This window comes from Pseudomonas sp. PvP100 (assembly GCF_017833055.1).
In the GTDB taxonomy this organism is placed as follows: Bacteria; Pseudomonadota; Gammaproteobacteria; order Pseudomonadales; family Pseudomonadaceae; genus Aquipseudomonas; species Aquipseudomonas syringae.
This window is the reverse complement of record NZ_JAFIBO010000001.1, coordinates 2,170,519-2,228,189: the sequence shown is the minus strand read 5'-3', so window position 1 is coordinate 2,228,189 and position 57,671 is coordinate 2,170,519. Positions and strand designations below refer to the sequence as shown.

Annotated in this window: 30 protein-coding genes, 1 tRNA gene, 3 pseudogenes and 1 riboswitch (2 of these 35 only partly in view); of the genes and pseudogenes, 22 read left to right on the top strand and 12 right to left on the bottom strand. The window is 58.9% G+C overall.

Annotation, left to right across the window (positions count from 1 at the left end):
• Positions 1-477, bottom strand: the 5' portion of a protein-coding gene (locus tag JOE39_RS09280; protein ID WP_122336339.1) for a LysR family transcriptional regulator. The gene continues 453 nt to the left of window position 1, outside the view; 477 of the gene's 930 nt are visible here — the first part of the coding sequence; it begins with the start codon at positions 475-477; its stop codon lies off the left edge, out of view.
• A 239-nt stretch (positions 478-716) separates the two neighbouring features.
• On the opposite strand from JOE39_RS09280, the gene JOE39_RS09275 reads away from it, so the two are divergent.
• Positions 717-1,715 carry an alpha/beta hydrolase gene (locus tag JOE39_RS09275; protein WP_122336338.1) on the top strand — a complete coding sequence of 333 codons (999 nt, stop codon included), beginning with the start codon at positions 717-719 and terminating at the stop codon, positions 1,713-1,715.
• A 68-nt stretch (positions 1,716-1,783) separates the two neighbouring features.
• Here the strand turns inward: JOE39_RS09275 and nirD are convergent, their stop codons facing one another.
• Positions 1,784-2,170, bottom strand: coding sequence for a nitrite reductase small subunit NirD (gene nirD / locus JOE39_RS09270; RefSeq protein ID WP_003315451.1), 387 nt, complete (start codon positions 2,168-2,170; stop codon positions 1,784-1,786).
• Entirely contained in the window at positions 2,170-4,731 is a 2,562-nt protein-coding gene (nirB, locus tag JOE39_RS09265) for a nitrite reductase large subunit NirB (RefSeq protein ID WP_096113661.1), read from the bottom strand. Before nirB ends, nirD begins: the two co-directional genes overlap by 1 nt.
• 664 nt (positions 4,732-5,395) lie before the next feature.
• On the opposite strand from nirB, the gene JOE39_RS09260 reads away from it, so the two are divergent.
• Positions 5,396-5,890: a GNAT family N-acetyltransferase gene (locus tag JOE39_RS09260; protein WP_003396470.1), complete on the top strand. Its 495-nt coding sequence runs from the start codon at positions 5,396-5,398 to the stop codon at positions 5,888-5,890.
• Between the two features lie 54 nt (positions 5,891-5,944).
• Here JOE39_RS09260 and JOE39_RS09255 read toward each other — a convergent pair whose 3' ends face one another.
• The 4 genes from JOE39_RS09255 to JOE39_RS09240 form a co-directional block, all read right to left on the bottom strand.
• The gene (locus JOE39_RS09255; RefSeq protein WP_032662328.1) at positions 5,945-7,951 is read right to left on the bottom strand and encodes a U32 family peptidase; all 2,007 of its coding nucleotides are present in this window, start codon (positions 7,949-7,951) and stop codon (positions 5,945-5,947) included.
• Between the two features lie 106 nt (positions 7,952-8,057).
• On the bottom strand, positions 8,058-8,849 hold the full coding sequence (locus tag JOE39_RS09250) for an ABC transporter ATP-binding protein (RefSeq protein WP_010406918.1): 792 nt from the start codon (positions 8,847-8,849) through the stop codon (positions 8,058-8,060).
• Positions 8,846-9,868, bottom strand: coding sequence for an iron chelate uptake ABC transporter family permease subunit (locus JOE39_RS09245; RefSeq protein WP_032662324.1), 1,023 nt, complete (start codon positions 9,866-9,868; stop codon positions 8,846-8,848). Before JOE39_RS09245 ends, JOE39_RS09250 begins: the two co-directional genes overlap by 4 nt.
• On the bottom strand, positions 9,865-10,878 hold the full coding sequence (locus JOE39_RS09240; RefSeq protein ID WP_003319259.1) for an ABC transporter substrate-binding protein: 1,014 nt from the start codon (positions 10,876-10,878) through the stop codon (positions 9,865-9,867). Before JOE39_RS09240 ends, JOE39_RS09245 begins: the two co-directional genes overlap by 4 nt.
• Positions 10,879-11,007: 129 nt before the next feature.
• Positions 11,008-11,208: riboswitch (cobalamin riboswitch) on the bottom strand.
• 314 nt (positions 11,209-11,522) lie between these two features.
• Here JOE39_RS09240 and JOE39_RS09235 point away from each other — a divergent pair.
• Genes JOE39_RS09235 through JOE39_RS09225 form a run of 3 tightly spaced genes read left to right on the top strand, consistent with a single transcriptional unit; the run spans position 11,523 to position 13,782 of the window.
• Complete coding sequence (locus JOE39_RS09235; protein ID WP_032662321.1) at positions 11,523-12,218, top strand: histidine phosphatase family protein; 696 nt, start codon at positions 11,523-11,525, stop codon at positions 12,216-12,218.
• On the top strand, positions 12,185-13,087 hold the full coding sequence (locus JOE39_RS09230; protein ID WP_044313403.1) for a phosphatase PAP2 family protein: 903 nt from the start codon (positions 12,185-12,187) through the stop codon (positions 13,085-13,087). The genes JOE39_RS09235 and JOE39_RS09230 overlap by 34 nt, the downstream gene beginning before the upstream one ends.
• A gap of 20 nt (positions 13,088-13,107) precedes the next feature.
• On the top strand, positions 13,108-13,782 hold the full coding sequence (locus JOE39_RS09225) for a response regulator transcription factor (protein WP_003315442.1): 675 nt from the start codon (positions 13,108-13,110) through the stop codon (positions 13,780-13,782).
• A 7-nt stretch (positions 13,783-13,789) separates the two neighbouring features.
• On the opposite strand, the pseudogene JOE39_RS09220 reads toward JOE39_RS09225, so the two are convergent.
• Positions 13,790-14,020, bottom strand: a pseudogene (locus tag JOE39_RS09220) (helix-turn-helix domain-containing protein); the annotation flags it as partial.
• A 52-nt stretch (positions 14,021-14,072) separates the two neighbouring features.
• Complete coding sequence (locus JOE39_RS09215; RefSeq protein ID WP_024661816.1) at positions 14,073-14,987, bottom strand: GGDEF domain-containing protein; 915 nt, start codon at positions 14,985-14,987, stop codon at positions 14,073-14,075.
• 301 nt (positions 14,988-15,288) lie between these two features.
• On the opposite strand from JOE39_RS09215, the pseudogene JOE39_RS09210 reads away from it, so the two are divergent.
• Positions 15,289-15,399 (top strand): annotated as a pseudogene (locus JOE39_RS09210) (energy transducer TonB); the annotation flags it as partial.
• Positions 15,400-15,530: 131 nt separating this feature from the next.
• Positions 15,531-15,606 (top strand) — tRNA-Asn (locus tag JOE39_RS09205).
• 372 nt (positions 15,607-15,978) lie between these two features.
• Here JOE39_RS09205 and mapR read toward each other — a convergent pair.
• On the bottom strand, positions 15,979-17,388 hold the full coding sequence (gene mapR, locus JOE39_RS09200) for a GntR family transcriptional regulator MpaR (RefSeq protein ID WP_096113657.1): 1,410 nt from the start codon (positions 17,386-17,388) through the stop codon (positions 15,979-15,981).
• Positions 17,389-17,815: 427 nt separating this feature from the next.
• Between mapR and JOE39_RS09195 the strand changes: the two genes are divergently transcribed.
• The gene (locus JOE39_RS09195) at positions 17,816-19,303 is read left to right on the top strand and encodes a SulP family inorganic anion transporter (protein ID WP_096113656.1); all 1,488 of its coding nucleotides are present in this window, start codon (positions 17,816-17,818) and stop codon (positions 19,301-19,303) included.
• Between the two features lie 23 nt (positions 19,304-19,326).
• Here the strand turns inward: JOE39_RS09195 and JOE39_RS09190 are convergent, their stop codons facing one another.
• Together JOE39_RS09190 and JOE39_RS09185 are read right to left on the bottom strand one after the other, a co-directional pair.
• A complete protein-coding gene (locus JOE39_RS09190; RefSeq protein WP_096113655.1) occupies positions 19,327-20,502 on the bottom strand; it encodes an ATP-binding protein in 1,176 nt (391 codons plus the stop codon).
• Positions 20,503-20,507: 5 nt separating this feature from the next.
• Positions 20,508-21,197 carry a response regulator gene (locus JOE39_RS09185; protein ID WP_003411441.1) on the bottom strand — a complete coding sequence of 230 codons (690 nt, stop codon included), beginning with the start codon at positions 21,195-21,197 and terminating at the stop codon, positions 20,508-20,510.
• A 98-nt stretch (positions 21,198-21,295) separates the two neighbouring features.
• Here JOE39_RS09185 and JOE39_RS09180 point away from each other — a divergent pair, with 98 nt between their 5' ends.
• From JOE39_RS09180 to JOE39_RS09115, 14 genes and pseudogenes are all read left to right on the top strand, one after another.
• Positions 21,296-22,768: an efflux transporter outer membrane subunit gene (locus JOE39_RS09180; protein ID WP_096113654.1), complete on the top strand. Its 1,473-nt coding sequence runs from the start codon at positions 21,296-21,298 to the stop codon at positions 22,766-22,768.
• A 19-nt stretch (positions 22,769-22,787) separates the two neighbouring features.
• Positions 22,788-23,636: a MipA/OmpV family protein gene (locus tag JOE39_RS09175; protein WP_074908344.1), complete on the top strand. Its 849-nt coding sequence runs from the start codon at positions 22,788-22,790 to the stop codon at positions 23,634-23,636.
• 16 nt (positions 23,637-23,652) lie between these two features.
• The gene (locus JOE39_RS09170; RefSeq protein WP_057445679.1) at positions 23,653-24,786 is read left to right on the top strand and encodes an efflux RND transporter periplasmic adaptor subunit; all 1,134 of its coding nucleotides are present in this window, start codon (positions 23,653-23,655) and stop codon (positions 24,784-24,786) included.
• Positions 24,783-27,836 (top strand): efflux RND transporter permease subunit, encoded by a 3,054-nt coding sequence (locus JOE39_RS09165; RefSeq protein WP_210077445.1) that lies wholly within the window; start codon positions 24,783-24,785, stop codon positions 27,834-27,836. The genes JOE39_RS09170 and JOE39_RS09165 overlap by 4 nt, the downstream gene beginning before the upstream one ends.
• A 73-nt stretch (positions 27,837-27,909) precedes the next feature.
• Entirely contained in the window at positions 27,910-29,151 is a 1,242-nt protein-coding gene (locus JOE39_RS09160; RefSeq protein ID WP_210077446.1) for a M20/M25/M40 family metallo-hydrolase, read from the top strand.
• Between the two features lie 613 nt (positions 29,152-29,764).
• Complete coding sequence (locus JOE39_RS09155; protein WP_003396514.1) at positions 29,765-31,474, top strand: ShlB/FhaC/HecB family hemolysin secretion/activation protein; 1,710 nt, start codon at positions 29,765-29,767, stop codon at positions 31,472-31,474.
• Between the two features lie 39 nt (positions 31,475-31,513).
• Positions 31,514-49,915, top strand: coding sequence for a hemagglutinin repeat-containing protein (locus JOE39_RS09150; protein ID WP_245227479.1), 18,402 nt, complete (start codon positions 31,514-31,516; stop codon positions 49,913-49,915).
• A 5-nt stretch (positions 49,916-49,920) separates the two neighbouring features.
• Positions 49,921-50,349, top strand: coding sequence for a hypothetical protein (locus JOE39_RS09145; RefSeq protein ID WP_210077447.1), 429 nt, complete (start codon positions 49,921-49,923; stop codon positions 50,347-50,349).
• A 206-nt stretch (positions 50,350-50,555) separates the two neighbouring features.
• Positions 50,556-52,136, top strand: coding sequence for a hypothetical protein (locus tag JOE39_RS26320; protein ID WP_245227478.1), 1,581 nt, complete (start codon positions 50,556-50,558; stop codon positions 52,134-52,136).
• Positions 52,137-52,153: 17 nt separating this feature from the next.
• The gene (locus tag JOE39_RS09135; RefSeq protein ID WP_227443074.1) at positions 52,154-52,567 is read left to right on the top strand and encodes a hypothetical protein; all 414 of its coding nucleotides are present in this window, start codon (positions 52,154-52,156) and stop codon (positions 52,565-52,567) included.
• Positions 52,568-53,489: 922 nt separating this feature from the next.
• Positions 53,490-56,294: a DUF637 domain-containing protein gene (locus JOE39_RS09130; protein WP_245227533.1), complete on the top strand. Its 2,805-nt coding sequence runs from the start codon at positions 53,490-53,492 to the stop codon at positions 56,292-56,294.
• Complete coding sequence (locus JOE39_RS26315) at positions 56,243-56,818, top strand: hypothetical protein (RefSeq protein WP_235815244.1); 576 nt, start codon at positions 56,243-56,245, stop codon at positions 56,816-56,818. Before JOE39_RS09130 ends, JOE39_RS26315 begins: the two co-directional genes overlap by 52 nt.
• A 9-nt stretch (positions 56,819-56,827) precedes the next feature.
• Positions 56,828-57,469 carry a hypothetical protein gene (locus JOE39_RS09120; RefSeq protein WP_010409358.1) on the top strand — a complete coding sequence of 214 codons (642 nt, stop codon included), beginning with the start codon at positions 56,828-56,830 and terminating at the stop codon, positions 57,467-57,469.
• A 75-nt stretch (positions 57,470-57,544) separates the two neighbouring features.
• Positions 57,545-57,671 (top strand): annotated as a pseudogene (locus JOE39_RS09115) (transposase) (its annotated part continues 133 nt past the right edge of the window); the annotation flags it as partial.

The following is a 57,671-nucleotide window of genomic DNA, read 5'->3' as shown; positions in this document are numbered from 1 at the left end:
TTCACGGGTCAGGCAGACGCCAACGGTGATATCGCCGGACATCAGCACTTCGGAGATATTCAGGTAGTCGACATGCTTGACCACGATCACCACGCCGGGCGCTTCCAGGCGGATGGCCTTGAGCATCGCCGGCAGCAGGCCGAATTCGACGTCATCGGTCAGGCCGATGCGAAAGGTCATTTTGCTGACTGATGGATCGAAGTCGGTGGTCAGGCTGAGCGCCGTGGACATGGCGTCCAGCGCGGGCGTCAGGTGCTTGAGAATCTCGTGGGCGCGTGCAGTGGGTTCCATGCGGTGGCCGACGCGGATGAACAGCGGGTCGTTGAGCAGACTGCGCAGGCGATTCAAGGCAGCGCTTATCGTGGGCTGGCCGAGAAACAATTTTTCGGCTGCACGGGTGACGTTACGCTCCTGCATCAATGTTTCGAATACCACCATCAGGTTGATGTCGGCCTTGCGCAGTTCATTTCGATTCATTGCTGTTCCTTGGCATCAGACCCGGATGGCCAAAACGGCCGATAACGGGTGGCTAAGTCTAGGCAGTCCGCACAGAAGGCGTCCAGCATTTTGCCTCAACATGATGAAACGTCTGCTTACGCTTCTTCAGGCAGGAAAAGGGCGAATCTGTAGGGGGAAACAGGGTCTACTGGCGGGCCTGCGGTTTAACGTAAAAACCGCCGTGGATTCCCGATCCCTAGCTACAGGAGGTGCCCCTTATGCGGGCTGCAAAGATTGCCGGCATGTTGATGTCGTTGACGCTGTCAGGCGTAGCACTGGCTGAGACGCCCGGTTATGGCCAGCAACTGGAAGGTTTCACGTACCCCCATGCGCTGCACAAATTCAGTTTCCAGTCCCAGGGCCAGACGCTGGAAATGGGTTACATGGACGTCGCGCCCGGCGGCAAGGCGAATGGCCGCACCGCAGTGCTGCTGCATGGCAAGAATTTTTGCGCTGCGACCTGGGAAGACACCATCAAGGGACTGAGTGCCGCAGGCTATCGCGTTGTCGCACCGGATCAGATCGGTTTCTGCACCTCGACCAAGCCGGAGCACTATCAGTACAGCTTCCAGCAGTTTTCGATGAATACCCATGCGCTGCTGGAAAAGCTGGGTATCGACAAGGCCTCTGTGATCGGTCACTCCACGGGCGGCATGCTCGCTACGCGTTACGCGTTGATGTACCCGAAACAGACCGAGAAGCTGGTGATGGTCAACCCTATCGGCCTCGAGGACTGGAAAGCACTCGGCGTGCCGTACCGCAGCGTCGATCAGTGGTATGAACGAGAGCTGAAGACCACCGCCGAAGGCATTCGCGCCTACGAGCAGAAGACCTACTACGATGGTCGCTGGAAGCCTGAGTATGACAAGTGGGTCGACATGCTGGCCGGTCTGAACAAAGGGCCGGGGCACAAGATCGTGGCCTGGAACTCGGCGTTGATCTACGACATGATTTTCACCCAGCCGGTGTTCTACGAGTTTCCCAAATTGCAGGTGCCGACGGTGCTGATGATTGGCGATGCCGATACCACTGCCATCGGCAGCGACATCGCGCCGCCTGAGGTCAAGGCGAAGATCGGCAATTACAAGGTATTAGGCAAGCAGGTGGCGCAGATGATCCCGGGCGCCAGGCTGGTGGAGTTCAAGGGCAAGGGCCATGCCCCGCAGATGGAAGACCCGCAGGGCTTCAACAAGGCGTTGGTCTCCGAGCTTCAATAAGCTGCAAGAAATGCCCCGCAGCAACCTGGTTCGACAGCGACCAGGTTGTCTGCGATCGGCATTGTCGATTAAACGGCAATCTCTACCTGATCACCCTTGAGCCTTACCGGCCAGACGTCGAGCCGCTGTTCCGGGTATTCGATGCAACTGCCGTCGTGCAGACGAAAGTGCTGCTTGTACAGCGGCGAAGCGATGACCAGCTCGCCCGCGATCTGCCCGATCAGACCACGCCCGATCACGTTCGCCCCGGATTTGGGATCGCGGTTGTCGATAGCAAAGAGCTGCTCGCCCTGTGCGGTTTCGGGCAGGTAGAACAGCGCGACCTGCGCGCCGTCCAGCCATGCCACGACGCCTGAATTGGCGACCAGATCCGCGCGCCCACACAGCGTCTGCCAGTGCGGCTGCGCTGCCGTGGGCGCATTGTCGCCGGCAAGTATTGTCTGAGACGCGTTCATCACACTACCTCCTTGAACAACGGAATAAGGGCCAGCTCTTCGGGTTTTGCCGGACGGCGCTGGGCGCGTTCCTTGACGAACTGCACGTCGGGGTCAGCACGCCCGTCGTTGACGAAAGTGCGGAAACGCTTGAGCTTTTCCGGGTCCTTGAGGGCGTTGGCCCATTCGCATTCGTAGCGGTCGACCACCAGTTGCATCTGCGACTCCAGCTCTGCGGCCAGGCCCAGGCTGTCGTCGATGATGACCGCCTTGAGATACTCGAGGCCGCCTTCCAGCGTTTCACGCCAGACCGAGGTACGTTGCAGCTTGTCGGCGGTGCGGATGTAGAGCATCAGAAAGCGGTCGATGTAACGAATCAGGGTTTCGTCATCCAGGTCGGTGGCGAACAACTCGGCGTGACGCGGACGCATGCCGCCGTTACCGCACAGGTACAGGTTCCAGCCGTTCTCGGTGGCAATTACGCCGACGTCCTTGCTCTGCGCTTCGGCGCATTCGCGTGTGCAGCCGGACACGGCGAACTTGAGTTTGTGCGGCGAGCGCAGGCCCTTGTAACGGTCCTCAATGCGCAGCGCCATGGCGACGCTGTCCTGCACGCCGTAGCGACACCAGGTGCTGCCAACACAGGATTTAACCGTACGGGTCGACTTGCCGTAGGCATGGCCGGTCTCGAAGCCTGCCTCGATCAGCTCGCTCCAGATATCCGGCAACTCGTGCAGCTGCGCGCCGAACAGGTCGATGCGCTGGCCGCCGGTGATCTTGGTGTACAAGTCGTATTTTTTCGCCACCGCGCCAATCGCAATCAGGCCGTCCGGGGTAATTTCACCACCCGGAATACGTGGCACCACCGAGTAGGTGCCGTTTTTCTGCATGTTGGCCATGAAGGTGTCGTTGGTGTCCTGCAGTGGCACCAGCGAAGGCTCGGTGATGGGGCGGTTCCAGCACGACGCCAGGATCGAGCCGACTGCGGGCTTGCAGATGTCGCAGCCATGCGCGCCTTTGCCATGGCGAGTCAGCAGTTCGTCAAAGGTCTCGATGCCTTCGACGCGCACCATCGAGTACAACTCCTGGCGGGTATAAGCGAAGTGTTCGCAGAGGCTTTTGTCGACCGCCACACCGCGGGCCATCAGTTCATGCTCGAAAACCTGTTTGAGCAGTGCGGTGCAACCGCCGCAACCGGTGGCCGCCTTGGTGCAGGACTTGATTGCGGCCAGATCGGTGCAGCCATTGTCGATGGCCGAGCACACGGCGCCTTTGCTGACGTTATGGCAGGAGCAGATGGTCGCTGTGGCGGGCAGGGCATCGGCGCCCAGCGTCGGTGCGCCTTCGCCACGCGGCAGAATCAGGCTCGATGGATCGGCGGGCAGCGGGATGCCGTTCTGCGCATATTGCAGCAGCGTGTCGTAGTAGCTGTTATCGCCGACCAGCACCGCGCCGAGTACCTGCTTGCCATCGGCCGACACCACCAGGCGACGGTAGCTGGCGGTGGCTTCGTCAATGAAGCGATAACTGACCGCCCCGGCCAGCGCGCCGTGTGCATCACCGATGGAGCCGACGTCCACGCCCAGCAGTTTGAGCTTGGTGGACATGTCGGCGCCGAAGAACGCGTCAGTATCCTGTTCGCACAACTGCGCTGCCACGCCACGGGCCATTTGATAACCGGGCGCAACCAGGCCGAACACACTGCCGTTCCAGGCTGCGCATTCGCCGATGGCATAGATATCGGCGTCGCTGGTGCGGCAATGCTCGTCGATTGCGATGCCGCCGCGTGGGCCGAGAGCCAGTTCACACTGACGGGCCAGGGCGTCTTGCGGGCGAATACCTGCGGAGAACACGATCAGGTCGGTTTCGAGAAACTCGTCATTGGCAAAGTTCATGCGATAGCGGTACTGCTTGCCGTCGCTGATCGACTGCGTGGCGCGGGACAAATGCACGCCGACGCCCAGCGCTTCGATACGCGCTTTCAACGCAGCGCCACCGAGCTCATCCAGTTGCACCGGCATGAGACGCGGCGCGAACTCGACGACATGGGCTTCCAGCCCCAGCGATTTAAGCGCATTGGCCGCTTCCAGCCCCAGCAGTCCGCCGCCGACCACGACGCCACGGCGGGCTTTCGACGCGGCATAGCGAATGCTGTCCAGGTCCTCCAGTGTGCGATAGACCAGCCGGGAGTTGCCTCGGGCGCCTTCGATAGGCGGTACGAACGGGTAGGAGCCGGTGGCCAGAATCAGCTTGTCGTACCCGAAGCAGCCTTCGGCGGTGATGATTTCGTGACGATCACGATCGATCTCCAGCACCGGTACGCCGAGGTGCAGCGTCAGGCCGGGTTGTTCGTAAACGGACATCTCGCTCATGGCCAGCGATTCGGCGTCGCGGCCAGTGAAGTATTCGGACAGGTGCACGCGGTCGTAGGCGCGCTGTGTTTCTTCGCCAAAGACGTGGATGCGATAGCGTTCGAGTGCGCCGCCTGCGATCAACTGCTCGACGCAATGATGCCCGACCATGCCATTACCGACGACGATCAGGGTTTTTACATCGTTGAGGGGGAAGACTGTGGTGTTCATAGCGAGTCCCGGCCGAGGCCAATCAGGTTTTTCAAAGCAAAAAAAAAGCGCCCGGAACCGTTCGGTTCCAGGCGCCTTTGCCTGTTGTTTTATTGGGTATTCTGGGGTGTCATCGAGCCACGTTGCCGGAAGCACCCGAGTAGCCCTCTGGTCTTTGCGAGACTGGCGATCCACATCGATCAACCGGGGCGGCCCGACCACATTCATGGTGGGGTTGTTGAGGATTATGCAGAGGTTGTGCCAGCTTGCGCCGGCAGCGCTTCAAGCCCGAATGGGCAATGCCCGCACGGCCGCGCAGCGTTTACAGCCGCATCTGGCGCAGGATTTTTCCTGCCTTGCATTGGTGCGCATCAAGGGGGCTGCGCTGTAAAGCTGTGCGCTGTGCGCTGTGCGCTGTACGCTGTACGCGGAGCGTGGGCACGATAACGGCGTGCCTGCGGTCTGTCATTGATTCTGCCCGCCGGTCGCTCCCACGGCCTTCGGCCAGAATCAAAAGCGGACTTGCGTATAACGCTGAGCGTTCCGCGTGGGAATGCCTGTCGTGACGCTCCGCGTCGCAATTCTGCGCCGCGCCGCCTGCTCTATAGTTAAGCCGTGCGTTCAGAAGCCCAAGGCTGGCGTAACATGTGTATCACCCTGCAATTCCCCCAATAAGTCCGTGCTCATGAACATCACTATCACTGAAGTACACCCCTCCGAGATTCCGCACACCGTCGATTTCGTCATGCGCGCGCGTGCCGCGATCTTTCCCTTGCTCGACACCGTCACCGTTCCGCCCGATCTGGCCGGTTTCGAGCAGGTGTATCTGAACGGTGAGAACGGCAAGTTCCTGATCGCCCGCTGTGAAGGGCAGATCATCGCGGCTGTGGGCTACCTGCCTTACGATCATCGTTTCCCGCAGTTCGATTACCGCGGGCGCAGAACTGTCGAGATCGTACGTCTGTTCGTCACGCCGGAGTTTCGCGGCGACGGGCTGGCCAGCCGCTTATGTCAGGCGCTCTGGGCTCATGCCGAGGCAGGCGGCATAGAGGTTTTGTACCTGCATACCCATCCATTTCTGCCAGGCGCGATTCGTTTCTGGGAGAAACAGGGCTTTGCCGTAACCGATGTGGAAAGCGATCCGGTGTGGAACACCACCCACATGGAGCGCGTTCTTTAAGAGGGCTTTATCAGAGACGTAAGGGGTTGGCAGGGTGCCAACCCCTTGTACCGATCAATGCGGAGAACGCTGACGCGCAGTCTTGAGCAGGTCTTCCGGCGTGATGTGGCCGACCACCGATTTGGCCGCCGCGCTGCCAGGTAGCGGCAAGTCGAGAATGTGACCTTTCATCTTGCCGATCACGTGCATTTCGCAAGGCTTGCAATCGAACTTGAGGGTCAGCACTTCATCACCGTGCACCAGTTGCATCGGCGCGACCTTGGTGCGCACGCCTGTCACACCTTTGGCCTGTTTCGGGCACAGGTTGAACGAGAAACGCAGGCAATGCTTGGTGATCATCACCGGCACTTCGCCGGTCTCTTCGTGGGCCTCGTAGGCCGCGTCGATCAACTGCACGCCGTGGCGATGATAGAAGTCGCGAGCCTTCTGGTTGTAGACGTTGGCCAGAAAAGACAAGTGCGACTCCGGGTACACCGGTGGCGGAGTGGTCTCGGCCTTGCGTCCGCCGCGCGGATGAGCCTTGATGCGGGCTTCGGTCAATGCCTCGATGGCGTCGCGGCGCAGGGTCTTGAGCTGCGAGTTGGGCACGAAGAACGCCTGTGGCGCGTCAAGCCTGACATCCTGGGCATGATAGATCGTGGTGCCCAGTTGGGTGAGCAGGTCACGCAGCTGATCCAGCGCCTGCTCGGGCTTGTTGGCCGTTCCGAATGGCCCATCAAGACCGACCGTGACGCTCACGCCTTCTTCGCTGGTGGCTTTCAGGCTCAAATGATCTTCGCGCAGCGTGACCTGCCATTGAACGCCGATACGACGCTCGGCCGAGGTCTTGAGCAGCGCTTGTTGCCAGTTGTGGTCCAGGTTGCGGTTCAGCGGATGATTGGGGCGTAGGCTGGAAAGGGCCGCTGGCATCTCGTTGGGCTCCACGCGATAGCGCCAGCGTTTCTGGCCGTCTTCTTCGAACTCGCCCTTGAGCTCGGCGATGTTGGCACGGAAGCCCACCACTTCACGCTTGATCTGCACATTGAGGCCATCGCCGTTGGACAGCGGCTCATGGGTCACGGCGATCAGATCGCGCTTGCCGAGCTTTTCAACGGTGCCCACCGCCAGACCAGTGAAGGTCGGCGTGTCGAACGCGCCGATGTCGATCTTGCGGTCGCTGACGAAATAATCGGTGCTGCCGCGATGAAAGGTCTTTTCCGGGTCCGGCACGAAAAAGTGCGCGGTACGGCCGCTGGAAGCACGTGCCAGGTCCGTGCGATCTTCGAGAATCTCGTCCAGACGCTGGCGATAATAAGCGGTGATGTTTTTTACGTAGCCCGCATCCTTGTAGCGTCCTTCGATCTTGAACGAGCGCACGCCGGCGTCCACCAGTGCACGCAGGTTGGCACTCTGGTTGTTGTCTTTCATCGACAACAGATGCTTTTCGAAGGCCACAACGCGACCCTGATCATCCTTGAGGGTGTATGGCAGGCGGCAGGCTTGCGAGCAGTCACCACGGTTGGCGCTGCGGCCGTTTTGCGCGTGGGAAATATTGCACTGCCCGGAGAACGCCACGCACAGTGCGCCGTGGATGAAGAATTCGATGGCCGCGTCGGTTTCGTCAGCGATAGCGCGGATTTCCTGCAGATTCAGTTCCCGGGCCAGCACCAGTTGCGAGAAACCGGCCTGATCGAGAAACTTCGCCCGGCTCAGGGTGCGAATATCGGTTTGCGTACTGGCGTGCAGCTCGATGGGCGGAATGTCCATCTCCATCACCCCGAGGTCCTGCACGATCAGTGCGTCCACGCCGGCGTCGTAGAGCTGGTGAATCAGCTTGCGCGCAGGCTCCAGTTCGTCGTCATGGAGGATGGTGTTGATGGTGGTAAAGATCCGCGCGTGATAGCGGTGCGCGAATTTGACCAGCTCGGCAATGTCACTGACCTCGTTACAGGCGTTGTGCCGTGCACCAAAGCTCGGCCCGCCGATATAGACCGCATCGGCACCATGCAGGATGGCTTCACGGGCGATGGCCACATCCCGTGCAGGGCTGAGCAATTCCAGGTGGTGCTTGGGTAACGACATGGCAACGGGATCCGGCTGCGGGCAAAGCGCGCATTGTAGTGCCACAGACCGCGCGGTGCACCTGTTGCAGATTGCAGCAGGTGCCGGACTGACCATCGGCGCGGTTTCAGCGCGAGCGCAGGCGCAGAATCTTCGCCCCGTCACTGGGGTCGGTCAGCCAGTGCGCCACGACGCCGAAGGTGCTCAGCAGGCGTTCCGGGGTCAGCACCTCGAGCGGCGCACCCAGCGCGACCAGCCGACCCTTTTCCATGACCGCCACACGGTCGCAGTCCAGTGCCTGATTCAGATCGTGCAGGGCAATCACGGTGGTCACCGGCAACGCCCTGACCAGACCGAGGATGGTCAGTTGGTGCTGGATGTCCAGATGATTGGTCGGTTCGTCCAGCAGAAGGATCTGCGGCCGTTGCGCCAGCGCCCGGGCGATGTGAACGCGCTGCCGCTCGCCACCGGACAAGGTGTGCCAGGCGCGTTTTTGCAGGTGCAGCATGTCCACATCCTGCAACGCCTGGCGAACGATCGCGTCGTCCTCGGCGCTCCACGGCTCGAGTGCCGACAGCCATGGCGTGCGGCCCAGTTCGACGGCATCCAGTACGGTCACGGCGTCGCTGGTTTCAGCTTGCTGCTCGACCACCGCCAGCAGGCGCGCCACGTCCCTGCGGCTCAACGCCTCAAGTGCTTGCCCGCCCAGGCTGACCGAGCCGCTGACCGGCTTCTGAATGCCGGCCAGTAGCTTGAGCAGGGTGGATTTGCCCGAGCCGTTGGGACCGACCACGGCCAGGGTTTCACCCGCGGCAATGCTCAGGTCGACATCGCGCAGCAGCGCCGCGCCACGAACCGAATAACCCAGACCGGAACAACCGAGCACCGGTGTACTGGGCGGATGAGGTAAGGCGTTCATCGCGTGCTGTTGCCCCGGATAAGAATCAAAGCGAAGACCGGTGCGCCGATCAGTGCGGTAATCACCCCGATCGGCAGCGCCTGCCCCTTGATCAGTGTGCGCGAAAGGATATCGGCAGCGATCAGAAACAGTGCACCGCTCAAGGCACTCAGCGGCACCAGCCGCGCGTGCCGGACACCGACCAGCATGCGCACCGCGTGCGGGATCACCAGCCCGACGAAACCGATGGAGCCGACAATCGAGACCATCACTGCGGTGACCAGCGCGGCGGTAGCGATCAATATGATCTGCACGCGGCGTACCGCGATCCCCAGTGACGCGGCCGAGTCGCTGCCGAAGGTGAACGCGTCCAGCGCTCGCCGGTGCCAGAGGCACACCAGCAGACCGACCAGCACCGTCGGCACGGCCAGCCAGACCGAATGCCAGCGCACGCCGCTGAGGTTACCCAGCAGCCAGAACATGATGCCGCGTGCCTGCTCGGAGCTTGCGGATTTGGTGATCAGAAACGAGGTCAGGGCATTAAACAGTTGCGAACCGGCGATCCCGGCCAGAATGATCTGCCCGGCTGCCGTGGTGCCGCGTGAAGAGTGCGCCAGCAGGGCGACCATCGAAAATGCCGCCACGGCCCCGACAAAGGCACCCGCCGACATCGAGATCGCACCTGCACCGAAGCCCAGAATGGCGACCAGTACTGCACCGGTCGAGGCCCCTGCGGAGATCCCCAGCAGATACGGGTCTGCCAGCGGGTTGCGCAATAGCGACTGCAACACCACACCACAGATCGCCAGCCCGGCCCCGCAGGCCGCTGCGACAATGGCGCGGGTCAGCCGGTAGTTCCAGACAATGCCTTCGTCGATAGGGTCGAGCACATAGCCGGCGGCCCAGAGTTTGTTGGCCAGCACCTGAAAAACCACCTGCAGGCTGATCGAGGTTTCGCCGATCGCGGCCCCGATCATGATCGCCAGCACCAGCACCGCCGAAACCCAGAGCACATGAACCAACGCTATCGGCAATCTCATTTGGCAGCGTTGAAACGGTTGGCGGCGTCAGCCAGTTCCTCGAACCCGGTGAACAGACGCAGGCCAGCCTGCATGCCCTCGGCGTCGATGATCACGATCCGGTCATGCTTGACTGCGTCCATGTTGCGGGTCACCGGGTCGGTCTTGAGGAATTCGATTTTTTTCAGGTAATCGTCGGCCGGGAAGCGGCGGCGATCCATGCGCGCGATGACCAGAATGCTCGGGTTGGCCTTGGCGATGGTTTCCCAGCCCACGGTTGGCCACTCTTCGTCGGACTGGACAATATTGCGCATGCCCAGGCTGTTGAGCATGAAGTCTGGAATGCCTTTGCGGCCTGCCACGAAAGGGTCGCTGGCAAGGTCGGAGCTGGAGAACCAGAACAGCGCCGAGACGTCGTTGGCCTTGTTCTGCCTGACGTTGGCAATCGCTGCGCTCAGGCGGGCCTTGAGGTCGGTGACCAGCGCGTCGCCGCGATCCTGTACATCGAAAATCTGCGCCAGTTGCTCGATGCTCTTGTAGATGGTCTCGATGCGGAATGGCTCCAGTCGTGTGCCATCGGCACCGACCAGATTGTCCTTGCCTTCGCAGTCGGACGGCAGGATGTAAGTAGGTATCTTCAGGTCATGGAACTGCTCGCGGGTGCCGACCACGCCCTGTTTGCCGACCATCCACTCCAGCTGCACGGCCACCAGTTCCGGTCGCTTGCCGATTACCGCTTCGAAACTGGGCTCGTTGTCGGCCAGGCGTTCGACCTTGTCGTTCTGCGCCTTGAAGCGTGGCAATACGTTGTTGAACCACAGCGAGGTGCCGACCAGTCTGTCGCCCAGGCCCAGTTCGTAAAGCATTTCGGTGCCGGCCTGGCCAATGGTTACAGCCTTGGTTGGCGCATGCGTGAAGGTCAGGGTCGCGCCACAGTTTTCAAGGGTCAGCGGGTACTGAGTGGGGGCGGCGAGGGCCAGGGTGGACAGCGTCAGGCTGGCAGCGAGTGCGGCGAGGCGGGGCAGCGACATGGAATGCGGTCTCCTTTGGAGCAGGTGCCAGGGCGCAATGCACATCAGGAAACACATCCCCGGAAGATAACCGGGCACGGCAGGAAACGCCGACGCGTGCGGATGTCCTTCCCGGACACCCCGCCGGTTAGTTGGTTGAATCGGGTCGGCAGGTCTCCTGACTGACACGTCATCGCCAGGCTCCGGCCTTCCCGGATCACGATCCAGTGGCAGTCATGGAGCAGGCTCGGTGCCTACAGTTGCGGGGGCAGTTTCGTTTTTCGCCTGGTGGAAAAAGGCGCGCGAATTCCCTGTTAGTTCCTCTCGGAAACCGACGCGCGGCATGGTAAACGATAAGCGTTTTAGTGGCTAATCCTTTGCAGCGCCGCTGCAGCAGACGGTCGGCCAGTTAAAAATCGTCCTGATGAGCACGGAACTTTCGGCAAAAACGCTTAAATTATCTTCATGTTCATGCCTGTAAAACCGCAAACCCCCATTCCAGAGCGCTCGCGTGAAAAACATGGCGCTGGGCCACAACACGTTTTTCACATCTTCTTCACTGCATCGGGACGATGCTGAACCTATCTTGCCTGCATGGGAGCGGCGAAGACCTCGGGCACTCCCTGGGTCAACGCCACACATAGGTTCATGGCAGGAGTGGTCCCTTGACCAACACGATAATCAACAAGAATGTACTTCCCCGTTCGGGCATCAGTCAGCGCTACAAATTGCATCGGCACATCGTATCGATGTCAGTTACCGTCGTGCTGATGGCTATCTGTGCGTGGTTCTACTCGTCGTTCTCCGGTGTGCATGTAGTGGACCTGGGAGTCGGTAGAAACCTGAGCGTTTCCGGCCTTCGCGAGCACTGGCGACAAGGCAATGTGGTGGTGATGATTCGCCATGCCGAACGCTGTGACCGCTCGAGCAACCCGTGCATGGGCGACGCCGACGGCATTACCTCCAACGGCCGCGATACCGCGCTGGCGGTGGGTGCCGGGTTGCAGAAGATGGGCATGGACCACGCGCGCATGATCGCCAGCCCCAAAACCCGCACGCAACAGACTGCGCAACTGCTGGCAGGACACGCGGTGGTCGCTGAGGACTGGATCAACGACTGTGACAGCGGCTTCATGAAGGCTGTGCAGGCCCACAAGGTCAGCGGCGAGAACATGGTACTGGTCACTCACAGTGGCTGCATCGACCAGTTCGAACGCAAGGCCGGCGTACCTGGCGGCGAGCGCTCCAGTGAGTACACCCAGGCGTTTTTCGTACAAGTAGACGGCAGCCACCCACCAAAAATTCTCGGCTCCCTGAATGCCGGGCAATGGGCAAACCTCAACAGCGAGCAATTCAATTGACGACATCTTCCAGCGCCAGGCTGCGGTTTTACGGCATAAACCTGGGTTTACCGGTGTTTTTCGCTCTACTGGTCTTCGTTACTTTCGACCTGACCACGATCGACCGGCAACTGACTGACCTGTTTTTTGATTCGACGGCCGGAGTGTTCCCCATCGGCCAGAGCCATCTGTTCGAGAACATCACGCACAGATGGGCGAGGATCCTTCCGAACTGGACCGGGGAACTGGCGATCATCGGTGCGATGCTGTCCTTCGTTTGGCCGTTGCTGGAAAAATATGATGATTCGCGCCTCGCGAGGCGGCTGACGGGCTCTCGGTTGGGCACCTTTCTGCGTTTTGCGCGCAGGCACCGGCTGGACTTCTTTTTCGTCATCGTCGCCTTTGCGCTGAGCACCGGCATGATCCATTACCTGAAAAGCCATACCAGCGTTTACTGCCCCGTCGAGACCACCTTGTACGGTGGCAGCCAGGCGCACATCGAGTGGTTCAGGAACTTCAACCTGCTCCACGAGGCTGGCGCCGGGCGATGCTGGCCGGGCGGTCATGCGTCAAGCGCGTTCAGTCTGCTGGCCCTGTACTTCGTGGCTCGTCGCTATTGCTGGCGGCACTCGAAAGTCTTGCTGGCGGGCATTCTCCTGCTCGGGATGATTTACGGCACCACGCGGGTACTGCAAGGCTGGCACTTCATGTCGCACACCTTCTGGGCGGGTATCGTGGTGTGGCTGAGCACGCTGCTGGTTGCCTTGTGCTTCTATGGCCGATCGAGGTTGCAACAGCCGATTAGCCAGGCAGTGGCCGTCAACAAACCTGATGCATTCGGCACTCGGCCTGCAGACGCATTGGCAGCAGATGCCCGGTCGGCCGGGTAGAAAAATAACAAGGCACGGCAATGAACATTCTGGTTATTGAAGACCATCGTGATATCCACGACAACCTGCTGGAGTTCTTCGAGCTCAGGGGGCATGCGGTAGAAGGGGCGCTGGACGGCCTGAGCGGGTTGCATCTGGCCGCCTCGAAACGCTTCGATGCGATCATCCTCGACATCATGCTGCCCGGCATCGACGGCAATCAGATCTGCCACAGCCTGCGCCAGTACTCTAAGTCGGAAGTCGCGATTGTGATGCTCAGCGCGCGCGATGAACTGGATGATCGGCTCACCGGTTTCAAGGTGGGCGCCGACGACTACATCACCAAGCCGTTTGCAATGTCCGAGGTGCTCGCCAGGGTCGAAGCGATTGTCAGCCGACGGCAGCGCCAGGACAACCGGATGATGGTGGTTGCCGACCTGCAGTTCGATCTGGACACCCTGGAGGTCACCCGCAAAGGCGTGCCTTTGAAGCTCAACCCGACCAACATGAAACTGCTGGAACTGTTGATGCGCAAAAGCCCGCACATAGTCAAGCGATCCGAACTGGAGGAGGCGCTTTGGGGCCGTGATGCCCCGAACAGCAGCAGCTTGCGCAGCAACATCCATGTGCTCAGGCGGGTACTGGATGGCGGCCACGACACGCCGTTGCTGCACACCGCCCATGGCCTGGGCTACAAGCTGTGCGTGCAGCGCTGAGGCGCGCTCACTCTAAGTTGAACAGGCGCTGTATCAGGGGCGGCGTGCTGCCTGTCCAGCGTTTGAATGAACGGCGGAAATTGGCCGGGTCGTTGAAGTTCAAATAGTCCGCCACGGCTTCATTGCTCATCCCCTTGATCTGATACAGGTACAACGCGACGTGTTTGCGCGCCAGATCGTGCTGCGCCTGAAAGTGCGTGCAGTGCTTGTGCAGCTTGCGCTTCAGCTTGGCTGGGGATGAAGCGGCTGTCGACTTCGTACCAGTCACTTTTAAGCGTCATGTCAGGCGCTCAGGCAGTGCGGGTCAGAGGGTGTCGGGCGCGGGCCATCGACAGATTGAGGCGGCGTAGCAGGTTGTCCGGCGTTTCATTGAGTGCCATGACGACCGCCACGCTGGCCGAAAGATGAATGCGCTCGCCCTGTTGCCGGGTCTTGTGCGCCAGGCTGGCGACCGCCTGCTGCAACTCCAGCGCCAGCAGTTTTGCCTGGCTTTCTGCGGTGTTGGGTAGCAACACCACGAAGCGGTCGCCGGCCAGGCGGCAGAGCAGGTCCTGGCGGCGCAGATTGAGTACCAGCAAGTGGTTGAGCGCTGAGAGCACCTCGTCGCCTTCGGCATGCCCGAAGGCATTGTTGATCGCGCTGAAACCATCCAGGTCCAGCGCCAGCAGCGACAGCGGCTGCTGTTGGCAGACACTCTGTTCCAGGCTGATCACCAGTTGGCGCTTCAGATAGTCGGCGCTGCCCAGCGGGGTGAGCTTGTCGTAAAGCCGGTGCTCCCGGAAGCCGCCCTCACGCTTTTCCATTTGCGCACTGATTGCCAGTTGTTCGCGATGCCAGTGGTAGATGCCCAAAGTCAGCAGGATCAGGCCGACCGGCATCGGGCCGGATTCCAGCCAGTGATCCCATTCGATTTCGGTGGGCAGGCGGATAAATTCGTCGAGCGCGTCGATCCACCACGAGAAGAACACGCAGCTCAGGCCGATCGACAGGTAATTGGTCACACGGCCGGCCGGTCTGCTCTTGAACACCAGAAACAGCCAGACCAGCGACAGCAGGGCAGAGCCACCTTCACCGACGATGTCCAGCCACTGCCATTCGCTGACAGGTTTGACGGTGCCGAATGCCAGAAACGCCAGCAGGCCGAGATTGGAGGCGACCATCAGCACGGCGAGTTTCCAGCGATGAGGTTGGATAATCCTGAACATGAACAGACGGCTCCTGAGGTGCTGATTATCGGCCAGCAGAACAGATGCACATGACACTTCGGTGACGGGTCACGCGGACCGTGAAAGGTCGAATCAGCTCTCGTGTGTTGCAGGTTTTTGCTTCGCATCTGACGTGTACGCCACCCCGGATCAGCACCATGACTCAGCCGTCACTTACGTCGCACTCTGCGTCGTCAGTACCATCGCGGTTGAACAGCACTGCATTGGCGGTCGCTGCGGGCAACGCGTGACGCTCTGTCGCATCAGAGTCACATATATGTCGGCGTTTGATTCTGGCCAGCGCCCGTCAATGACCGCAGCGCAGACCTTTCGTTATCAGCCAAGGACCGTCGAGGGCAGGGCGGTGACAGTGTCCGGGGTGAAGAATACCTTTCACTACCGGATCAAGTAGGACTACCGTGTACTGCAGGCAGTCCTCTGACCTGTGCCCCTGTCTGGCCGGAAATGGCATCCGGATGAACGAGCAGGATTTTTTTCTGCTCTGCTTGACTTCCTTTTCCGAATCAGTAACATAGCGCTCATTCCGCGATAGCTCAGTTGGTAGAGCAAGTGACTGTTAATCACTGGGTCCCTGGTTCGAGTCCAGGTCGTGGAGCCAGAATATATTTCAAAGGCGATGTGTAGGCCTTTGAACAAGAAAAAACCCGCCTAATGGCGGGTTTTTTCGTTTTGGCGCTAATGCGACGCGGCTTCAGCATTCCTGGCTCGCGGCGCCTCAATACGGCGAAATAGTCCCCAACAAACCTACCGCGATTGCCAACAATAAAAAACCTATCAAAGAAAGTCCGAGCTTGCCCATGAGCGTCTCCTGCTGATCGATCTGTCTGTAACGAGCCGCAGGTATCGCTTCTGGCGGTTGGCCTGCGCGTTTGAAAGCGCTGCCATTATCGTGCTCATACAGATTCTGGTACAGATTCAGAAACGGCTTAAAAATACGGATCAGTTGCCTTTATGCAAGGCATGAAAACGCTCAGAACGACGCGATGATACGTCCCAGCATCGCCATGGCCTGCTCGCTGCGTTCGTCCCAGGGCGTGCCGTAGTTGAGGCGCGCGCAATTCTTGAAGCGCCGTGACGCGGAAAAGATCGGGCCGGGTGCGAGGCTGATGCCTTGCGCTAGCGCGAGTTGAAAGAGCTGCAGCGAATCAACCTGCCCGGGGAATTCGAACCACAGAAAGTAGCCGCCGACGGGGCGGGTGACGCGTGTCGCCGCCGGGAAATAGCGGGCGGCAGCGGCGAGCATCGCGCCTTGTTGCAGTTCGAGAGTGTCACGCAGTTTACGCAGATGGCGGTCATAGCCGCCATGCTTGAGGTAGTCGGCGAGCGCGGCCTGGGCGGGGACCGAAGGGGAGAGGGTGGTCATGAGCTTGAGGCGGTCAATCTGCTCGGTGTAACGCCCGCCTGCCACCCAGCCGACCCGATAGCCGGGTGCGAGGGTTTTGGAAAACGAGCTGCAGTGCATCACCAGTCCGCTGCGGTCCAGGCTTTTCACCGGGTGAGGCGCCTTGGCGCCGTAATACAGTTCGGCGTACACATCGTCCTCGATCAACGGGATTTGATGCTGTTCCAGCAGGTCGTAGAGCCTGATCCTGTTTTCCTGAGTCATGCTCGCGCCCAATGGGTTCTGAAAGCTGCTCATGAACCAGCAAGCCTTGATCGGCAGGCGTGTCAGGCTGTCCTGCAGCGAGTCGAGGTCCACGCCGTCACGCGGATGCACGGGAATTTCGACGGCTTTCAGCTTCAGGCGCTCCAGCACTTGAAGGCAGGCATAGAACGCCGGGGCTTCGATGGCGACCAGGTCGCCGGGCTCGGTGACGCACTGCAGGCACAGGTTCAGGGCTTCCATCGCGCCATTGGTGATGACCAGTTCGTCAGCCGGCAAGCGCACGCCACTGATCATGTAGCGCAGGGCGATCTGTCGGCGCAGTTCGGGATTCCCGGTGGTCATGTCGCTGACGATGCCCGCAGGCGTCAGCGCACGCACAGCTGACGCCATCGACTTTGCCAGGCTCGCCAGCGGATACAGGTGCGGGCTGGGAAACGCCGAGCCGAACGGCACGGTGTCCGGGTCCTTGAGCGAGCCGAGCACTGAAAAGATCAGGTCGCTGACGCCCAGTTCGGTGCCTTCGCTGGTGTGTCTGATCAGTTCAGGCTCGGTCAGTGCATTGGCGGCATGCTCGCGCACGTAATACCCGGAGCGTGCGCGGGCCTGAATCAGTCCCTTGTCTTCCAGCAGGTAATAGGCCTTGAAGACCGTCGCGGGGCTGACGGACCAGGTGCGACTCGCGACGCGTACGGACGGGACTTTTTCCCCGGCGGGCAGGACGCCGCTGCGAATCATTTCCGAGATGTCGGCGGCAAATTTTTCGTAGCGTTTCATAAGCGGCTTCGAATGAGCAAGGCTGCATCATGAGCGAAACCGGTCATAACGAACAGAGACAAAAGGGCTGTAAAAAACAGGATCAGATGGCTTTTGCAGGTGTTGCAGAGTGTTACGCCACCCGTCACTCAGGTCGTTCGGGGAGATGGCTTGCGCTTGAACCCCTCAAACGGATAGGTCTATGATGCCAGCGCCTTACGACCCATCGAAGGAAATAGACGTGTCCCGTTCCAACTGGCTGCCTACGCCGCCTTAGCGCTACGCCCCCCTCGCAACACCTGACTGCCTTCTTGCTGCAGTCGCCCGTTGCTGCGCCCGTTTTTTGGTCGCCGCCACTCCCACTCTGATTACTTAATCGAAAACCGATGCTCCTGCTCGTCCGGCAATCGCTGCCGTGCGTCTTGCTGCGTCTGCCACAGGTATTCCCATGTTAGAAAAAATCAAAGCTGCGTGGTTTTCCAACGTTCGTGCCGATGTATTGGCCGGGCTGGTTGTTGCATTGGCCCTGATTCCAGAGGCCATCGCGTTCTCCATCATTACCGGGGTAGACCCGAAAGTCGGGCTTTACGCGTCGTTCTGTATCTGCGTGGTCATCGCTTTCGTGGGCGGGCGCCCGGCGATGATTTCTGCGGCCACCGGTGCGATGGCCTTGCTGATGGTGAATCTGGTCAAAGAGCACGGGCTTCAGTATTTGCTGGCCGCCACCTTGCTCTGCGGCGTACTGCAGATCATCGCCGGCTATCTGCGCCTGGGTGAGTTGATGCGCTTCGTTTCACGCTCGGTGGTTACCGGGTTCGTGAATGCACTGGCGATTCTGATCTTCATGGCCCAGTTGCCGGAATTGACCCATGTGACCTGGCCGGTTTATGCGATGACCGCAGCGGGCCTGGCAATCATCTACCTGTTCCCGCGTGTGCCGGTGCTGGGCAAGCTGCTGCCTTCGCCGCTGGTGTGCATTCTGCTGCTCACCGCAATGTCCATTTACATGGGGCTCGATGTACGAACCGTGGGTGACATGGGCGCAATGCCCGACAGCCTGCCGACTTTCATGTGGCCGGATGTCGCGCTCAATCTCGACACCCTGCTGATCATTCTGCCGTATTCCGCCGCGCTGGCTGTGGTGGGCCTGCTGGAGTCGATGATGACCGCGACCATCGTCGATGACCTGACCGATACCACCAGTGACCGAAACCGTGAGTGCAAAGGGCAGGGCATTGCCAATATCGCCACGGGTCTGATCGGGGGCATGGCCGGCTGCGCCATGATCGGCCAGTCGATGATCAACGTGAAGTCTGGCGGCAGAACACGTCTTTCAACCCTCAGCGCAGGTTTACTGCTGTTGATCATGATGCTGTTTCTGGGCGAATGGCTGGCGCGTATCCCAATGGCGGCGCTGGTGGCGGTGATGATCATGGTGTCGATCAGCACCTTCAGTTGGGGATCGATCCGCAACCTCAAGGAATACCCGCTCTCGACCAACATCGTGATGGTGGTCACCGTGGTGGTGGTCGTGGCGACCCACAACCTTGCCTACGGTGTGCTGGTCGGTTCTCTGCTTGCCTCGATGTTCTTTGCCAGCAAGATCGCTCACTTCCTTGACGTCACGTCGCACCGTGATCCCTTCCACAGCCATCGCACCTACTACGTGACAGGCCAGGTATTCTTCGCCTCCGCTGACCGTTTCATGGCCTCATTCGACCTGCGCGAAAGCCTCGAGACACTGGTCATCGATCTGCGCGAGGCGCATTTCTGGGACATCACCGCTGTGGCCGCACTGGACAAGGTGGTTTTGAAACTGAGAAAGGCAGGCATCAGCGTCGACGTTATCGGCATGAACCGGGCCACCGCCACGCTGGTGGACCGGTTTGGTGTGCACGACAAGCCGGACGGCATCGACTCGTTGATGGGGCACTGATCTGCGGGGCCGGGCAGGCAGGCTCAGCCCGGAATCTCCAGGCGGATGACGGATCCTCCGCCTGGCCTGTTGCGGACCTCGATAGTGCCGTCATGCTCGAGGCAAATGGCTCTGGCGATCGACAGGCCAAGGCCGCTGCCTCCCGAATAACGCGCCCGTGAACGTTCGGCACGCCAGAAGCGGTCGAATACCTGTTCGAGGTTCTCCGAGTCAAAGCCGGGGCCGCGGTCCGAGACGGTCAGTTCCATGCGCCCTGCGCTGGCTTTGCCGACAATCAGCAGCTCGCCGCCCATCGCCGAATAGCGCAGCGCGTTATCGACGAGAATATTCACCACCTGGCCGATTCGGTCACGGTCGGCGTTGACGGTCAATTTCCGCGGGATATCGATCGTCACGACGACACCTGCCTCATCGAGCGGCGTGGCAAACCAGCTCAGACGTTCGACCACCAGTTTCTCAAGGGAAAACTCCGTCTTGTCCAGGGTCAGCTGACCCGCGCTGGCGAGCGAGAGCAGGTGCAGATCACTCACCAGTTTGTTCAACTGGCCGAGCTGGCGATGGACCATTTCCAGTTGTGCCAGGTCACGCGGGAACACTTCGTCGATCATGCCTTGTATGCGTCCCATGGCGGCATTCAGTGGCGTGCGCAACTCATGGGCAATCATGGCGCTGGATTCGCTGACTTCCAGTTCGTAACGGCCGAGCTGGGTGGTCATGGTATTGAAGTCGCTGACCAGCGCCTGCAATTCGTCCGGGCCGTTGGTGCTCATCGGCAGGCGTGTCTTGAAGTCGCCCTGGGCGACTTGACGTGCGCCTCTGGCAATCGAAGAGAACTGGCTGGAAAGCGGGCGGGAAAACAGAAAGCCGAAGAATAGGATGATCGGGATCGCCACCAATACCAGTGCTGCCAGCACCCACCATTCCTTGTTGGCAATGCCCGGCAGCAGGTTTTCGATCGGGTAATACTCGAAGAACAGTTCGCGTAGCTTGACCATGTCCAGGGTGGGCTCGGCCTGCAGCCGCAGGAACTCCATGCGCACGTCGGCCGGCATGGCCTGCAGAGTGAGCCAGTCAGAGACCGTGACGTGCAGCCACATGCAAAACGCGATGACGATGACCGCACCGACGGCGAGCATGCTCATGCGCATGCCGACCCAGTGCCACAACGGTTTTTGTCTGTGCCTGAAAAAATGTCGCATGAGGATCACCTGAACCGATAGCCAACCGAACGGACGGTGACCAGCACGTTGTCCACGCCATGGATCTCCAGTTTGCGCCGCAGGTTATGCACATGCGCATCGACAACCCTGGCCAGCGCCTCGCTGTCGGGAAGGCAGATTTCCAGCAGCTCTTCGCGAGTGAAAGCCTTGGACGGCGTTTTCAGCAGCGTTGAGAGGATCTTGAACTCGGTAGGTGTCAGGTCGAGCACGGTCTCTGCGCCATCCTGACCTTCAATGATCGCGGTGACGGCGTCCAGCTCCACCAGCAGGTTCTGGTAGCGCAAATGACGCTCGTTGTTGCCGTTCTGCTGGGAGCGCCGCAGAACCGCATGCACGCGGGCCACCACTTCCCGCGGGTTGTAGGGCTTGACCACGTAATCGTCGGCCCCATAGCGCAAGGCACCGAGTTTTTCCGGTTCGTCGCCCATGGCGGTGACCATGATCACCGGCGTGTCGCTGCAGCGCCGGACGGCCGACAGCACGTCCGTGCCACTGACAAGCGGCAGCATGACGTCCAGCAGAATCAGGTCGGGTTTCCACTGACGGTGCATATCGATACCGCGCTGACCGTTTTCGGCCAGCCCGACGTTGAAACCGTCACGACGCAGGTAAGCCTCGAGAATGCTGGCACTGTCGGCATCGTCTTCAACGATAAGAATGCGTTTTCCTGACACGAGAGCGCCTCTTGATCAAATCTTGATAATTCACGAACGGTTTGTTGAAAGTCGACGTTCAGGATGCTGCCCAGAGCCCACTGTCGCGGACAGATCCTATGCCGATGAGTACACCGCTGTCCAAGCGTATCCGCAACCGCCGACGGTATTGCCTTGCCATGCTGGCGAGCCTGGTTCTTTCGGGCTGCTCGTTGATACCGGCCTATCAGCGTCCAGCGTTGCCGGTCCCTGTCGATCAGGTGCCTGCTGTGGTCGCGGCTGCGAATACCTCCACAGTCGTCGTGCTCAGTGCCGACGAAGAAGCGCTGGCTGGCGAGTTATCGCCGAAGGGCGAGCTGCGCGGTCTGCTGCAATCGGCGCTGGCGTTCAATCGCGATTTGCGTGTGGCTGTGCTGCGTGTGGAGGAGGCCAGAGCAATGCGCGGCATTACCCGTGCCGATCGCTTTCCGACCCTTGCCGCAGGTGTCGAGCGCGATCGTCAGCACTTCGATAATGCGGCCGCCGACGAGCGTTATGGTCAGGACATTTCCATAGCGTCGGTGGGCGTCTCTGACTTCGAACTGGATTTCTTCGGGCGCGTGCGCAGCCTGTCAGAAGCGGCGCGGCACGATTATCTGGCCAGCACCTACGGCCAGCAGGCGGCACGCAGTGCGCTGATCGCGGAAGTCGCCCGCGCCTGGCTGGCCGAGCGTCTGACGGCTGCCGTGCAGCAGGATGCGCAGGCGGTTCACGAGGCCCGGCTGATGCTGGTCAAGGCGGCCGAAGAGCAGCAGCGTCAAGGCGCGCTTTCGCTGGACGATCTGATGGCACAGCGCCTAGACACCCTGACTGCGCAACAGCAGGTACAGGATGCGGCAAGCGATCACGCCAACGCGTCGCAGGCCTTGTTGTTGCTCACCGGCTATTCGACAGCGTTGCCCGCGACCAAGCCAGATACCCCTGCGCTGACCGCCGCGCTGGTCGAGACGCCGGCCTGGCTGTCGAATCTGCCGTCTCAGCGTCTGCTGGAGCGTTTCGACATCCATCAGCGCGAAGAAGCCCTCAAGGCCAGCAATGCCAACATCGGTGCTGCCCGTGCGGCGTTCTTTCCGTCGATAAAACTCAGTACCGGCGTGGGCTTGCAGAGCGACAGCCTGCGCACCTTGTTCAGCAACGGCAGCGGTGCCTGGCTGTTCACCCCGCAATTGAATCTGCCGCTGTTCGACGGCGGGCGTAATCAGGCCAACCTGGATCTTGCCAAGGTGCGTCAGCAGATCGCAGTGGCCGAGTATGAAAAGGCCGTGCAGAACGCCTTCCATGAAATGTCCGCTGTGCTGACCCGCCGTCAGCAGGCCCTGAACCATGTCCGCAACGAGGTCGAGCGGGTTGCGCTGGTCCAGGAAAAAGTGCGGCGCCTGTCCTTTGAGCTTAATGCGGGCGCGGTCGAGCGTACTGCATTGCTGGTTTCCACTCTCCGTATTGCCGAAGCCGACGCAGCCGCTCGCAAGTCTCTCGACGCGCTGCAGCAAAACCGTATCGATCTGTTTCGAGTACTGCGGGGAGCAGAACCGATAACCCCACCCCAATCCTGAATGAAACCGGAGTATCCCCATGAGTCCTGCAATCTCTCGTACTCACCTGCGGTCTGCGCTGCTTAAACCTGTGCTGACCGTGTTGATCACCTCTGCGGCCATGAGCCTGGCCGGTCAGGCCTGTGCCCAGGACAGCACTGCTGAAAGCCAGTCGATGCTGGGTGACCGGTTCAACGTCAATTTCGGGCTCGGCATGGCCGTGCTGCCGCGCTACATGGGTGCCGATGAATACCGCAGTCAGGTGGTGCCCATGCTGACGGTCCAGCGCGGCATCTTCTTCGCCGACACCACGCGCGGTCTGGGGCTGCAATGGCAGTCGGATTCCGGGTTCGGTGCCAGCGCTGCACTCAATTACGATTTCGGTCGGACCGAGAAAAACAGCACGAATCGGCCTGGTTCCAACGAACTGAGAGGGATGGGCACCGTCAAGGGCGCGACCGTGGGCGACTTCATGGTTTCTCAGCAACTCATGCCGTGGCTGTCCGTCAGTGCCGAGGCCGAACTGCGGGTGGCTGGCGAACAACGTGGCAATCGTTACCGTTTGGGTTTCGAGGGCATTGCCTACCACAGCCAGACCGATACAGTGACCCTCGACATCGATGCGCACGCCGGGGACGGCCGTTACAACCAGACCTATTTCGGCGTGAGCCCGATCCAGAGTCAGCGCAACGGCTTCTCCCGTTTCAACGCAGACAGCGGCATTTACGCGTACTCGGCGGCGCTCGCCTGGCAGCATACCTTCGACGCCCACTGGTCAACCGTCGCCAGCGTCGGGGTGACGCACTACACCGATCAGACCCGTGGCAGCCCACTGGTCGAGACCGATGCCGAAGGCAGTGGCCTGATTGCCTTGAATTACGCTTTCTGAAGGGTTGAAGCCTGCCATGCGATTGAATCCTGATGCGTTTCTGGCTCTACGGAGGCGTGTGTCACGCGCTTGCGGCGTCGTGCTGATCACCCTGATGATCGGTGGCTGCGGTGATAAACAGACGGCCAGTGCTCCGCCTGTCCGGGCAGTCAAGGTTGAGACGGTGCGGGCGGGAGAGGGCGCTGCGCTGCGCTTCATCGGCACCGTTCGACAGCAGGAGCGCGCCAGTCTGGCGTTTGAATCGGCAGGCACCCTGACAGAGCTGCGGGTCGACATTGGCGATAGCGTCAAGCCGGGCCAGGTGCTCGCCCGCCTTGATCCGCAGCCTGCGCAATTGCGTCTGCAGGAGGCGCAGGCCGCTTTGCGGCTGGCTCGGGCTCAGGCGCTGGAGCGCCAGCGTAACTACCAGCGTCAGCAAAACCTGCTCGCAGCGGGCAGTGTCGCCCAGAGCGTGGTCGAGTCGGCCCAGTCGTCCAGTGAACAAGCCAGCGCCGAGTTGATCCGCACGCAAGCCGAGCTGGACCTGGCCCGTCGCGAACTGGATCGCACCCGCTTGATCGCACCCTTTGCCGGGCGCGTGGTGGCCCGTCATGCACAACCGCAGAGCTTGTTGCCCGCCGGGCAGGTGCTGCTGGATATCGAGTCCGCCGCAGAGCAACAAGTGGTGGCGGCTGTTCCGTTGGCACTTGCCGATTCGCTTGAGCCGGGCGACCTCGCCAGCGCCTCCAGCAGCGCAGACGGTACGGTAGGGTTTGATCTCGCCCTGGAAGGCATTTCGCCCCGAGCCGATGACGGGCTGGTCAGAACGGCCGTGTTCCGAGTGCTGCGGCCTGCCGGCAGGCTGCCCAGTGGCGTCACGCTGCTTGTGCAAATGCATCCCGCTGCCGACGCACAGTCGCTGTCAGTTCCGGTGCAAGCATTATGGATGGGGACCAGCAGCCACGTTGCCGAAGTCTTCGTCCACCAGCCGGGAGGAACAGTCGCCGTCCGCTCCGTCACGCTGGGTACAGTCAGAGAGGGCCGGGCAGTGGTGGTCAGCGGGCTGGTCGCAGGTGAACAGGTGGTCACTGCCGGCGCTGCTTTTCTGCAGGACGGTCAGCCCGTCACGCTGTTTCATTCAGACACTCGCCTGACCGGTGATGCGCAATGAATCTTACCTCCCGCGCCATGGGCGCAAGCCGCCTGACCCTGTTTGCTGCCTTGCTGATTTTGCTGGCCGGTGTCGCGACTTTTTTGAGCTTTCCTTCTCAGGAAGAGCCGTCGGTGACTGTTCGCGACGCACTGGTCAGCGTGTCTCTGGACGGGCTGTCCGCAGAGCGCAGCGAGGAATTGCTCGCCAGGCCGCTCGAAGAGCGTATCCGTGAACTGGCCGAGATCAAGAACGTGCTCACCACGGTCCAGCCTGGCCGAGTGATCGTGCAGGTCACGGCGTATGACAACGTCAAGGATCTCGGGCTGCTGTGGCAACGGCTCCGGGCGAAGGTGAGCGAAACGAGCGGTGGTTTTCCGCCTGGCACCCAAGGGCCGTTTGTCGATGATGATTTCGGTCGCGTGGCCGTGGCTTCGGTCGCGCTGACCGCACCGGGTTTCACCATGAGCGAGATGCGCGGCCCGATCAAACGCTTGCGCAATCAGCTTTATGCGCTCAAGGGTGTCGATCAAGTGCAGTTATATGGCCTGCAGGATGAGCGCATCTACCTCGATGTCGAGCACCAGACGCTGGCCGCCGCCGGACTTTCCCCCCAACAGCTGCTTCAGCAACTGCAAGCCCGCAACCTGATAGCGACAGGAGGCAACCCGGTCATTGGCCAGCAGAGCACCACGCTTTCGATCAGTGGCGAGGTGCTTTCGCTGGAGCAGCTTCGGCAGTTCCCGGTGCAGTTGCCCAATGGTCAGAAGGTCGCGTTGCAGAACCTGAGTCGGGTATCGGTGAGCCCTGTCGACCCGCCGGAAACCGAAGCGATCTACCAGGGACAGGATGCTGTGGTACTGGCGGTTTCGATGCAGCCAGGCCTCAATGTGCAGACGTTCGGTGATGCCTTGCGCAAGCGACTCGGTGAGTTGGAGCAGCAACTTCCGACGGGCTTTACCTTGCACGTGGTGACCTTCCAGTCCAGCGTGGTCGAGCACGAGATGAGCAAGATGTATCACGTCATGGCCGAGACGGTGGTGATCGTGATGTGCGTGGTCATGCTGTTTCTGGGCTGGCGCACCGGCCTGGTGGTCGGGGTGATTGTGCCCTTGACCATCCTCAGTACGCTGCTGGTCATGCGCGCACTGGGGATCGAACTGCAGACGGTGTCGATTGCCGCGATCATCCTGGCGCTGGGCTTGCTGGTGGACAACGGCATTGTCATCGCCGAAGACATCGAGCGACGCCTGCATGCGGGCGAGGATCGACGAAGTGCCTGTGAGGAGGCAGGGCGCACCTTGATGATCCCTCTGCTGACCTCTTCACTGGTCATCGTGCTGGCGTTTTCGCCCTTCTTTCTGGGGCAGACCAGCACCAACGAATACCTGCGTTCGCTGGCGGTTGTGCTCGCCACGACGCTGATCAGCTCGTGGTTGCTCAGCGTCACGGTGACGCCCCTGTTGTGCTTTTACTTCGCCAGGATGCCGGCCGTCAAAGCGTCGGCGGACGAGGCCGATGAGTATGCCTCGGTGTTCTACCGTGGCTATCGCAAGGTCATCGAGGGCTTGCTGAATCACTCGCTGATCTTCATTGCCTGCATGATGGGGTTGCTGGCGTTGGCGGTCGTGGTGCTGACCCGGGTGCCGTACGATTTTCTGCCGAAGTCGGACCGCATGCAGTTCCAGATTCCGCTGGTGCTGGAGCCCGGCAGCAGCTCGCGAGACACGTCGCGAGCGGTGCGTGATATCAGCCAGTGGCTGAGCAGCGATCAGGATGTGGAACACAGTATTGGTTATGTCGCCAGTGGCGGGCCGCGGATCGTGCTTGGCCTCAATCCCCCGTTGCCGGCGCCGAATATCGCGTACTTCACTGTCAGCGTGCGCGAGGGTGCCGACCTTGATGCGGTGATCGAGCGCGCACGGCAATTTGTCCTCACGCATCACCCTGAAATCGAAGCGCAGCCCAAACGATTCTCGATGGGCACCACCGAGGCGGGGATTGCGGTCTACCGGGTCATCGGTCCTGATGAGGAAGTGTTGCGCGGTATTGCCCGACAGATCGAGCAGGCGTTGTCGGCGTTGCCTGGAACCCTGGACGTGCACGATGACTGGCGGACCCGATTGCTGCGTTACGACGTTGTCGTCGACCCGTACAAGGCCCTGCAGGCCGGTGTCGCCACTCAGGACATCGCCCAGGCCCTGCAACTGAGAAACAGCGGGCTGTCCGTGTCGTCGCTGCAGGATGGCGATATTGCTGTCGCGATTGTGGCGCGCGAGCAGAGCACGCTGAGCAAACCGGGCAATGATCTGGACAGCACATTGATTTACCCGGCTTCCGGGGGTGCGCCGTTGATGTTGTCGGCCATTGCCACTGTCGAGCCCAGGGCGGAGGCATCGACCCTCCAGCGGCGTAATCTGCAACGCGCGATCACGGTGGTCGGACACAATCCGTCAATGACAGCGACCTCGATCGTCGAGCAGTTGGCACCGCAGATAGCTGCAATCAGCCTGCCGGCGGGTTACCACATCGAACCGGGTGGCGAAATAGAAGACTCGGCCGAGGCCAATCAGGCGCTGCTGCAGTACATGCCACACGCACTGGTTGCGATGCTGTTGTTGTTCGTCTGGCAGTTCAATTCGTTTCGCAAGCTGCTGATCGTCATCTCCAGCGTGCCCTTCGTGCTGATCGGCGTGGCGTTGGCATTGGTGCTCACCGGCTATCCGTTCGGCTTCATGGCCACCTTCGGGCTGCTGTCGCTGGCCGGCATCATCGTCAACAACGCCGTGCTGCTGCTCGAACGTATCGAGGTTGAACGCGAGCAGGGCCTGGCGGTGCATGACGCCGTGGTCAATGCAGCGATCAAGCGCTTGCGGCCGATCGTGATGACCAAACTGACCTGCATCATCGGGCTGGTGCCGCTGATGCTGTTTGCCGGCCCGCTCTGGGAGGGCATGGCGATCACCATCATGGGTGGCCTGGCGTTGGGTACGCTGGTGACACTGGGCCTGATTCCGATCCTCTACGCGTTGCTGTTCGACCGCTTCGAGCGCTGGCGCAAGGCGAGCTGAACCATGACGGCCGGTACGTGTGTAGGGTATGGTCCTGAAAAAACCTCGATGATCGAACACAAGGATGAAACACATGCGCTCATTTACCCGCTCGCCACTGGCTGCTCATCTCGCCCTGGCGCTTGCGCTGACAGCCCTGGCACCGGCGGCCATGGCCGAACCGCACAAGGCCATCCAGGCCGATGCCGAGCAATACAAGGACGAAGCCTTGAAGCTGCTGGAGCGTCTGGTGAACATCGACTCGGGTTCCGGGTATGTCCCGGGCCTGACCAAGGTCAGCGACATCGCGATCGAAGAACTGAAAAAGCTTGGAGCCACCATCGAGCTCGTTCCAAATACGCCAGAGGCCAGTAACCACGTCATCGCCACCCTGAAAGGCACCGGCAAGGCGAAGATTCTACTGATGGCGCACATGAACACCGTGTTCAAGGAAGGTTCTGCGGCCGAGCGACCGTTTCATATCAAGGACGGGCGTGCCTATGGCCCAGGGGTGATGGATGACAAGGGCGGTATCGTTGCCGCTATCTATGCGCTGAAGGTGCTGCACAACCTGAAGTTCACCGACTACGCGCAGATCACGGTATTGCTCGACGCCAGCGAGGAGACCGGCTCAGGCGTCGGTACCGAGCTGATCAAGAAAACCGCGAAGGAGCATGACGTCACCCTCAACCTCGAGCCGGGGCGTCCGGCCGACGGTCTGGTGGTGTGGCGCAAAGGCTCGGCAACCGCGCTGGTCGAAGTCAAAGGCAAGGCCTCGCATGCAGGCGTTGCGCCTGAGCTGGGACGTAACGCCGCGACCGAAGTTGCCCATCAGATCCTGCAACTCGGCAAGCTGGGTGACGAGGAGAAGAAAACCACCATCAACTTCACCGTGCTCAAGGCGGGGGATCGCACCAACGTGATTCCCGATCAGGCCAGCGCCAAGGCCGACGTGCGTGCTGCCGTACCGGAGGAGTTCGACCGCGTCGAGCAGGATCTGGCCAAGGTGTCGGCCAACAAGCTGGTGCCTGATACCGAGGTCAAGACCAGCCTGGTCCGTGGCCTGCCACCGATGCCACAAACCGCGCAGTCCGATGCATTGGTCGCGATGGCACAAGGCATCTACGGTGAACTGGGTCGCACCCTGACCATCGAGGGCAGCGGAGGGGCGGCGGATTCAAGCCTGTCTGCCAGCGTGGGTACACCGACGCTGGACGGTTTCGGGATTGTCGGCGGCAATATTCATACACCCGAAGAGTATGCCGAAGTGGGCAGCGTGGCGCCGCGGATCTATTTGCTGTCGCGAATGATCATGAAGTTGTCCGGACAACAGTGATTCGACAAGCCTCCCGTGCGTGGCGCGGGAGGCTGTAGAGTCGATGACTCGCTTTTAAATAGATACAGGCTGCAGAGACCCGATACTGCATTCAACGGCAGGCGGCGCTGATTCTGGCATAGCGGTTCATTGTCGAGTGGTGTCCGACAACTAGCTGTTATTACTCATCCCGTTTTGCTCATGCGCCACACCACAGGGTTTGATCGAAACCTGCTGCCTCTGTCTTACACCCTGGCCATGCAAAAAATACCGCCGTCGCGGCTCCAGGGCCCTGGAAGGTCAGCATGCTTGCGCCTGTTTCCTTAGACCATAGTCATTTTATTAGTGTGTCTGCGGCCTTGAGCCCAGCCGGTTTTCGCGTAATAGCCGATTAGCATTTCTGCATATATTTAATTATGACCTTAATACTATGTCGAAAAGATACGCTATCCCCTATCAATATTAAGCACATGACCCTTGAGCGCTGGCTAAAGGTCAGAGTTGTAAAAAATCAGCTTCAAAAAAAAGTTCAACAAATCGGATACAAGGTCGATACAAATATTTGACGCCGCTATGATGGCGTTCTAGTATTACCCACCTTTTTGATATCAATATGCTACCGCAAGGACGCGCCGTGTATCCTCATGCCCTAAAACTGGCTTTGCTGCTACTGCTCGCCATCGCGCCAGCTACCTCGCTTGCAGCCACTGCTCCCGCCAGTTTGCCAGGTGACCAGGATCTTATTCGTGACCGTCAGGATCGCCTGCTCGAAGAGCAGCGCCGCCGCCTTGAAGAACTCAAGGACCTGCCGGGCAAACAAACCGCACCCGCTGCCCCGAGTTCTCCGGCCGATACACGTTGTTTCACCATCAATCGTATTGAGCTCAAGGGCGCCGACTCGCTATCGGCCGCCGAGCGCGATGCGTTGACCAAGCCCTATATTGGCAAGTGCCTTGGTGTCGCGCAGCTCAATGAGCTGCTTAAAGTCATCACCGATCACTACCTCGAAAAAGGCCTGGTGACCACTCGCGCCTATCTGCCGCAACAGGACCTGTCGACAGGCGACCTGCAAGTGCTGGTCATCGAAGGCAAGCTTGAGCATCTGCGTGGCGATCCTGCCAGCGGCCTGTCGGCGAGTGAGCTGGCCATGACGTTTCCCGGCAGGGAAGGCCAGATGGTCAACCTGCGCGAAATCGAGCAGATGGTCGATCAGCTCAATCGCCTGCCGTCCAATCAGGCGCAGATGGAGCTGACCCCCGGTAAGGCCGTCGGTGGCAGTGACGTAGTGGTCAAGAACACTCCGCAAAAACCATGGCGGGCCAACCTGTCGCGTACCAACGAAGGTCAGCGCAGCACCGGCGAGCAGCAATGGAACGCTGGCCTTGAGTGGGATAATCCGTCGGGGCTGGCCGACCAGTTCAGCCTGCGCGGCGGCCACGACGCGATCAGCGATCGGCAGAAAGCCTCCCGCAACGCCTCGCTTGCCTACAGCCTGCCGTGGGGCTGGTGGACGTTCAGCTACCTGTACAACACCAGTGAATATCGTTCGGTGGCGCAGGCCTCGAACGTCAACTTCAAGCAGGACGGCGATAGCCAGAACCACCAGTTCAAGGCCGAGCGGGTCGTGTATCGCGACGCGCTGAGCAAGACCTCGCTCAACGCCGGTCTGTCCTACCTGCGCACCAACAATTATGTCGAAGGCAGCAAGCTGGCAGTCAGCAGCAATCGCATCACCGAGGCGCAGTTCGGCATCAACCACGGTCGGCGGGTCGGCTCGGCGTTCGTCAACATCGATCTGGGCATGCAGCAAGGCATCGGTGCACTGGACGCGCAGGGCAACCACGATCCTCGCCCGGGTGAGGCCGATGCGCGGTATCGCAAATACACCGGCACCCTCAGCTATCTGCACCCCTTTCAACTGTGGGGCGAAAACCTCAGCTTCACCAGCCTGGCCACCGGGCAGCGCAGTGAGGATGTGCTGTTCAGTTCGCAACGCACCAGCTTGGGCGGATCGGCATCGGTTCGCGGTTACAAGGATGAGTTTCTGTCTGGCGACAGCGGTGGTTACTGGCGTAACGAGTTGCGCCTGACTCGCCCGGTCACCCTGGACTGGCTGCGCCCGGTGTTCGCCGAGTATGGCGCGGCTGCCGGTTACGACCAGGGTGTTATCCGCAACGATCGTTACAACGGCAATCAGCATGGGCGCTTGTCCAGTAACTCGTTCGAGCTGTTTACGCGTGGCCAGCACGTTGCTGCCTCAGTGACGTTCGCTCATTCCCTGGAACGTCCCGATGTGATCGAGCGCGAAGCGCCGATCTATTTCCGTATGGACTTCTTTCTTTAATAGCGCCGTTTTCAACCTACCTGTTTCGAGGTCATTTACATGGACGTCCACCAACTGGCTCTGCTTGCTCGTCAGCCTTCTGCTGTGCTGGTCGAGCGCCGGTCTTTCTGGGGAATGCCCAAGCGCGGCCTCGCGCTGATTCTCGCCAATGCGATGTTCTGGCAGCCGATGCTGGTTCAAGCCGAAGGCATCGTGGTCAGCGGCACGAATACCAGTCTGAACCAGGCCGGCAATGGCGTGCCTATCGTCAACATCGCCGCGCCTAATGCCAGCGGCCTGTCACACAACCAGTATCAGCAGTTCAACGTCGACAGCCAGGGCGTCATCCTCAACAACTCCACCAACCAGACCCAGAGCACCCAACTGGGCGGCATCATCGTCGGCAACTCCAACCTGCGCGGCACGGCAGCCAGCACCATCCTCAACGAAGTGGTCGGGGCCAACGCCAGTCAGCTCAGGGGCTATACGGAAGTGGCCGGGCAGGCGGCGCGTGTCATCGTCGCCAACCCCTACGGCATCAGTTGCAACGGCTGCGGTTTCATCAATACCCCGCAGGTCACGCTGACCACCGGCAAACCCGTGCTGGATGCCAACGGGCAATTGCAGCGTTTCAATGTGCAGGGCGGCAGCATTTCCATCGACGGCGTGGGGCTGAACGCGGACAACGTCGACCAGTTCGACATCATCACCCGTAGCGCGAAGATCAATGCCGAGCTACACGCAAAGCGCCTCAACATCATTGCCGGTCGCAACGATGTCGACGCGCAGACGCTGAATCCCACCGCTTTGCCTGACGACGGCAGCGCCAAACCGGAGCTGGCCGTCGACAGCTCGGCGCTGGGCGGCATGTATGCCGGCGCGATCCGTCTGGTGGGCACCGAGGCGGGTGTCGGCGTCAGGCTGGCCGGCGATCTGGTGGCCAGTGGCGGAGATATCCAGCTTGATGCCAGCGGCCACTTAAGCATGATGCAGACCGCTGCCAGCAGTGCTGTGGCGGTCAAGGCCAACAGTGCCGAGGTCAACGGGCCGGTCTATGCAGGGTCGTCACTGGGCATGACCACGGCAGGTGATCTCATCACCCGGCAGAACGTCGCCGCACGCGATGCACTGACACTTTCCGCAGGCGGTCAGATCAATAACACCGCGGTGATCGAGGCGGGCGTCAATGCCGACAACAGCCGCAATACATCGGGCGATGTGACGCTGTCTGCCAACGGGCTGAACAACAGCGGCAGCATCACCGCCAGCCGCGCCCTGCAAGCCAGCATCAGCCAGACCCTGAACAATCAGGGGGCCACACTGAACGGTCAGTCGAGCACACGCATCGTGGCCACTGCAATCGACAATCGTCAGTCAGGCCGAATTCTGAGCCAGGGCGGCACTGTCGATATCAATGCGTCTCAGGTGCTCAACAGCCAGAGCGGGCTGATCAGCAGCAATGGCACTATGACGATCACTGCGGGTTCGCTGGACAACAGCCAGCAAGGCAAGCTGTTCAGCGGCAGCGCTTTGTCCGCCCGTATTTCCGGGCCGTTGCTCAACCAGTTGGGGCTTATCAGCGCTAACGGCGATCTGCTGCTCAACGCGGCAAGCGTGGACAACCGCAGCGCGGAAATTTCCAGTCTCGGCAGCCTGACCTCGACCGTCAGCCAGTTCGACAACCGCGAAAAAGGCCGTCTGCTGGCCAGCGGCGCGCTGCAGCTGACCTCTGACCATCTGAATAACCAGAACGGCTCGGTCGCAGGACAGCAAGGCGTACAGCTGAATCTGGGGCAACTGACCAACACCGGCAACGGCAGTGTCTACGGCAAAAGCAACCTGAATGTGGTCGTCAACGGCGCTTTGGGCAACGATCAGGGCGTGCTGCGCAGCGACGGCACACTGACCGTGCGCGCAGCCTCTCTGAGTAACAATAGCGGCAGCGTGACCAGTGCCGGCACGGCAACGGTCAGCACAACGGGCGCAGTCGTCAACCGGGGTGGGCAGATTCTGAGCGATGCGGGTCTGACGCTTTCCAGCGGCAGCCTGGACAACAGCCAGAGCGGTCGTATTGCCGGCAATGGCGTGGTGCTCACCACTGGCGCTTTCGACAACTATCAGGACGGCCGCCTGACCAGTACCGGCGCGCTTCAACTGAACGCCGGGCTGGTCAACAACAGCGACGCCGGTCGCATCGCCAGCGCCATGGCGCTGACTGCCGTGGTTACCGGCCTTAATCAGACCAACGACGGCCGGCTGTACAGCAACAGCGACGTCAGCCTGGACCTGAGCAATGGCCTGTTGACCAACCAGGGTGGCCAGATCACTGCGCCGGGGCAGTTGCTGCTGAAAAACCTCACGGTGGTCAATAATCAGAGCGGCAAGATTTCCAGCGCCAACAGCTTCACGCTGGCAGCCACTTCGCTGGACAACACCGACGGTTCGATACTCAGCGATAAAGCGCTCGTTGTGCGCATCAATCAGTTGCTGACCAACCTTCGCGGTCTGGTTTCTGCGACCGGTCTTGATCTGACAGCGGGCTCACTGAACAACCGCAATGGCGAAATATCCAGCCTTGGCAGTCTGACGGCCAACGTTGGTCAGTTCGATAACCGTGAAAAAGGCCGCCTGCTGGCCAGTGGCGCGCTGCTGTTGACTGCGGACGGCTTGAACAACCTGAACGGGATCCTTTCCGGTCAGCAGGGCGTGCAACTGAACCTGGGGCAATTGAACAATACCGCTGGGGGCAGCGTTTACGCTAAGGATGCGCTGAACCTGACGCTGGGCGGTGTGTTGCAAAACGATCAGGGCGTATTGCGCAGTGATGCCGCAATGGACCTCAAAGCAGCCGGTCTGGCCAACACCAACGGCAGTGTGAGCAGTGCCGGCACAGGTGCGCTCAATTTCAACGGTGCGGTGGTCAATCAGGGTGGACAGATAGTCAGCGATGCACAACTGACACTCACCAGTGGCAGCCTCGATAACAGCCGGAGCGGTCGTATTTCCGGTAAAGGTCTGGTGCTCGGTACTGGAGTCTTCGACAACCATCAGGACGGCCGCCTGACCAGTACCGGCGCACTCCAACTGAATGCCGGGCTGGTCGACAACAGTGGCGCCGGTCGTATTGCCAGCGCCATGGCTCTGACCGCCGTGGTTACGGGCCTCAATCAGACCAATGACGGGCGCTTGTACAGCAACAGCGACGTCAGCCTGGATATGAGCAATGGCCTGCTGAACAACCAGAGCGGGCAAATAACCGCTCCCGGTCAGCTGCTGCTGAGAAATCTGAACGTCGTCAATAACCAGAGCGGCAAGATCTCCAGCGCCAACGATTTCACGCTGGCAGCGACTTCGTTGGACAACACTGACGGCTCGCTGGTCAGCGACAAAGCGCTGATCGTGCGTATCGCTCAGCTGCTGACCAACCTGCGCGGGCAGATCTCCGCCAACGGCGTCACCCTGAGCGCCGCAGCGTTGGATAACCGCAACGCCGAACTGTCCAGCCTGGGCAGCCTGACGGCCACCATAGGCCAGTTCGATAATCGCGAAAAAGGTCGCCTGCTGGCCAATGGCGCGCTGCTGTTGACCGCGGGCGGCTTGAATAACCTGAACGGGATCGTTTCCGGGCAGCAGGGCGTGCAACTGAACCTGGGCCAACTGAACAATACCGGTGGGGGCAGCGTTTTTGCCAAAAGCAGTCTTGGTCTGACCGTCAGCGGGACACTGAACAATGATCAGGGTGTGCTGCGCAGCGACGGTTCATTGACCGGGAGTGCAGCCTCGCTGGCCAACAGCGCGGGCAGTATCAGCAGCGCCGGTGTCGCGTCGATCATTATCAATGACGGCGTCGTCAACCGGGGCGGGCAGATACTCAGCGACGCGCAACTGACACTCACCAGCGCCAGCCTCGATAACAGCCAGAGCGGGCGTATTGCCAGTAAAGGTCTGGTGCTCAGCACCGGAGCCTTCGACAACCATCAGGACGGTCGCCTGACCAGTACCGGTGCACTTCAGCTGAATGCCGGGCTGGTCAACAACAGCGACGCCGGGCGCATCGCCAGCGCCATGGCCCTGACTGCCGTGGTCACCGGCCTGAATCAGACCAACGACGGCCGGCTGTACGGCAACAGCGACGTCAGCCTGGACCTGAGCAATGGTCTGTTGAGCAACCAGAGCGGCCTGATCAATGCGCCTGGCCAGTTGCTGCTGAAAAACCTGAATGTCGTCAACAACCAGAGCGGTGAAATCTCCAGTGCCAACGGTTTTACACTGGCTGCCAATTCGCTGGATAACACGGACGGCTCGCTGCTCAGCGATAAAGCGCTTGTTGTGCGCATCAATCAGTTGCTGACCAACCTACGCGGCAAGATTTCCGCCAATGGCGTCAATCTGAGTGCTGCAACGCTGGACAACCGCAGCGCGGAAATTTCTAGCCTGAGCACCCTGACTGCCACCATCGGCCAGTTCGATAACAGTGCGAAAGGGCGTCTTCTGGCCAACGGCACAATGCTGCTGACCGCCGATAACCTGAATAACCAGAACGGCGTGGTCTCCGGACAGCAGGGCGTCCAGTTGACTCTGGGACAACTGACCAACTCCGGCGGCAGCGTTTATGCAAAAAACACGCTGGGTCTGACGCTGACCGGTGCAGTGAATAACAATCAGGGCGTACTGCGCAGTGACGGCACGCTGGACTTGGAAGCAGCTTCTCTGGCCAACACTGGCGGTCGGGTCACCAGTGCCGGTGTTGCAACGTTGCAAGTCGATGCTGCCGTCGTCAACCAGGGCGGGCAGATCATCAGCGATGCGGGGCTGACGCTTTCCAGCGCGAGCCTGGACAATAGCCAGAGCGGTCGCATTGCCGGCAATGGTGTGGTGCTCACCACTGGCGCTTTCGACAACCATCAGGACGGCCGCCTGACCAGTGCCGGGACGCTTGAGCTCAACGCCGGGCTTGTCAACAACAGTGACGCGGGTCGTATCGCCAGCGCCATGGCCCTGACTGCAGTGGTCACTGGCCTGAACCAGACCAACGATGGCCGTCTGTACAGCAACAGCGATGTCAGCCTGGACCTGAGCAACGGCGTGCTGACCAACCAAGGCGGTTTGATCAATGCGCCGGGGCAGTTGCTGCTGAAAAACCTCACGGCGGTCAACAACCAGAACGGCGAAATTTCCAGTGCCAACGGTTTCTCGCTAGTGGCCACTTCGCTGGATAACACCGATGGTTCGGTCATCAGCGACAAAGCCTTGATCGTGCGCATCGACCAACTGCTGACCAACCTTCGCGGTCTGATCTCCGCGACCGGTGTTCAACTGAGTGCTGCGACGCTGGACAACCGCAACGCGGAACTCTCCAGCCTTGGAGAGGTGACCGCAACCGTCGGCCAGTTCGATAACAGTGGCAAGGGCCGTATACTGGCCAATGGTACGTTGCTGCTCAACGCCGACAGCCTGAACAACCAGGGCGCAGGTGCCGTCTCCGGACAGCAGAGTGTGCAGTTGAACGTCGGCCAGTTGACCAACACTGGCAGTGGCAGCGTCTACGCCAAAAACAGTCTGGGCCTGAAAGTCACGGGCGTCCTCAACAACGATCAGGGGGCATTGCGCAGCGATGGCACGCTGGCGTTGAGCGCCGCTTCTCTGGGCAATACTGCCGGCAGCATCACCAGCGCCGGCGCCTCGTCCCTGACGGTCGATGGCCCGGTCGTGAACCATGGCGGGCAGATTCTCGGCGATTCAACACTGGTGCTCACCAGTGGCAGTCTCGACAACAGCCAGAACGGTCGTATTGCCGGCAAAGGGGTAGAACTCGTCACAGGCGCCTTTGACAACCAGCAAGGCGGTCGCCTGACCAGTACCGGAACCCTTAAGCTCGATGCAGCGCTGGTGAACAATAGTGATGCCGGTCGTATCGCCAGCGCCATGGCGCTGACTGCCGTAGTCACCGGCCTGAATCAGACCAACGATGGCCGTCTGTACAGCAACAGCGATGTCAGCCTCGATTTAAGCAAAGGCGTGCTGAACAACGACGGCGGTCTGATTACCGCGCCGGGCCAGTTGCTGCTGAAAAATCTCAATGCAGTCAGCAACCGCAGCGGTGAAATTTCCAGCGCCAACGGCTTCACCCTGGCTGCGACGTCGCTGGACAACACCGCTGGCTCGGTGCTCAGCGACAAAGCGCTCATTGTGCGTGTCGACCAGTTACTGACCAACCTGCGCGGTCTGGTGTCTGGCAACGGTATCGATCTGACGGCCAATGAGCTGAATAACAACAGCGGCAGCCTGAGCAGCGATGCCGATCTGCTGGTAAACGTTACTGGCCAGCTGTCGAGCCGCAGCGGCGAGCTGACCAGTGCTGGTAACACGACCCTGAATGCGCTGAGTCTCGATAACGCCGCTGGCCAGGTCATGGCTGACCGGTTCTTGAAACTGGTGATCACTGAAACCATCGACAATCAGGCCGGAACGCTGGGCGCAGGGCAGGGTATCAACATAGGTGCCGCGAGTCTGGACAACCGCCAGTCCGGTGCACTGGTCACAGATGGCCAACTGACTCTGAAGCTGACCGGAGCGCTGGACAACCGCGCGGGTGGCAGCCTGCAAGCCAAAGGCTTGATGGACCTTTCGAGCAAGACGCTGGATAACCGTGGCGGCCGTATTGCCGCGCAGAACCTGTTGATCGTGCATAGCGACAGCGTCGATAACCGTGGCGGTGCGATTCGTGCCGAGAAAGGCCTGCAGCTGTTCGTCGATGCCCTCGACAATAGCCAGACGGGTCTGAGCTCCACGCAAAAAGGCCTGATCAACAGCAATGCCGGTCTTGAACTGGTCGGCACGCGTCTGGACAACCAGAACGGTCTGCTCAACGCCGCTGGCCTGATGCAGTTGCAGGTCGACAGCGTTGCCAACGGCAGCGGTCGTATCGCCAGCCAGGCAGACATGGTCGCCAATATCGGCAGTCTGACCCAGCAGGGCGGCGAGCTTGTTGCGCAGGACAATCTGACCCTGATCGGCAAAACCCTCGACAACCGGTCGGGCGGCCTGGTGGGCTCTACAAAAGCGCTGAAAATCGATGTTGCCGATATCGACAACAAGGCCGGTGAACTGTCCAGCCAGATCGGTGTGGACATCATTGGTCAGACGCTCGACAACAGCAATGGCGGCAAGGTCCTGGCCGGTACGGCGCTGGGGCTGACCGTGGCGCGCGTGATCAACCTGAATAAAGGCCTGTTGTTCGGTAACACCCTGCGTCTCGACGGTACACGCCTGGATAACGCAGGCGGTACGCTGGCGAGCCAGAAGGACCTGAACATCAGCCTGTCTGGCGCGCTGGACAACACTGGCGGCCTGCTCAGCAGTGAGTCGGCCATGACGGTCAGCGCTGCTTCCCTGCAAAACGCTTCGGGCAGCCTGTCCAGTGCCGATGCCTTGAGCGTCACCACCACCGGCGCTCTGGAGAACCAGGCGGGCTCCGTTACTACCGACGCCACGCTGACACTGACCAGCGCCAGCCTGAACAACAGTCAGGCGGGCAAACTGGCTGGCAAGGGCGCCACGCAGGTCACCACCGGCACGTTCGACAACAGCCAGGGCGGTCGCCTGACCAGCAGCGATACCCTGCGATTGACGGCAGGTAAGGTCATCAACCAGAGCGCCGGACGTATTGCCAGTGCGCTGGCGTTGACGGCCAGCGTGACCAGCCTCGACCAGCAGGGTGGTGAGCTGTTCAGCAACACCTCGCTGAGCCTCGATCTGAACAACGGCCAGTTGAACAATCAGGGCGGTCTGATCAACGCCCCGGGCGTGTTGCTGCTGAAGAATCTCAACGGCGTGGCCAACCAGAACGGCGAAATTTCCAGTACACAGGCCTTCACCCTGAACGTCGACAGCCTCGATAACAGTGGCGGCAAACTGCTCAGCAGTCAGGCCCTGACGCTGATCGTCAACAAGGCGCTGAGCAACGTCAAAGGTACGATTTCCGCTGCCGCGCTGAACACTCGCAGCGACAGCCTGGACAACACCGAAGGCTTGATCAGCAGCCGCGCAGCTCTGGACTTGATGGTCAATACCGCCCTGACCAACGTCAAGGGCACGCTGGTCGGCGACGCTGACATGACGCTGAACGCCGCGACCGTGGACAACCGCCTCGGCCAGATCGCCAGCAAACAGAACCTCAACGCACGGATCGGCAGCCTTCTACAGCAGAACGGCCAGATGCTTGCCCAAGGCACATTGACCTTGCGTGGCGACGCGCTGGACAACCGTCAGAACGGTTTCATCGGCGCAACCCAAGCCCTTGATATCAATGTCACCAGCATCGATAACCGTGGCGGTGAACTGTCCAGTCAGGATGAGATGACCCTGACCGGCCAGCAACTGAACAACAGCGACAGCGGTCAGGTGCTGGCGCAGAAAGCCTTGAATCTGAACGTTGCGCAGATCACCAACCGAACGAACGGTCTGCTCTCCAGCCAAGGCGGCTTGACGCTGGTCGGTAGCACCCTGGACAACACCGGTGGTGCGCTCAGCGCCCTCAAAGCCTTGGGTATCGACCTGTCTGCAGCACTCGATAACACTCAAGGCCTGATCAGCAACGAAGATGTCCTGACGGTAAAGACCAGCAGTCTGACCAATACCGCAGGCAGCATTTCCAGCGCTGGAAAACTGACCCTCGACAGCACCGGGGCAATCAGCAACCAGGGCGGCAAGCTTTTGACCGACGGCGCACTGGACCTGAAAAGTGCCAGTCTTGATAACAGCCAGAAAGGCAACATCAGCGGCAAAGGCCTGCTGACCCTGAAGACCGGGGATTTCGACAATAGCCATAACGGTCGCGTCAGCAGTAGCAATCGCCTGGACCTGACGACCGCACGACTGACCAACAGCGCTGGTGGCAGCATCGGCAGCAGCCAGGCACTGACCGCCAGTGTCAGCCGCCTGAGTCAGCAGGGCGGCAGTCTGTTCAGCAACACTTCCTTGAGCCTGGACCTGAACAACGGCCAACTGGATAACCAGGGCGGTTTGATCAACGCGCCGGGCGCACTGCTGCTGAAAAACGTCAACGAGGTACTGAACCAGAACGGTGAAATCTCCAGCGCCCAGGCATTTACCGTCAACGCCCAGCAACTGGATAACAGCGGCGGCAAACTGCTCAGCAATCAACTGCTGACCCTGCGCATCGCTCGTGCGCTGACCAACGTCAAAGGCATGATCGCCGCCGCCGGTGTCGATGCCACCGCCAATACGCTCGATAACACGGGCGGTACGCTGACGAGCCGCAACAACCTGGACCTGACGGTTACCGGCCTGCTCACCAACCGTGACAAGGGCCTGATCAACGCTGCTCAGGCGCTCAAGGTAGGCGCGGCCAGCCTCGATAACCAGAGCGGTCAGGTGTTGGGCGGCACCAGCCTGATCCTCAACGCTACATCGATCAACAACACCGCGAAGGGCCTGATCAACAGCACCGGCACCCTGAACCTGACTGCTGGCAGTCTGGAATCCGGCAACGGCGGCGAAGTGTCGGCCACGCGTGACATGACCCTGGTACTCAATGCACTGTCGCTCAACGGCGGACGCGTGATGGGTGATGCCGGTCTGTCCATCGACATGCAAGGCAACGACCTCAACAACCTCGGCGGTTTGATCACGGCAGACGGTTCGCTGACCCTTAACCGCATTCGCGACCTGAATAACCAGTCTGGGGAGGTCTCCAGCGCACAGAGTTTCAGAGTCGACGGCCGCACCCTCGACAACAGCAGCGGCAAGCTGATCAGCAGCAACGTGCTGACGGTCAACGCGACCAACCTGCTCAACCAGAACGGTCTGATCTCTGGCTGGCAGGGTCTGAACGTCTCTGGTAACCGCCTCGACAACCGCAACAACGGCACCTTGTCCAGCCGCAGCGGTAGCCTCGTTACAACCCTGACCGGTGAATTGCTCAACGGCGGCAACGGTGCGTTGGTCAGCCAGAACACGCTGAGCGTTACCGCTGACAGTCTCGACAACAGCGGCGGCATCCTGTCCAGCGGAACCGGTCAGACCCTGACCGTCGCGGGCCTGCTGAACAACAGCCAGAACGGCCTGATCGACAGTGGTGCCGGGCTGACCATCAAAGCCAATGCCCTGAACAACGCGGCCGGTAATCTGACGGCCCAGCAGAGTTTCAGCTTCGAAGGCAGCAGCCTCGACAACAGCGCCGGTAACCTGAGCAGCAAGGGCGAGATGACGCTCGACCTGCTGGGCAGCCTGACCAATACCAGCGGCAAGCTGGCCAGCGGCGGTAACCTGCTGTTGCGGCGCAGCACCGCGATCAACAACCAGGCCGGGCAACTGATCAGCCAGAGCCTGATGACCCTCAATACGTCCGGGCAACTGGACAACCGTAACCGCGGCACTGTTGCTGCCAACAACACACTGACAGTCGTCGCGGGTGGCAGTGTCCTCAACGATGCCGATGGCCTGATCTATAGCCAGAGCGCCGATGCACATTTGAATTCAGCGAGCCTGTCCAACGTTCGCGGCGCGGTACAGAGCGTCGGCGCACTGAGCGTCGATGTCGCGGGTACCGTCGACAACCAGAATGGTCGGATCATCGCGCAGAACGGTGACCTGAACCTGAGCGGCGCCAACCTCTACAGTCAGGGCGGAGTGCTGTCCAGCCTGCAAGGTCTGTTCACCGCAAAACTGGCCGGTGTGCTGAAAAATGGCTATGACGCCAACCGCCAGGGTGGCGTCATCCAGGCGCAGCGCCTCAACCTGACCGCGCTGGGCGGCTTCGACAACTACGGCGGCCGAGTCTCCGCGCGCGGCGGCGAAGCGCTGATCACTACCCCCGGCTTCGACAACCGCAACGGCGGCCTGTACGCCAAAGGCCTGGTGCGGGTCAACGGTGGCAACTTCGACAACAGTGGCGACAACGACGGCCAGATCGCTGGCGGCCAGGTCGAACTGAACCTGAGCGGCGCGCTGAACAACCGCTTCGGCATCATCGAAAGCGACAGCACCCTGGCCGTGACCGCTGCCAGTCTGGACAACCAGACCGGGCAACTGCGCGCGCTGGGCGGAGGCGGCGCCACAAACTTCCAGATCGGCAACCTGTTCGACAACCGCAACGGCACCCTGGAAAGCGCCAACAGCGACCTGATCCTCAATGCGGGCAGCTTTCTCAATGGCGGCGGGTCGTTGTTGCATACGGGTAATGGCACGTTTGATATTTCTACGGCCAACCTGACCAGTGCTGGCGGCAGCATTGTTACCCGCGGTGGTTTGACACTGAGTGCTGATAGCTGGACCAACAGCAGCGTGATTCAGGCCGGGCGATTGACGGTGAATGTCGGAACCTTGAATCAGACGGCGGGCGGGCAATTGCTGGCATCGACCAGCCTCGTGGGTAATGGTGGCAATTGGAATAACGATGGATTGATCGCCAGTGACGGCTCGCTAAGCCTCAACCTCGGCGGTACATACGGCGGCAATGGCCGTCTCAGCAGCCTAGGAACGCTCGGACTGAGTGCGGCACAAGTGAACCTGAGCGCCGCTTCGACCATATCCGGCGGCGGTGAAACCTCGGTGACCATGGGGGGGCAACTGAACAATGCCGGTCGCCTGACCTCGGCGACTAATCTGACCATCAACGCGGGGAGCATCAACAACCAAGGCACGCTGGGCAGCGGTCAGGCGTTGACTGTGACCACCGGCTCGCTGGTCAATGACCGTGGGCTGATCTTCAGTGGCAACAACATGAGCCTGCGTGTCAGTTCGCTGAACAACAGCTACGCCAACATCTACAGCCTGGGCAATCTCACGATTGACCGTAACGGGCAAGGCGCGCTTGCCGACAGCATCGTCAACAGTTCTGCGTCGATACAAAGCGACGGCAGCATGAGCCTCGCGGCGAGCACAATACAAAACGTCCGCGCCCTGTTGACGACCAGCAATGGCGGTATCTATACCGCCAGGATTGATGAGGGGGCGTGCAATCGCGAGTTTTATAACAACGACTGCGGCGGTGGCAAAGCAACTCATACCTGGGAAATAACCCAGCGTGAAAAGCTTGAAGTGACCGCAGCCAGTGCTGCGTCCGGCATTACCGCTGGCGGTAATCTGAACATCAACGGCGGTGATCTGTTCAACCAAAGCAGCACCATCGTCACCAGCGGTAACCTCAACGCTACGCTGAACAACCTGAACAACACCGGCATAGAGGCCAGCGACACCGAAACAGTGCGCGTGTACCGCAGCGCCCGTACTAGCAACGCCGGGGCCTGGACCAACGCCGCAAGCGACTTCACTGAAAAGTACTGGTTTACCAGCAGCGGTTATAACGCCAACAACCTCAGCGGCCTGGAACCGGCAATGGCGGACTTCATCGCCATCACCGAGACAGAGATGCCTGAGTTCCGCAAGGTCACTCAGCTGTCAACCGGCGACCAGAGCTATGCCGCCATTATCCAGGCCGGCGGCGCGGTAAACGTCAACGCGAGCAAGAACATCGGCAACAACGTCGTACGCGCTGGTTACAGCTACGTGAGCGGCGGTTCTCGCACTGACACCAATGCGCCGGGCAGTCAATTCTCCACACGCATTACTGTCAATCAGCAACTGCCGCCAGACCTGGCCCAACAACAAGTCAATCCTTTGAGCCTGCCAGGCTTCAGCCTGCCGACCGGGCAGAACGGCCTGTTCCGCCTGAGTGGCCAGACCGGCACCGCAGCCACTGTCGCTCAACCTATAGGCCTGCCGCAAAGCTGGACAATGGGCAGCGCAGCGGTGTCCGTCGCGCAACGAGAGCACACCGTTTCAGACGCACAGGCAAGCACCATCCAGATTGGCTCGGTGGGCCAGATATCCAACGCCACCCGCCAGCTTGCTTCCGTCACACGGCAAAGCGCAGGCGTAAGCGCCAATGCAACTGCTTTTGATACCAGCGCTCCAGGTGCCGCACCTATTGGTGGGCTAGTGCTGCCAAGCCATACCTCTGATTCCGCAGGTGTCACCAGCGTCGGCAGCGTGACCGGCATTGCGACGGGCAATCAGGGCAGCGGCGTATTGTTGCCTGTCCAGAATACAGGATCGACGGCAGGTGTTGCGGCTATCACCGCCATTTCTTCCGGTAACTCGGCCGCGGAAAACGCTGGAATGGTGCAGGGCACCCAGGTCAACAAGGCCGGTCAGATTGTAAATGGTACGCAAGGTAGCTTGGTCGGCGTTGTCAATCAGGCTACGACCGGTGCCCAGTCAGGCGCGACTGCTGCAGTCACCCAGGTGGTTGTAAGTGCTCAAGGCGGAACGGTCATTGCACCGGTTCGCAGCGCTGTGGCTGCTCCGGTCAGTCCTGTCACTGCTGCTGTTCTAAACCCTGTCACGACCACGCCTGCTTCAACCGCTATCACTCAGCCCGCCACAGTGGCGCAGGCCAGCGCTATTACGCCGCTCGTTTCGGCGGCAGCGCAAACGGTGACCCGAGTGGAAGGCCTGCCCAGCAGCAACTTCGTTTCCAAACCGCAAAAATACCTGATCGAAACCAACCCGGTCCTCACTGAACTCAAGCAGTTCATGAGTTCGGATTACCTGCTCGCAGGCCTGGGCTACGACCCCGAAGTCAGTGCCAAGCGCCTGGGCGATGGCTTGTATGAGCAACGCCTCGTCCAGCAAGCAGTCGTGGCCAGAACCGGCCAGGCGTTCATCGACGGGCAAACCTCCAACGAGGCCCAGTTCAAGTACCTGATGAACAACGCAATCGCCAGCAAGCAGCAGCTGAACCTGGCGGTCGGCGTATCGCTGAACTCACAACAAGTCGCAGCGCTGACCCATGACATCGTCTGGCTCGAAGAGCATGAAGTGAATGGCGAAAAAGTGCTGGTGCCGGTGCTGTATATGGCTCAGGCCGACAATCGCCTTGGTCCGACCGGGGCATTGATTGCCGGTAACGACGTCTCGCTGATCGCGGGGCAAAACCTCGACAACGTCGGCACCTTGCGAGCGGCCAATAACCTGTCGGCTGCTGCTGGAAATGATCTGGTCAACAGCGGCCTGATAGAAGCTGGCAACCGTCTGGACCTGCTGGCGGGTAATGACCTGGTCAACAAGTCCGGGGGCATTATCGCCGGACGTGATGTGACATTGACCGCCCTGCGCGGCGATGTCATCAACGAACGCACGGTGACCAGCCATCAGAGCGCTGCGGATGATGCGACCTGGCGTAAGGACTTCGCTGACAGCGCGGCACGTATCGAAGCGGCTAACGACATGTCCCTGCAAGCGGGTCGTGACGTGAAAAACACCGGCAGCGTGTTGCAGGCTGGTCGTGATTTGAGCATCTCTGCGGGCCGCGATGTCGCTATCGACTCGGCCCAGACCGAGAACGGCCAGACACGCGGTGCGAACTCCAGTAACTCCAGCATCACGCAACTGAGCTCCACGGTCAGCGCCGGACGCGACCTGACGGCCCAGGCCGGACGCGACATCAACGTCATCGCCAGCAGCATCGACGCCAAGCGCGACATCGCGATGGCCGCGACGGAAAACCTGACCCTGTCCTCGGCGGCTGATGAACAGCATTCCTACGGCAAAAGCAAGAAGGTGACCGAGCAGGAAGATCATGTCAGTCAGGTGTCTGCGGACCTGAAAGCGGGTGGCAGTGTGGCTTTGCAGGCCGGGCAGAATCTCGACATTATCGCCAGCCGCATCAATGCAGGGAGCAACATTGCGCTTGATGCAGCGCACGACTTGACCATTGCATCAGCTCAGGACGAAAGCTCGTATTTCTATGCCAAAAAGAGCAAAGGTTCTTTCGGACGCAGTAGCAGCAAACAGCAGGAAAGCTACGAAAGCAACAACGTTGCGTCGGTCATCAATGCAGGGCAAGACCTCACCATCAATACCACCAAAGCTGCTGACGGCAGCATCAGCATCAACGGTGGGCATGATGTCAGTGTCATTGGCAGCCGTCTTTCGGCAGGCAATGACCTGGTTCTCGGTGCCACTAACGATGTGACCGTACTCTCTGGTGTCGATGAGCAGGGTGCTTACAGCCAGAAAAGTAAATCCGGCTCTTTTGGCGTGTCCAAAAGCGGAAAAAGCGAGCTGAAGACCAGCGCTACTCAAGTCGCCAGTGAACTGAGTGCCGGCAACGATGTGGTAGTGGCTTCAGGCAAGGACATCACGCTGCGCGCCAGCAACATTGATGCAGGCAATGATGTGGACCTCAGAGCCGGTCTGGTGGATAAAACCGGCGACATCAATCTACTCTCGGCCAACGACGAAGCTTCCAGACACAGCGACGAGTACAAGAAGAAAACCGGTCTTTCAGTGTCTGGCGGATTCCTGTCCATCTCGTCGGCTAAAGAAGCTGGTGGCCAAGCGCAGAGCAGCACCAGTGTAGGCAGCCAGATCAACGCTGCAGGCAATGTAAGTCTGCAGACCGAGCGCGATATCAACATTGTCGGCAGCGGCGTCAACGCAGGCGCGAATGTCAGTCTGAACGCGGGTCAGGACGTCAACATTCTTGCCGCTCAGAGCTCCCAGTCCAATCAGGACTGGGAGAAGAACAGGCAGTCGGGTATCGGCGTGTCCTCTAACGCCAACGGCGTGACCTTCTTTGCAGGCGTTGATCGCACCAAGGAGAAGAACCGCCTTGAGCAACAGAGCGCTGCCGCCAGCCAGGTACGCGCAGGCGAAGACCTTACAGTCAATGCCAAGCGCGACATCAATCAGGTAGGTTCTGACCTTCAGGCGCTCAATGACATCAATCTGACCGCCGGGCGCAATATCAAGATTGATACTGCGCGTGAATCTCAAACGGTCGAGCAACAGCGCGAAAATTCGCGTAATGGTCTGAGTGCGAGCATTGATCACAACTATGGCAGCACCAAGGACGCCATCAGCGGCGCAGGCAAGGGTGAGGACGCTACGAGCAAGGGATCTAGCACGCTCAAGGCAGTAGACAGCACCTCGCAGTTCCTGTCTGGCCCGACGGGCGATGGAAAGTTCGGTAACAGCAAGCAGGGCACCAGCCAGCAAGTGGTCGAAACGACCAACCGCGCCTCGACGCTGGACGCTGGCAACAACCTGAACATCTCCGCGAGCAACGACGTTCAGATCAGCGGCGGTCAATTGCAGGCTGGCCGCGACATCAACATCAAAGGCCGGGATGTCACGCTTGATGCCGCCAAAGGCAGCTACAGCCAGGAAACCAGCGAGCAGAAAAGCTGGAGTGGTATCCACGGCAGCAGCAGTGGCGGGTTCAAACTCGGCGTGGGTGGCAGCAGCGGCATCGCCAAAGGTGATCAGAGTCAGGAGGCCTCGACCGTTACTACGTTGCAGGCAGGTCGTGACGTCACCATCAAGGCCAGCAATGACCTCAACCTGATCGGCACGCAGGCTCAGGCAGAGCGAAACATCAATCTGAATGCCGGCAACACCCTCAATATCAAGGCAGCACAGAACGACAGCTCCACCGAAAACACCCGTAAAAATGGCGGAGGGGAAGCCGGTATCGCCATCGGTCCGGGAGGCATCGGTGTTTACGCCAGCGTCAACATCGGCAAAGGCGACCTGGAGCGCGAGGGCAAACAGCAGCAGGAAGCGTACCTTTACGCCGGTAATCACCTCGGTTTCACCAGCGGCCAGGACACCAACATTGCCGGTGCAACACTGCGCGGCAACGACGTGGTCGGACGTGTAGGCCGCGACTTCAATGTCACTTCCCTGCCAGATACCGGCAAGGCACAAGGTAAGGAATTCGACCTCAGCGCGACCGTTGTAGTGGGCTTTGGCGGCAGTGTCAGCGGCTCGGTCGGGTACGGTCAGACCAACGGCTCCAAGAACTGGATCGAGGAACAGACCCGCATCACCGCCAAAGACAAGGTCGACATCCGCACCGAGAACCACACCCAGCTCGACGGCGCATTGATCGCTTCCGATAGCGGCAACCTCAAGCTGGACACCAACACGCTGGGCTACAGCGACATCGCGGGCAAGGACAAGGAGCACGGTTACTACCTGAACGTCGGGGGTTCGTACGGCACTGGCAGTAGCCCTACGCAGGACTCAAGTCAGGTAGGCAAGGGCGACAATCAGAAAAACGGCTGGAGCGTCGAGGGCTGGAACTACAACAAGGATCGTGAGCAGATCGTCCGGGGCACGGTCGGTGCGGGCGATGTGGTTGTGCGCAGTGATACAGGTGGCAAGGACTCTGCCGCTGGGTTGAATCGTGATGTCGACAAGGCATACGAGATCACGCGTGATGACGAGCACCGGACTGATGTGTATGTGACGAAGAGTTCGGTGGAGGCGGTTAGCCAGCCGGTAGACACTGCCAAGCAGTGGTCAAACCAACTCCTGACTTACAACGAAACTGCCAGGCAAAACTATGAAGAGGCTTCCCGTGGTCTGACCCGTGCTGTCAACAAGATCGAGAGCACCCTAGGCCGCAAGATGGATGCGGGCGCTGCCAGTCTGATGGGGGCTGATTTTGCTGAAAACACCTTGGACTCGTTGCTTCAGGGTGGGATGACGCGCAGTCAGGCGATGAAGACAATGGCCGACCCTGCGTTTCAGGAAACGGTCGTGGCCGAAATTGCGCGCCTTGCCGGGATCGACCTTAACCCGGTCGAAGTTCTTGATCAGACGCTTCAGGCGGACAACAAGGCTAACAGCCCAGGATCAATCGAGTTACCTGCCACTCCTGTCAATTCTAGTGATGCAGAAAGACTTACTGCTGCTCAAGACACCCTGCGATCGATGGCTTCGATCAACCAATACATCCAGGAGCATCCAGATCAGCAGGAGGCTGTGAGTGTGTTGGTGGCAGTGGCTCAGGGGCCTAAAGGTCTCGTGCAACTGGCGGTTTTCAATGCGGTTTCCGAGACGCCCTTGGGTGAGGCGGTGGGCAAGCGAATAGCTGAATACACCGGGGTGCTGGGCAAGCAGGTAGCGGACAGCATCGAAGGTGTAGCTCTCAACGAAAAGGATAGCTTTGAAGGTTCTTTGATAGGCGGCGGACAACTAATGGCCTCCATCTTGACAGGGATGCTTCAAGGCCGTAAATCTACTGGAGAGCGTAAGCCAATTTTGGCAGATGCACCAAAAAAAGAACCGGAAGTCTTAGGCGGCCCCCACCGAGAAACATCTAAACCTGTAAATGATGGGTTGGACTCTCATCATTGCCCGGCAAAAAACTGTTACGCGAGCGCACCTATAAGCAGTGCGGATGGGCCGGCCATAAAAATGGATCCGGCAGATCACAAGCTAACCGCCAGTTATGGTAGTTCTCCGGAAGCTAAGGCCTACAGAGCACAACAAGAGAAATTGCTGAAGGAAGGTAAGTTGGATGAGGCTATTGATATGGATGTAAATGATATTCGTTCGAAATTCGGTGATAAATACGACGCGTCTATTGGTCAAATGAAAGAGTATGCAAAATCTTTAAATCCTGAACAGTTTATACCGAGGTGAGAGGCATGAGATTTGAGTATGATGAGTCTGATGGTTTGAGTATTTTTAAAAATACTCGTTTTAGAAGCGCTCTAAGAAAAAAGCTAGGAGGAGATTATAGAACTTTTCCTAAGACTCAGTTTTCAGAAAACTCTACAGATGTGTTTGGTGGGGCAGTTGTTAAAGTTTGGTATGACGCTAATGACGAGGTAAAAGGTGTTCAGCTTTACCATCCTGAGGCTGAGTTTTATTATTTCGGAAAACAATTGCTCGGCAGCAATGTTGAGGAGTTAGAGTTTTTTTTTTCTAGCATTGGTCAGCCGTTGATTTTTGATGACGATGGAACAGGGTTTAATGCTGAAAATAATACAATAAGGTTTTACGTTCCGGATTTTGATGAGTTCCAAAAAAAAGCTAGAGTCGAGTGTGTGTATATCGATATTGCTAAAGCTTAATCTTGCTGTGAAGCGTGAGCTGATTAAGCTTGATCTGATTGGGCGTCTGACTAATAAGTATCTGGGTTCTGTGCGCGGGATCGAAGCGTCCTTGCTTAATTTAAGTATATTGCTGGTGTCACACTGCGCGGCAATTCAATGTCACTTCCCTGCCAGATACCGGCAAGGCACAAGGTAAGGAATTCGACCTCAGCGCGACCGTTGTAGTGGGCTTTGGCGGCAGTGTCAGCGGCTCGGTCGGGTACGGTCAGACCAACGGCTCCAAGAACTGGATCGAGGAACAGACCCGCATCACGGCCAAAGACAAGGTCGACATCCGCACCGAGAACCACACCCAGCTCGACGGCGCATTGATCGCTTCCGATAGCGGCAACCTCAAGCTGGACACCAACACGCTGGGCTACAGCGACATCGCGGGCAAGGACAAGGAGCACGGTTACTACCTGAACGTCGGGGGTTCGTACGGCACTGGCAGCAACACTACGCAGGACTCAAGTCAGGTAGGCAAGGGCGACAACCAGAAAAACGGCTGGAGCGTGGAGGGTTGGAACTACAACAAGGATCGTGAGCAGATCGTCCGGGGCACGGTCGGTGCGGGCGATGTGGTGGTGCGCAGTGACACGGCGGGCAAGGACTCAACAGCGGGCTTGAATCGTGATGTCGACAAGGCTTACGAGATCACGCGTGATGACGAGCACCGGACTGATTTGTATGTGACGAAGAGTTCGTTGGATGCGGTTGCCAGCCCGAAAGAGACACTTGATCAATGGCAAAAAAACGCCGCGCTTTATGGAGAAAACAGTCGAAACACAATAGACAAACTGGTCGACATGCTTGTGGTCACCGCGTTACTGCCGTTAGGGGCTGTTACAGGTAACGCGACAGAACTAGCACAACGCCAAGTCGCTCGTACCGAACTGATGCAACAACTCAACAGCCTGGATGAAGACAAAAGGTCGGCGGGCATCAGGACAGTTCTAAACCGGGTTGCTGACAAAAATCTGGGCTCCAATGCGGAAGCGCTCGTCGCACGTATTGCCGAACTGGGTGAGGAGCACCCGGATCAAGCGATGCAGGCGATGGTTTTGTTGACCACGCTGAATAAACCAAATGATGGTGCATCGAGTTTTGTTCCAGTAGTGGCGCTGGGTGCTGGCGCAATTGTGGCCCTGAGTGCTGCGTTTTCTACCACAGCAGCGACGCCGGAAGGTCAGGATAGATTGAGAGCGGCAGCCAATGCCGTCGCACTCTCTGTAGCTCAATCAGGCCAGTCAGCCGAACAGCAGGTCAGCACCTCCATAGAGATATGGAAATTTCTGTTCAGTACGACATTCCCGGTACATCTGCTGGACGGCGAAAACACCAGGCTGGTGAATCCTATCGTTCAGGCCCAGGGTGCGAATCCGTCCAGCGGCGGGTATGCTGCTGGAGCGACGCCTGCTGGTGTGGGTTCGACGGGTGGCAGTCAGATTGCTGATCAGACGCCTGTTGATTATTCGAGGCCTGTGGTTGAGCTTCCTGCGCCGGGGGTGATGAATCAGGAAATAGTAGATAAGTGGAGCCGAGAACCTAAAAGCCTCCAAGATGAAATGGCGCTAGAAGCAGCTAAAGCTGGCGCTTGGGATGTGATTATACGTAACTTAGGCGACGAAGCGTTCAAGGGTATGGACAAAATTGAATACAAAGTTAAGTCTGCCGATGGTAAGGACTCAGTTGTTCATTATGTTAGAGATCCAAAAACTGGGACTTTGATGGATTTTAAATTTAAAAAGCATAGCATTGACTGAAGGTGAATGGTTTGAAAGTGATATGTAAGATAAATGATTTGAAAGATATATCTGATGAAGTTGTTTTGGGCGTTTTGAAAGATAAAATATTCAGACCAGATGGTAAGATCGATATTAGCTTAGGTAGTGAGTATGTTGTTTATGGTATTGAGTTTTGGGAGAATAGCCCTTGGTACTATTTGTGTGTTGACGTTGATGATGAGTATCCAAAGCCGTACGCGGCTGACTTGTTTTTTGTAAGCAATAATAAGCTGTCTACTCACTGGCAACTTGGCTTCTGTACTAACTATAATGGTTCGCAGGTGGCGTCCCTAGTGTTTGAGGAATGGGCGGTGGATCGCCGTTTCTATGAGCGGTTAATTGATGGTGGAGAAATAGAGGTTGGAGTTTTTAAAAAGTATAAGTCACTCATGGATGATGAGGCTAAATGATTTATGGCTGATCTCAGTCGAAACTTTTTGAAAGTTTTTTCTGGGGCTTATAGCTAGTGGCAGAGGCTAATGCGTGTATGAAAGAGCCTTGTTCAGAATTTTTAAAACTGCCCGCTGATCAGAGCGGACTTTTCGACCTGATTGCACCTCTGCTATGAGCCTCCTTATCGGCGGTGCTCTGCTACCCGTCTAGAATGCAGTCCCGGCATAGGGTATTCCTAATATCACTGCTGGTTCTTCGACTTCAGGTAGCTCAGCCGCCCAGAACGCCCGAGTGGTACGGGCCCTCAGGTCAACAAGATCGGTCAGGTGGTAAATGGGACTTAGGGTAACCTGCTCAGTGCAGTCAATCAGGCTCCAATAGTTACCCAGTAAGGCGTGACTGCCGCCGTTACCCAAGCCGTCGTAAATGCTCAAGACGTTCCGGTCATTGCCGCTGTTCGCGATCCTGTCGCTACTCAGGGCGGGCTAGTCATTTCTTCAGTCAGCAATTCTTTGGTTACTCAGAGTGTCTCGGTAACGCCAGCTGTTTGTAATCCTATTTCTGTAACTGCAACTCGATGGTTACGCAGAATAGCCCTGTTATCGGCTCCAGCACTCAGTGGATCAAGTCATTGCAATCACGCCGGTCGCTGCCGCAGCAGCACAAACCGTTACCCGAGTGGAAGGCCTGCCAAGCAGCAATTTCGTCTCCAAACCGCAAAAATACCTGATCGAAACCAACCCGGTCCTCACTGAACTCAAGCAGTTCATGAGTTCGGATTACCTGCTCGCAGGCCTGGGCTACGACCCCGAAGTCAGTGCCAAGCGCCTGGGCGATGGCTTGTATGAGCAACGCCTCGTCCAGCAAGCAGTCGTGGCCCGCACCGGTCAGGCGTTCATCGACGGGCAGACCTCCAACGAGGCCCAGTTCAAGTACCTGATGAACAACGCCATCGCCAGCAAAGAGAAACTGAACCTGGCTGTGGGCGTTTCGCTCAGTTCACAACAAGTCGCAGCGCTGACCCACGACATCGTCTGGCTCGAAGAGCACGAAGTGAATGGCGAGAAAGTGCTGGTGCCGGTGCTGTATCTGGCACAGGCCGACAATCGCCTTGGCCCGACCGGGGCATTGATTGCGGGTAACGACGTCTCACTGATCGCTGGCCAGAACCTCGACAACGTCGGTACCTTGCACGCAGCCAACAACCTCTCGGCAGTCGCAGGCAACAACCTCTCGGCAGTCGCAGGCAACAACCTGATCAACACCGGCCTGATAGAAGCCGGCAACCGGCTCGATCTGCTCGCGGGCAATGATCTGATCAACACCGCTGGCGGCATCATCAAAGGTCGCGATGTATCACTGACCTCGATCAATGGCGATGTGATCAACGAACGCAGCGTCACCTCGATGGACAACAGTGCACGCGGTCAGCGCCACAACGAGTTCGCCGACAGCGCAGCGCGCATCGAAGCCGCCAACGACATGAGCATTTCGGCAGGCCGCGACGTCATCAACAAAGGCAGCGTGCTGGAAAGCGGTCGTGACATGAGCATCCAGGCCGGACGCGATGTCACCATCGCCCCGACCGAAGTCACCAACAGCCTGTTCTCGGACAGCAAACACAACAGCAGCGACATCACCCAACTGGGCTCCACCGCCAGTTCCGGGCGCGACCTGACCGTTCAGGCCGGACGCGACATTGCCATCATCGCCAGCCAGATCGACGCCAAACGCGACATCACCATGGCGGCGACCGAAAACCTCACCATCAGCTCTGCGGCGGACGAAGAACATTCCCTGTCCAAAAGCAAAAAACTGACCCGTCAGGAAGACCACGTCAGCCAGGTTTCTTCTGATCTTGATGCCGGTGGGAGTGTTGCCTTGCAGGCTGGCCAGAACCTCGCCGTGATCTCTAGCCGCATTACGGCGGGTAAAGAGGCGTACCTGGTTGCCGGTGAAAACCTCGACATCTTGGCTGCGCAGGACAGTGATTATTCGCTGTATGACAAAAAGAAGAGGGGGAGTTTTGGGGCTAAAAACTTCAAGCGCGATGAAGTGACCGACACGCGCAATATCAGCAGTGAAATCACGACTGGCGGTAACCTGACGCTGGCAAGTGGCGGCGACCAGCATTATCAGGTTGCCAAACTGAACAGTGGCAATGACCTGTTGATCAACAGTGGCGGCGCAATCGATTTCGAGGGCGTGAAAGACCTCCACGACGAAAGCCACACCAAGAACAAAAGCAGTGCAGCGTGGTTCTCGACAAAAGGCAAAGGGACAACCGACGAGACCTTTCGCCAGAGCGAACTGGTGGCCAAAGGCGAAGTTGCCATTCAGGCCGTCAACGGTCTGCGCATTGATGTGAAACAGGTCAATCAGCAAAGTGTAAGCCAGAGCATCGACGCAATGGTCAAGGCCGATCCGCAACTGGCCTGGATCAAGGATGCCGAGAAACGAGGGGACATCGACTGGCGTCAGGTCAAGGAAATCCACGAAAGCTTCAAGTACGACAACTCGGGCCTTGGGCCTGCTGCGCAGATTGTTGTCGCCATCCTGATGGCGGCGGTGATGGGCCCAGCAGGCTTTGGTTTAAGCGCTGGTATTGGCGGCGCTGTAGCAACCAGCGTTGCGACGACGGCGGTGACGAGCACGATCAACAACAAGGGTGATCTTGGCGCTGTTTTCAAAGACGTGACGTCTTCCAGCGCCATCAAGGGATACGCCATGGCGGGCGTCATGGCAGGTTTCGTACCGACCATCAACCCGAAAAATCTGGGCTTGGACCTTGCGAGTGTTCAGACCGTTGCGACTAAGGTGATCACCGAATCTGTGATCAAGACCGCGATCATGGGCGGGAGTTTCAAGGATAACCTTGGCTCTTCCATCGTCAGTACGGGAATCGCTACGGGTGGCGCCATTGCCGCAGGCAAGATCGGTGATTTCACTCTGTTCGATGAGGGCAAACTCACCAAAGTCGGCATGCATGCCGTGCTTGGCGGGTTGATGTCCGAGGCAATGGGCGGCGATTTCCGAACGGGTGCCTTGGCCGCTGGTGCGAATGAAATGGTTGTCGATTATCTGGCGCAGAGGATGCTGCCAAGTGATTTAGGCAAAAACTCCCAAGCGTATCAGGGAGGTGTCAGCAAGCTGATGACTGCCTCGGAGTTGATCGGTGCTCTGACTGCTGCCGCAACGGGTGGGGACGCATCGGCAGCAGCGGCGGTGACGGCTAACAGTACGCAGTACAACTACCTTGCCCATAACCAGTTGAAAGAGGCAGCCGAAAAGTTAAGGAAATGTGCCCCTGCCGAGTGCGATTCGATTGTGGCCGCTTACAAAAAAGTAAGCGAGGATCAAACGATTGAAGCGATCATCAATTGCAGGTTCGACGTTTCCCTGTGTAAACCGTCCTCAAGGGATGTTGCTAACACGGTAGCCGATCTTTCGAGTGTCTACGATGCTTTGGGTGATGGTTCTAAGTACGCCAAGGACTCGCTGCAGATCCTGATCAATGAGAACCTAGAGTTTCAGGAGACCTTGGCAGTTGCGACGACCGGTGCTAGCGCGCAGGCCGTGGCAGAAACACTCCAGGCCAAGCTCAAGCTCACGCCCGAAGAAACTGTTGAGTTGGCGGAGGCCATTGGGGGAGGATTAGCAGCCGCTGCTGGGGGGGGGTTGCATTCCGCAAGGTGCTTGCGAAAGCGTCAAAGCGGCTTGAAAAAAGCGGTGAAGCACTGGTAGATAGACAGATTGATGCAGGTTCAAAAGCTTTAGATGATAATGTCGTAGTGCGCAGCGATGATGATTTCTCTTCGCAGATCGGGAGTAACGGTAAACCGAAGGCGCACATAAATGAAGATGGCGAATTGGTGCCTCCAAATCAAGATGGTACTGGTAGTATTCAAACACATGTACGTGGCGGAGGGTCTGAAAATTCCCCCTATATTTCTGTGACCGATCCGCGGGTTGCTTCCGATCCTAAGGGCTATGGTTCGAATAAAATCGAAATCGATGTCGATCGTCTGCAAAAAGACATCGATTCCGGTCTATTGCCTGATACGAGGTTTTTGACAAATCGTGAAGTTGTAGCTGAGTTGCAAGCTAGAGTAAATGCGGCGCGTGAAAAATATATCATTAACCCTTCGCCAAAAAATCAAACTTCTTTATCTAGGGCAGAGTCTGATCTGGGTAATACTGTTCGCGATGGTGAGTGTCTGATCAAAGGTTGCGTTCCAGCCACTTATATAAAACATATCGATAAGTAGGTGTTTATTATGGACCATAAAACAAATTTTTTGCTTAGCAATATTCCGGAAGGCGCAGATTATGCTGCTGATGCAGGTGACTTGGATTTAGAAGATATTCCACAAGAAAGAATGGAGGCAGTAATTGATCTACTTCGTAACACAGATGATGAAGTAGTAAAATTTTTGGCTGCGAAGTTGCTGGCCAGTTGGGGGGTTTTTGAGGGGTTTAGTGTATTGAAGGAATTTGTCGAGAAAAAGTCTGCTATTATAACTAATATATATCCTCATAGATTGCATGGGTACGATGATACTTTTCGTCAGGTTCTTATGGCTGTGGTTATGTTTTATGCCAATATGGCTGGTGCGGGGAAAAAAGACGTAGCAAGAGCGGAGGTTTATCCCCTGCTGTCCAAAATAATAGAGTTGGCAGCTAGCAATCCTTTCGAGATCACTGATGTGTTATCATTTATAAAGCGTGAGCAGTATTTTGAATATCTCCCTCTTATTAAGGGTTATCTCATGTCGATAATTGATAAGCCAGAAGTTCATCGATGGAAGATATATGACGCGATCGAGTTTCTTGTGGGGTTTGATTCCCAGTTTGTTGTGTCTCTTTTGGAAGAGAGGAGAAAAAGTATTGAAGACTTTAAACCTTCCATACCGGGTTGAGCGTCTTGAGAGTTTGTAGTGGTCTAATGATTTCGGACACTCATTTAGGCGAGAATATCGCCAGACAGGGGGCTGATGACCAAACAACGCCGTACCTATTCCACTGAATTCAAACGTGACGCCGCAGGCCTCGTGCTCGATCAAGGCTATAGCCATATCGAAGCATTCCGCTTGCTTGGGGTGGTCGAGTCTACGCTGCGTC

What these genes read in the sequence shown, in the direction of transcription:
- nirB (WP_096113661.1), bottom strand. Translation starts at nt 4,731, where the DNA reads ATGAACACCACAGTCTTCCCCCTCAACGATGTAAAAACCCTGATCGTC.
- JOE39_RS09250 (WP_010406918.1), bottom strand. Translation starts at nt 8,849, where the DNA reads ATGAACGCCTTACCTCATCCGCCCAGTACACCGGTGCTCGGTTGTTCC.
- JOE39_RS09245 (WP_032662324.1), bottom strand. Translation starts at nt 9,868, where the DNA reads ATGAGATTGCCGATAGCGTTGGTTCATGTGCTCTGGGTTTCGGCGGTG.
- JOE39_RS09260 (WP_003396470.1), top strand. Translation starts at nt 5,396, where the DNA reads ATGAACATCACTATCACTGAAGTACACCCCTCCGAGATTCCGCACACC.
- JOE39_RS09215 (WP_024661816.1), bottom strand. Translation starts at nt 14,987, where the DNA reads ATGTTCAGGATTATCCAACCTCATCGCTGGAAACTCGCCGTGCTGATG.
- JOE39_RS09145 (WP_210077447.1), top strand. Translation starts at nt 49,921, where the DNA reads ATGAGATTTGAGTATGATGAGTCTGATGGTTTGAGTATTTTTAAAAAT.
- JOE39_RS09230 (WP_044313403.1), top strand. Translation starts at nt 12,185, where the DNA reads ATGGGCAAACCTCAACAGCGAGCAATTCAATTGACGACATCTTCCAGC.
- nirD (WP_003315451.1), bottom strand. Translation starts at nt 2,170, where the DNA reads ATGAACGCGTCTCAGACAATACTTGCCGGCGACAATGCGCCCACGGCA.
- JOE39_RS09175 (WP_074908344.1), top strand. Translation starts at nt 22,788, where the DNA reads ATGAGTCCTGCAATCTCTCGTACTCACCTGCGGTCTGCGCTGCTTAAA.
- JOE39_RS09160 (WP_210077446.1), top strand. Translation starts at nt 27,910, where the DNA reads ATGCGCTCATTTACCCGCTCGCCACTGGCTGCTCATCTCGCCCTGGCG.
- JOE39_RS09225 (WP_003315442.1), top strand. Translation starts at nt 13,108, where the DNA reads ATGAACATTCTGGTTATTGAAGACCATCGTGATATCCACGACAACCTG.
- mapR (WP_096113657.1), bottom strand. Translation starts at nt 17,388, where the DNA reads ATGAAACGCTACGAAAAATTTGCCGCCGACATCTCGGAAATGATTCGC.
- JOE39_RS09255 (WP_032662328.1), bottom strand. Translation starts at nt 7,951, where the DNA reads ATGTCGTTACCCAAGCACCACCTGGAATTGCTCAGCCCTGCACGGGAT.
- JOE39_RS09190 (WP_096113655.1), bottom strand. Translation starts at nt 20,502, where the DNA reads ATGCGACATTTTTTCAGGCACAGACAAAAACCGTTGTGGCACTGGGTC.
- JOE39_RS09240 (WP_003319259.1), bottom strand. Translation starts at nt 10,878, where the DNA reads ATGTCGCTGCCCCGCCTCGCCGCACTCGCTGCCAGCCTGACGCTGTCC.
- JOE39_RS09165 (WP_210077445.1), top strand. Translation starts at nt 24,783, where the DNA reads ATGAATCTTACCTCCCGCGCCATGGGCGCAAGCCGCCTGACCCTGTTT.
- JOE39_RS09170 (WP_057445679.1), top strand. Translation starts at nt 23,653, where the DNA reads ATGCGATTGAATCCTGATGCGTTTCTGGCTCTACGGAGGCGTGTGTCA.
- JOE39_RS09180 (WP_096113654.1), top strand. Translation starts at nt 21,296, where the DNA reads ATGCCGATGAGTACACCGCTGTCCAAGCGTATCCGCAACCGCCGACGG.
- JOE39_RS09130 (WP_245227533.1), top strand. Translation starts at nt 53,490, where the DNA reads ATGAACAACGCCATCGCCAGCAAAGAGAAACTGAACCTGGCTGTGGGC.
- JOE39_RS09150 (WP_245227479.1), top strand. Translation starts at nt 31,514, where the DNA reads ATGGACGTCCACCAACTGGCTCTGCTTGCTCGTCAGCCTTCTGCTGTG.
- JOE39_RS09195 (WP_096113656.1), top strand. Translation starts at nt 17,816, where the DNA reads ATGTTAGAAAAAATCAAAGCTGCGTGGTTTTCCAACGTTCGTGCCGAT.
- JOE39_RS09275 (WP_122336338.1), top strand. Translation starts at nt 717, where the DNA reads ATGCGGGCTGCAAAGATTGCCGGCATGTTGATGTCGTTGACGCTGTCA.
- JOE39_RS09120 (WP_010409358.1), top strand. Translation starts at nt 56,828, where the DNA reads ATGGACCATAAAACAAATTTTTTGCTTAGCAATATTCCGGAAGGCGCA.